General features: G+C 44.9%; 55 protein-coding genes and 2 tRNA genes (1 of these 57 running past the window's edge). 40 read left to right on the top strand and 17 right to left on the bottom strand.

Going from position 1 to position 57,671, the window contains the following annotated elements; all coding sequences use genetic code 11:
- Nucleotides 1–14 precede the first annotated feature (14 nt).
- Together APB76_RS19135 and APB76_RS19140 are read left to right on the top strand one after the other, a co-directional pair.
- Nucleotides 15–91: transfer RNA gene (locus tag APB76_RS19135), tRNA-Asp, on the top strand.
- Between the two features lie 35 nt (nt 92–126).
- A tRNA-Trp gene (locus APB76_RS19140) sits at nt 127–203 on the top strand.
- A 675-nt stretch (nt 204–878) separates the two neighbouring features.
- On the opposite strand, the gene suhB is transcribed toward APB76_RS19140, so the two are convergent.
- A complete protein-coding gene (suhB, locus tag APB76_RS19145; protein ID WP_049846419.1) occupies nt 879–1,682 on the bottom strand; it encodes an inositol-1-monophosphatase in 804 nt (267 codons plus the stop codon).
- A gap of 178 nt (nt 1,683–1,860) precedes the next feature.
- On the opposite strand from suhB, the gene trmJ reads away from it, so the two are divergent.
- The 12 genes from trmJ to fusA all read left to right on the top strand — a co-directional run bounded on the left by trmJ (nt 1,861) and on the right by fusA (nt 12,577).
- A complete protein-coding gene (trmJ, locus tag APB76_RS19150) occupies nt 1,861–2,592 on the top strand; it encodes a tRNA (cytosine(32)/uridine(32)-2'-O)-methyltransferase TrmJ (RefSeq protein ID WP_049846420.1) in 732 nt (243 codons plus the stop codon).
- A gap of 113 nt (nt 2,593–2,705) precedes the next feature.
- Nucleotides 2,706–3,212 carry a Fe-S cluster assembly transcriptional regulator IscR gene (gene iscR / locus APB76_RS19155; protein WP_049846421.1) on the top strand — a complete coding sequence of 169 codons (507 nt, stop codon included), beginning with the start codon at nt 2,706–2,708 and terminating at the stop codon, nt 3,210–3,212.
- 29 nt (nt 3,213–3,241) lie between these two features.
- Entirely contained in the window at nt 3,242–4,456 is a 1,215-nt protein-coding gene (locus APB76_RS19160; protein ID WP_054962429.1) for an IscS subfamily cysteine desulfurase, read from the top strand.
- A 51-nt stretch (nt 4,457–4,507) separates the two neighbouring features.
- Nucleotides 4,508–4,891 (top strand): Fe-S cluster assembly scaffold IscU, encoded by a 384-nt coding sequence (gene iscU / locus APB76_RS19165; protein WP_049846423.1) that lies wholly within the window; start codon nt 4,508–4,510, stop codon nt 4,889–4,891.
- A gap of 66 nt (nt 4,892–4,957) precedes the next feature.
- Nucleotides 4,958–5,281, top strand: coding sequence for an iron-sulfur cluster assembly protein IscA (gene iscA, locus APB76_RS19170; protein WP_054962428.1), 324 nt, complete (start codon nt 4,958–4,960; stop codon nt 5,279–5,281).
- A gap of 57 nt (nt 5,282–5,338) precedes the next feature.
- Nucleotides 5,339–5,854 carry a co-chaperone HscB gene (gene hscB / locus APB76_RS19175; RefSeq protein WP_049846425.1) on the top strand — a complete coding sequence of 172 codons (516 nt, stop codon included), beginning with the start codon at nt 5,339–5,341 and terminating at the stop codon, nt 5,852–5,854.
- A gap of 19 nt (nt 5,855–5,873) precedes the next feature.
- A complete protein-coding gene (hscA, locus tag APB76_RS19180) occupies nt 5,874–7,727 on the top strand; it encodes a Fe-S protein assembly chaperone HscA (RefSeq protein ID WP_054962427.1) in 1,854 nt (617 codons plus the stop codon).
- An 11-nt stretch (nt 7,728–7,738) separates the two neighbouring features.
- Nucleotides 7,739–8,077, top strand: a complete 339-nt coding sequence (gene fdx, locus APB76_RS19185) for an ISC system 2Fe-2S type ferredoxin (RefSeq protein WP_038206135.1) — start codon at nt 7,739–7,741, stop codon at nt 8,075–8,077.
- A 56-nt stretch (nt 8,078–8,133) separates the two neighbouring features.
- Nucleotides 8,134–8,328 carry a Fe-S cluster assembly protein IscX gene (gene iscX, locus APB76_RS19190; protein WP_049846427.1) on the top strand — a complete coding sequence of 65 codons (195 nt, stop codon included), beginning with the start codon at nt 8,134–8,136 and terminating at the stop codon, nt 8,326–8,328.
- A gap of 150 nt (nt 8,329–8,478) precedes the next feature.
- The gene (pepB, locus tag APB76_RS19195; RefSeq protein ID WP_054962426.1) at nt 8,479–9,777 is read left to right on the top strand and encodes an aminopeptidase PepB; all 1,299 of its coding nucleotides are present in this window, start codon (nt 8,479–8,481) and stop codon (nt 9,775–9,777) included.
- 59 nt (nt 9,778–9,836) lie between these two features.
- Entirely contained in the window at nt 9,837–10,262 is a 426-nt protein-coding gene (ndk, locus tag APB76_RS19200) for a nucleoside-diphosphate kinase (RefSeq protein ID WP_049846429.1), read from the top strand.
- Between the two features lie 227 nt (nt 10,263–10,489).
- The gene (gene fusA, locus APB76_RS19205) at nt 10,490–12,577 is read left to right on the top strand and encodes an elongation factor G (protein ID WP_049846430.1); all 2,088 of its coding nucleotides are present in this window, start codon (nt 10,490–10,492) and stop codon (nt 12,575–12,577) included.
- A gap of 331 nt (nt 12,578–12,908) precedes the next feature.
- Here fusA and APB76_RS19210 read toward each other — a convergent pair whose 3' ends face one another.
- Nucleotides 12,909–13,841, bottom strand: a complete 933-nt coding sequence (locus tag APB76_RS19210) for a LysR substrate-binding domain-containing protein (RefSeq protein ID WP_054962425.1) — start codon at nt 13,839–13,841, stop codon at nt 12,909–12,911.
- A 97-nt stretch (nt 13,842–13,938) separates the two neighbouring features.
- Here APB76_RS19210 and APB76_RS19215 point away from each other — a divergent pair, with 97 nt between their 5' ends.
- Nucleotides 13,939–14,145, top strand: a complete 207-nt coding sequence (locus APB76_RS19215) for a DUF1127 domain-containing protein (RefSeq protein WP_049846433.1) — start codon at nt 13,939–13,941, stop codon at nt 14,143–14,145.
- 13 nt (nt 14,146–14,158) lie between these two features.
- On the opposite strand, the gene APB76_RS19220 is transcribed toward APB76_RS19215, so the two are convergent.
- From APB76_RS19220 to APB76_RS19230, 3 genes are all read right to left on the bottom strand, one after another.
- Complete coding sequence (locus tag APB76_RS19220; RefSeq protein ID WP_049846434.1) at nt 14,159–15,058, bottom strand: LysR substrate-binding domain-containing protein; 900 nt, start codon at nt 15,056–15,058, stop codon at nt 14,159–14,161.
- A gap of 103 nt (nt 15,059–15,161) precedes the next feature.
- Complete coding sequence (locus APB76_RS19225; RefSeq protein WP_049846435.1) at nt 15,162–16,847, bottom strand: AMP-binding protein; 1,686 nt, start codon at nt 16,845–16,847, stop codon at nt 15,162–15,164.
- Nucleotides 16,848–17,036: 189 nt separating this feature from the next.
- Nucleotides 17,037–17,774 carry a helix-turn-helix domain-containing protein gene (locus APB76_RS19230; RefSeq protein ID WP_054962424.1) on the bottom strand — a complete coding sequence of 246 codons (738 nt, stop codon included), beginning with the start codon at nt 17,772–17,774 and terminating at the stop codon, nt 17,037–17,039.
- Between the two features lie 453 nt (nt 17,775–18,227).
- Between APB76_RS19230 and APB76_RS19235 the strand changes: the two genes are divergently transcribed.
- The 15 genes from APB76_RS19235 to APB76_RS19300 all read left to right on the top strand — a co-directional run bounded on the left by APB76_RS19235 (nt 18,228) and on the right by APB76_RS19300 (nt 30,935).
- Nucleotides 18,228–18,392, top strand: coding sequence for a Flp family type IVb pilin (locus APB76_RS19235; protein WP_049846437.1), 165 nt, complete (start codon nt 18,228–18,230; stop codon nt 18,390–18,392).
- A 112-nt stretch (nt 18,393–18,504) separates the two neighbouring features.
- Nucleotides 18,505–18,669: a Flp family type IVb pilin gene (locus APB76_RS23165; RefSeq protein ID WP_167350328.1), complete on the top strand. Its 165-nt coding sequence runs from the start codon at nt 18,505–18,507 to the stop codon at nt 18,667–18,669.
- Nucleotides 18,670–18,696: 27 nt separating this feature from the next.
- Nucleotides 18,697–19,209: a prepilin peptidase gene (locus tag APB76_RS19240; protein ID WP_054962423.1), complete on the top strand. Its 513-nt coding sequence runs from the start codon at nt 18,697–18,699 to the stop codon at nt 19,207–19,209.
- A 21-nt stretch (nt 19,210–19,230) separates the two neighbouring features.
- Nucleotides 19,231–20,577 carry a hypothetical protein gene (locus APB76_RS19245; RefSeq protein ID WP_054962422.1) on the top strand — a complete coding sequence of 449 codons (1,347 nt, stop codon included), beginning with the start codon at nt 19,231–19,233 and terminating at the stop codon, nt 20,575–20,577.
- Nucleotides 20,574–21,317, top strand: coding sequence for a Flp pilus assembly protein CpaB (gene cpaB, locus APB76_RS19250; protein WP_049846440.1), 744 nt, complete (start codon nt 20,574–20,576; stop codon nt 21,315–21,317). Before APB76_RS19245 ends, cpaB begins: the two co-directional genes overlap by 4 nt.
- Nucleotides 21,318–21,325: 8 nt before the next feature.
- Entirely contained in the window at nt 21,326–22,792 is a 1,467-nt protein-coding gene (locus APB76_RS19255; RefSeq protein WP_054962421.1) for a type II and III secretion system protein family protein, read from the top strand.
- Between the two features lie 8 nt (nt 22,793–22,800).
- The gene (locus APB76_RS19260; protein ID WP_054962420.1) at nt 22,801–23,067 is read left to right on the top strand and encodes a hypothetical protein; all 267 of its coding nucleotides are present in this window, start codon (nt 22,801–22,803) and stop codon (nt 23,065–23,067) included.
- Between the two features lie 17 nt (nt 23,068–23,084).
- Complete coding sequence (locus APB76_RS19265) at nt 23,085–24,341, top strand: Tad domain-containing protein (protein WP_054962419.1); 1,257 nt, start codon at nt 23,085–23,087, stop codon at nt 24,339–24,341.
- Entirely contained in the window at nt 24,338–24,778 is a 441-nt protein-coding gene (locus APB76_RS19270; RefSeq protein WP_054962418.1) for a TadE/TadG family type IV pilus assembly protein, read from the top strand. The genes APB76_RS19265 and APB76_RS19270 overlap by 4 nt, the downstream gene beginning before the upstream one ends.
- A complete protein-coding gene (locus APB76_RS19275; protein WP_054962417.1) occupies nt 24,775–25,257 on the top strand; it encodes a TadE/TadG family type IV pilus assembly protein in 483 nt (160 codons plus the stop codon). Before APB76_RS19270 ends, APB76_RS19275 begins: the two co-directional genes overlap by 4 nt.
- A 9-nt stretch (nt 25,258–25,266) precedes the next feature.
- Nucleotides 25,267–26,490 (top strand): AAA family ATPase, encoded by a 1,224-nt coding sequence (locus tag APB76_RS19280; protein ID WP_054962416.1) that lies wholly within the window; start codon nt 25,267–25,269, stop codon nt 26,488–26,490.
- Between the two features lie 29 nt (nt 26,491–26,519).
- On the top strand, nt 26,520–27,992 hold the full coding sequence (locus APB76_RS19285; RefSeq protein WP_049846447.1) for a CpaF family protein: 1,473 nt from the start codon (nt 26,520–26,522) through the stop codon (nt 27,990–27,992).
- A gap of 9 nt (nt 27,993–28,001) precedes the next feature.
- Entirely contained in the window at nt 28,002–28,970 is a 969-nt protein-coding gene (locus APB76_RS19290; RefSeq protein WP_049846448.1) for a type II secretion system F family protein, read from the top strand.
- Nucleotides 28,971–28,972: 2 nt separating this feature from the next.
- A complete protein-coding gene (locus APB76_RS19295) occupies nt 28,973–29,917 on the top strand; it encodes a type II secretion system F family protein (protein WP_049846449.1) in 945 nt (314 codons plus the stop codon).
- 10 nt (nt 29,918–29,927) lie between these two features.
- Nucleotides 29,928–30,935: a tetratricopeptide repeat protein gene (locus tag APB76_RS19300; protein WP_054962415.1), complete on the top strand. Its 1,008-nt coding sequence runs from the start codon at nt 29,928–29,930 to the stop codon at nt 30,933–30,935.
- Nucleotides 30,936–30,985: 50 nt separating this feature from the next.
- Here APB76_RS19300 and chrA read toward each other — a convergent pair whose 3' ends face one another.
- Nucleotides 30,986–32,131, bottom strand: a complete 1,146-nt coding sequence (gene chrA, locus APB76_RS19305) for a chromate efflux transporter (RefSeq protein ID WP_054962414.1) — start codon at nt 32,129–32,131, stop codon at nt 30,986–30,988.
- Nucleotides 32,132–32,253: 122 nt separating this feature from the next.
- Here chrA and APB76_RS19310 point away from each other — a divergent pair, with 122 nt between their 5' ends.
- On the top strand, nt 32,254–33,162 hold the full coding sequence (locus APB76_RS19310) for a LysR family transcriptional regulator (protein WP_054962413.1): 909 nt from the start codon (nt 32,254–32,256) through the stop codon (nt 33,160–33,162).
- 63 nt (nt 33,163–33,225) lie between these two features.
- Here the strand turns inward: APB76_RS19310 and ygjK are convergent, their stop codons facing one another.
- Both ygjK and ygjJ read right to left on the bottom strand, forming a co-directional pair.
- Nucleotides 33,226–35,604, bottom strand: coding sequence for an alpha-glucosidase (ygjK, locus tag APB76_RS19315; protein ID WP_054962412.1), 2,379 nt, complete (start codon nt 35,602–35,604; stop codon nt 33,226–33,228).
- 15 nt (nt 35,605–35,619) lie between these two features.
- On the bottom strand, nt 35,620–36,678 hold the full coding sequence (gene ygjJ, locus APB76_RS19320) for a protein YgjJ (RefSeq protein ID WP_054962411.1): 1,059 nt from the start codon (nt 36,676–36,678) through the stop codon (nt 35,620–35,622).
- Between the two features lie 285 nt (nt 36,679–36,963).
- Between ygjJ and APB76_RS19325 the strand changes: the two genes are divergently transcribed.
- Nucleotides 36,964–37,701 carry a helix-turn-helix domain-containing protein gene (locus APB76_RS19325; protein WP_074181734.1) on the top strand — a complete coding sequence of 246 codons (738 nt, stop codon included), beginning with the start codon at nt 36,964–36,966 and terminating at the stop codon, nt 37,699–37,701.
- Here the strand turns inward: APB76_RS19325 and APB76_RS19330 are convergent.
- The 3 genes from APB76_RS19330 to APB76_RS19340 form a co-directional block, all read right to left on the bottom strand.
- On the bottom strand, nt 37,652–38,560 hold the full coding sequence (locus tag APB76_RS19330; RefSeq protein ID WP_054962410.1) for a DMT family transporter: 909 nt from the start codon (nt 38,558–38,560) through the stop codon (nt 37,652–37,654). The two genes, APB76_RS19325 and APB76_RS19330, sit on opposite strands and share 50 nt — an antisense overlap.
- Nucleotides 38,561–38,759: 199 nt before the next feature.
- Nucleotides 38,760–39,098, bottom strand: a complete 339-nt coding sequence (locus tag APB76_RS19335) for a DUF5329 family protein (RefSeq protein ID WP_054962409.1) — start codon at nt 39,096–39,098, stop codon at nt 38,760–38,762.
- 56 nt (nt 39,099–39,154) lie between these two features.
- The gene (locus tag APB76_RS19340; RefSeq protein WP_054962408.1) at nt 39,155–40,171 is read right to left on the bottom strand and encodes an MBL fold metallo-hydrolase; all 1,017 of its coding nucleotides are present in this window, start codon (nt 40,169–40,171) and stop codon (nt 39,155–39,157) included.
- Nucleotides 40,172–40,320: 149 nt separating this feature from the next.
- On the opposite strand from APB76_RS19340, the gene APB76_RS19345 reads away from it, so the two are divergent.
- Entirely contained in the window at nt 40,321–40,932 is a 612-nt protein-coding gene (locus APB76_RS19345) for a TetR/AcrR family transcriptional regulator (RefSeq protein ID WP_054962407.1), read from the top strand.
- A gap of 68 nt (nt 40,933–41,000) precedes the next feature.
- Here APB76_RS19345 and APB76_RS19350 read toward each other — a convergent pair whose 3' ends face one another.
- The 4 genes from APB76_RS19350 to ebgR form a co-directional block, all read right to left on the bottom strand.
- Nucleotides 41,001–42,428, bottom strand: a complete 1,428-nt coding sequence (locus tag APB76_RS19350) for an amino acid permease (protein ID WP_054962406.1) — start codon at nt 42,426–42,428, stop codon at nt 41,001–41,003.
- Between the two features lie 195 nt (nt 42,429–42,623).
- Nucleotides 42,624–43,076, bottom strand: coding sequence for a beta-galactosidase subunit beta (locus tag APB76_RS19355; protein WP_054962405.1), 453 nt, complete (start codon nt 43,074–43,076; stop codon nt 42,624–42,626).
- A gap of 3 nt (nt 43,077–43,079) precedes the next feature.
- Nucleotides 43,080–46,169 (bottom strand): beta-galactosidase subunit alpha, encoded by a 3,090-nt coding sequence (ebgA, locus tag APB76_RS19360; RefSeq protein WP_054962404.1) that lies wholly within the window; start codon nt 46,167–46,169, stop codon nt 43,080–43,082.
- Nucleotides 46,170–46,473: 304 nt separating this feature from the next.
- Nucleotides 46,474–47,460: a transcriptional regulator EbgR gene (ebgR, locus tag APB76_RS19365; RefSeq protein ID WP_054962403.1), complete on the bottom strand. Its 987-nt coding sequence runs from the start codon at nt 47,458–47,460 to the stop codon at nt 46,474–46,476.
- Nucleotides 47,461–47,809: 349 nt separating this feature from the next.
- Here ebgR and galE point away from each other — a divergent pair, with 349 nt between their 5' ends.
- The 4 genes from galE to galM all read left to right on the top strand — a co-directional run bounded on the left by galE (nt 47,810) and on the right by galM (nt 52,416).
- The gene (galE, locus tag APB76_RS19370) at nt 47,810–48,829 is read left to right on the top strand and encodes a UDP-glucose 4-epimerase GalE (RefSeq protein WP_054962402.1); all 1,020 of its coding nucleotides are present in this window, start codon (nt 47,810–47,812) and stop codon (nt 48,827–48,829) included.
- Between the two features lie 148 nt (nt 48,830–48,977).
- Nucleotides 48,978–50,030, top strand: a complete 1,053-nt coding sequence (locus tag APB76_RS19375) for a UDP-glucose--hexose-1-phosphate uridylyltransferase (RefSeq protein ID WP_054962401.1) — start codon at nt 48,978–48,980, stop codon at nt 50,028–50,030.
- Nucleotides 50,031–50,194: 164 nt separating this feature from the next.
- Nucleotides 50,195–51,349, top strand: a complete 1,155-nt coding sequence (gene galK, locus APB76_RS19380) for a galactokinase (RefSeq protein WP_054962400.1) — start codon at nt 50,195–50,197, stop codon at nt 51,347–51,349.
- Between the two features lie 8 nt (nt 51,350–51,357).
- Nucleotides 51,358–52,416, top strand: a complete 1,059-nt coding sequence (galM, locus tag APB76_RS19385) for a galactose-1-epimerase (RefSeq protein WP_054962434.1) — start codon at nt 51,358–51,360, stop codon at nt 52,414–52,416.
- A 317-nt stretch (nt 52,417–52,733) separates the two neighbouring features.
- Here the strand turns inward: galM and APB76_RS19390 are convergent, their stop codons facing one another.
- Entirely contained in the window at nt 52,734–53,078 is a 345-nt protein-coding gene (locus tag APB76_RS19390) for a ribosome recycling factor family protein (protein WP_054962399.1), read from the bottom strand.
- A 229-nt stretch (nt 53,079–53,307) separates the two neighbouring features.
- Between APB76_RS19390 and ahpC the strand changes: the two genes are divergently transcribed.
- Entirely contained in the window at nt 53,308–53,865 is a 558-nt protein-coding gene (gene ahpC / locus APB76_RS19395; protein ID WP_004747884.1) for an alkyl hydroperoxide reductase subunit C, read from the top strand.
- Between the two features lie 271 nt (nt 53,866–54,136).
- On the top strand, nt 54,137–55,729 hold the full coding sequence (ahpF, locus tag APB76_RS19400; protein WP_054962398.1) for an alkyl hydroperoxide reductase subunit F: 1,593 nt from the start codon (nt 54,137–54,139) through the stop codon (nt 55,727–55,729).
- A 101-nt stretch (nt 55,730–55,830) separates the two neighbouring features.
- Here the strand turns inward: ahpF and APB76_RS19405 are convergent, their stop codons facing one another.
- Nucleotides 55,831–56,721: a LysR family transcriptional regulator gene (locus APB76_RS19405; RefSeq protein ID WP_054962397.1), complete on the bottom strand. Its 891-nt coding sequence runs from the start codon at nt 56,719–56,721 to the stop codon at nt 55,831–55,833.
- A 205-nt stretch (nt 56,722–56,926) separates the two neighbouring features.
- Between APB76_RS19405 and APB76_RS19410 the strand changes: the two genes are divergently transcribed.
- Nucleotides 56,927–57,671, top strand: the 5' portion of a protein-coding gene (locus tag APB76_RS19410) for an aldo/keto reductase (RefSeq protein ID WP_082880318.1). Its footprint extends 137 nt past the window's final position; the window shows 745 of its 882 coding nt (coding positions 1–745); its start codon is at nt 56,927–56,929; its stop codon lies off the right edge, out of view.

The following is a 57,671-nucleotide window of genomic DNA, read 5'->3' on the forward strand; positions in this document are numbered from 1 at the left end:
AGTCTAACCAGTGCGGAGCGGTAGTTCAGTTGGTTAGAATACCGGCCTGTCACGCCGGGGGTCGCGGGTTCGAGTCCCGTCCGCTCCGCCACTTATTCGAGAGTCGTCTCACTAAACACGAACAATAGGGGTGTAGCTCCAATTGGCAGAGCAGCGGATTCCAAATCCGCGTGTTGGGAGTTCGAATCTCTCCACCCCTGCCATATTTAAGGCTCTAGTCGAAAGACTGGAGCCTTTTGCTTTTTGGTGTTGAAGTATTCAATTGGCAGAGCAGCGGATTCCTCGACTTACCAAAAACAGCGCGTGTTGGAGCGAAGCTTTCGAATCTCTCCACCCCTGCCATATTTAAGGCTCTAGTCGAAAGACTGGAGCCTTTTTGCTTTTTTATATTGAAGTATTCAATTTGCAGAGCAGCGGATTCCCCGACTTACCAAAAACAGCGCGTGTTGGGGCGAAGCTTTCGAATCTCTCCACCCCTGCCATATTTAAGGCTCTAGTCGAAAGACTAAGGCCTTTTTACTTTGTCTTGGATGCACCCTTCGATCAGAATTGTATTTCCGTAGAACGACGAAGGAGTGAATAGGGCTCCTGTTCACTGGAAGAGATTCTTAACTCGTCCATTCTTTACTCACTATAATAGTCATAAAAACAAAATCTTGGCACCAAACACCAAACACCAATCCTCAACCGTCATGAAGGCAGGAGTGGATAAGCTTTCAAGGGCTTCTATACGTTAAGGAGTAGTCCTAACTTAGCCGTGTTTCGCTAAGGGGGACAGCGGTAGTCTCTGATTTGCCCCTCACAGCTTCGATGCGCAGGCATAAAAAAAGCCCACTCAAATGAGTGGGCTAGAAATTCAGCTGTGACGGAGCTTAAGATTATTTTAGTAGTGCTTCATTACCGTTTTCACGGATGTGCTTAAGCATACCTTTAACGCCGCGAGCGCTTGAAGCAACAACGTTACCAGACTTCATGTAGTCAGTGCCGCCTGCAAAGTCAGTCACGATAGCACCCGCTTCACGAGCAATAAGTTCACCAGCAGCGATGTCCCATGGCTTAAGACCAAGTTCGAAGAAGCCATCAACTCGACCAGCAGAAAGGTAACAAAGGTCTAGAGCTGCTGAGCCAGTACGACGGAAGTCTGCACAGTCAACAAATAGAGACGACATAATCTTGAAGTAAGATTCAGAGTGTTGCTTTTGCTTGTATGGGAAGCCTGTTGCTAGAACAGTACCTTGAAGGTCTTTTAATTGCTTAACACGGATACGAGCATTGTTTAGTTGCGCGCCAGCACCACGTTGTGCTGTGAATAGCTCGTTAAGCATTGGATCGTATACACAGGCTACTTCAGTTTTACCTTTGATGCGTACAGCGATTGATACTGAGAAGTGTGGCAAACCTTTAACAAAGTTTGTTGTGCCATCCAGTGGGTCGATGATCCATTGTACGTCTTTATCTTTACCTTCGATTACGCCGTTTTCCTCAGCAACGATTTCGTGCTCAGGGTATGAAGCTTTGATTGTATCGATGATGATAGTTTCAGCTTCTTTGTCTACGTTAGTAACAAAGTCATTCGCGCCTTTTTGAGTAGATTCGATCTTCTCAGCATTTTCTAAAGATTTGGCAATATGGTTGCCAGCTTTTCGTGCAGCACGAATAGCGATATTAAGCATTGGATGCATACTAATTTCCCAACGGATGTTAAAGAACAGAAAAACGGGCGGCAGTATACCAGATAAATGGTGAAATGGAAGTGGTTAATTTTTGCACTTTTAGTTTTATTAGTAGAAAGGGTCTGACCATTTTACTCAGGTATATGATACTATCTTGCAGCTCAATTTTTGTGTTCGGAAATCATCAATGCTTAACAATGTTAAAGTCGTCCTTGTCGGCACTTCTCACTCAGGAAATATTGGCTCAGCAGCTCGTGCTATGAAGGTAATGGGGCTATCTAATCTTGTACTAGTCGATCCTCAGTGTAGCATTGATGAACAAACTTTAGCTTTAGCGGCTGGTGCGGCGGATATTGCTCAAAATTCTCAGGTAGTTTCAACTCTGGCTGAAGCGGTAGAAGACTGCGCTTTAGTCGTTGGATCTAGTGCGCGCTCTCGTACTTTAGAGTGGCCGATGCTTGAACCACGTGAGTGTGGCCAGAAGTTTGTGGAAGAAGGGCAATCAGCGCCTGTTGCATTGGTGTTTGGTCGTGAACGTACTGGGCTAACTAATGACGAGCTACAAACCTGCCACTACCATGTGTGTATCCCTGCTAACCCTGAATACAGTTCACTGAACTTGGCAATGGCTGTTCAAACGTTGAGCTATGAAATTCGTATGGCTTACTTAGAACGAGAGCAAAGTCTATATGAGCCACAAGACGTGATTGAATATCCTAGACACAAAGAACTAGAATTATTTTTTGCGCACCTTGAAAAAGTAGCCAAGCAAACCCAATTTATCAGTGAAGAGCAACCTGGTAAGGTGATGATTAAGTTGCGTCGAATGTTCAACCGCGCTAGACCAGAATCGCAAGAGCTCAATATTCTGCGCGGTATCTTAACTTCAATTGAGAAGCGTATCTCTCAACCAAAATAACCACTATAAGCTAATGGTTAAATACCTGACTAAAATAGTCAATCAAATACTTGACCGATTTAGTCAGGTATGTGACAATTCATACCACATAAACGGTGTGGATATGGTGTTATATGAGACTTACATCTAAAGGAAGATACGCAGTGACAGCCATGTTAGATGTGGCTCTGCATTCGCAACAGAACCCTGTACCTCTGGCTGATATTTCAGAGCGTCAAGGTATCTCTTTGTCTTACTTAGAGCAGCTTTTCTCTAAGTTACGTAAAGCTGGCCTTGTGGCTAGCGTTCGTGGTCCAGGCGGTGGTTACCGTCTAGGTGAAGATGCTCATTCAATCGCAATTGGTACAGTGATTGCCGCAGTCGATGAGTCTGTGGATGCGACAAAATGCAATGGTAAAGGAGATTGCCAGGGTGGTTCTCGTTGCCTTACACACACGCTATGGCGTGACTTAAGTTCACGTATCAGTGACTTCTTGAATAACATCACTCTTGGTGAGCTGATGAAGGACAACGAAGTACTACAAATTTCAGATCGACAAGACATTGATCTTGCCGTTAATCATGGGTTCGCTACTAAAAATACAAACACCGCGCCCATCGGTGTAAATGTCCGCTCGTAAGCGGTTTGCCTGTTACATTGGAGTAGAAAATGAAACTGCCTATTTATTTAGATTATTCAGCGACCTGTCCTGTTGATCATCGTGTGGCTGAGAAAATGGTTCAGTACATGACTATGGACGGTACGTTTGGTAACCCAGCATCTCGTTCACACCGTTACGGCTGGCAGGCAGAAGAAGCAGTAGATACCGCTCGTGAGCAGATTGCAGACCTATTAAACGCAGACCCGCGTGAAATCGTATTTACATCTGGCGCTACAGAGTCAGATAATCTGGCAATTAAAGGCGCTGCGCGTTTCTATTCGAAGAAAGGTAAGCATGTAATCACTTGTAAGACAGAGCATAAAGCGGTTCTTGATCCATGTCGTCAACTTGAGCGTGAAGGGTTTGAAGTAACTTACCTTGAGCCAGAGTCAAATGGCCTTATCGATCTTAACAAGCTAGAAGCAGCAATGCGTGAAGACACTGTTCTTGTGACCATCATGCATGTGAACAACGAGATCGGTGTTATCCAAGATATCGCTTCAATTGGTGAAATGTGTCGTGAGCGCAAAATCGTGTTCCACGTAGATGCAGCACAATCAGCAGGTAAGCTACCTATCGATGTTCAAGAGATGAAAGTAGACCTGATCTCTATGTCCGCACACAAGGTATATGGACCTAAAGGTATCGGTGCACTTTATGTACGTCGTAAGCCGCGTATTCGCCTTGAAGCACAAATGCACGGTGGCGGCCATGAGCGCGGTTTCCGTTCTGGAACTCTAGCAACACACCAGATTGTTGGTATGGGTGAAGCATTCCGTATCGCTAAGGAAGAGATGCAACAAGACTTCGAACATGCTTTGGCGCTACGTAATCGTCTTCTTGATGGTGTTAAAGATCTAGAAGCGGTAACTATCAACGGTGACCTTGAGCAACGTGTTCCGCACAACCTAAATATCAGCTTTGCGTTCGTTGAAGGTGAGTCACTACTGATGTCGCTAAAAGATTTAGCTGTCTCTTCAGGCAGTGCTTGTACTTCCGCAAGCTTAGAGCCGTCGTATGTTCTACGCGCACTAGGCTTAGACGATGAGCTAGCACACAGCTCAGTCCGTTTCTCATTTGGCCGTGAAACGACTGAAGAAGAGATCGACTACGCAATCGAACAAATTCGTACTGCAGTGCTTAAACTGCGCGACATGTCTCCTCTATGGGATATGTACAAAGAAGGAATTGACCTAAGTACAGTTGAGTGGGCACACCACTAATACTGAGTTAGTCATTCCAAGGATAGAACTAGAGGATTCGAGGTAAATATCATGGCATATAGCGAAAAAGTAATTGATCACTACGAGAACCCACGTAACGTTGGTTCATTTGACAAAGAAGATCCAGCAGTAGGTAGCGGCATGGTAGGTGCTCCTGCATGTGGCGACGTAATGAAGCTTCAGATCAAGGTAACGCCAGAAGGTATTATCGAAGACGCGAAGTTTAAAACTTACGGTTGCGGAAGTGCGATCGCTTCAAGCTCACTGGTTACAGAGTGGGTCAAGGGTAAAAGTGTTGATGAAGCGGCGGCAATTAAAAATGCAGAAATCGCAGAAGAGCTAGAACTTCCACCAGTGAAGGTTCACTGCTCAATTCTTGCTGAAGATGCAATTAAAGCAGCAGTTGCTGACTACAAGAAAAAACACCAAGAATAAGTAATCTGTATATAATGGGGCTAAAATCCCCATATCATTCGCGAAAGAGACAAACTAAGGTGCAGTATGGCCATTACAATGACAGAAACCGCGGCAAGTCGCGTTAGAACATTCCTAGAAAGCCGAGGTAAAGGTATCGGTTTGCGCTTGGGTGTGAAAACGACCGGGTGTTCTGGCATGGCATATGTGCTTGAGTTTGTTGATGAGCTTAACGAAGAAGACTCTGTATTCGAACACGAAGGCGTCAAGGTTATTATTGACCAAAAGAGCCTAGTGTACTTAGACGGTACAGAGCTTGATTACGTTAAAGAAGGCTTAAACGAAGGGTTTGAATTCAATAACCCAAATGCTAAGGGCGAATGTGGTTGTGGTGAAAGCTTCAACGTGTAATTGATAAGGCCTGTGGGTTTGTGACTCACAGGTTTATTACCAAGGATAGAATTCTCCATGAATTACTTTGAATTATTTGGGCTACCAAGTCAGTTTAAGCTGGATGGTAGCCTTCTTGCTTCACAATTCCGTGAACTTCAAAAACAGTTTCATCCCGATAACTTCGCAACTGCATCTGAACGTGACCGTTTGATGGCTGTGCAAAAAGCAGCCGAAATCAACGATGCCTTCCAAGTTTTGAAGAATCCTATCTCAAGAGCAGAATACATCTTGTCTGAGAATGGTGTTGAGATACGAGGCGAACAGCAAACGATGCAGGATCCTATGTTCTTAATGGAGCAAATGGAGCTGCGTGAAGAATTAGAAGATATCTCTTCAAGTGCTGAAGCTGAAGATGCGCTGTTCGACTTTGAAAGCAAAGTGAGCAAAATGTTTAAGCAGCAACTGACTGCGACCGAGCAAGATTTGAACCATACAGACTGGCAGCAAGCTGCTGACCGAGTTCGTAAACTTAAATTTATTGCCAAACTACAGAACGAAATAGAACTAGTGGAAGACAAACTCTTCGGCTAGTGCAATACAAGGACCATCCATGGCATTACTTCAAATTGCAGAACCGGGTCAAAGCTCGGCACCACATGAGCATAAACTCGCCGCAGGTATTGATTTAGGTACGACTAACTCATTGGTTGCTTCTGTTCGAAGTGGCGACGCGGCAACATTGCAAGATGAGCAAGGTCAAAGCATCTTACCTTCCGTTGTTAATTACTCAGGAGAGACTCCCGAAGTTGGTTATGCAGCGAAAGATAGAGCAGAAGTTGATCCTATCAATACCATAATTTCAGTGAAGCGACTGTTAGGGCGTTCTCTAGAAGATATCCAAGCGCGCTATCCAAACCTTCCTTACCAGTTTAAAGCGAGTGACAACGGTCTGCCGGTGCTACAAACGGCAAACGGGGATAAAAACCCGATTGAAGTATCCGCTGAGATTCTTAAATCGCTGGGTCAACGCGCTGAGAAAACTTTGGGTGGGGAACTTGCTGGTGTTGTTATCACTGTGCCCGCTTATTTTGATGACGCTCAACGTGCCGGAACCAAAGATGCGGCTAAGTTAGCCGGTCTACATGTTTTAAGATTGCTTAATGAGCCGACAGCTGCTGCTATTGCTTACGGATTAGACTCAGGTCAAGAAGGAGTGATCGCTGTATACGACTTGGGAGGAGGCACGTTTGATATCTCTATCCTGCGTTTGTCAAAAGGCGTGTTTGAAGTATTAGCGACGGGTGGTGATTCAGCACTCGGTGGTGATGATTTTGACCACCTGCTCGCAGACTACCTGATCGAAAAATCCGCACTTACAGAGCCTTTAACCGCAACGCAAATGCGTACGGTACTGAACGTTGCAGCGGCGACCAAGATTGCTTTCTCCGAGCAAGAGTCTGTTGAAGTCGATGTTCTAGGTTGGCAAGGTAGCGTTTCTCGCGATGAGTTTGAAGACTTGATTCGTCCGCTAGTTAAGAAGACTTTAATGTCTTGTCGTCGTGCATTAAAAGACGCTCAAGTTGACGCCGAGGATGTGTTAGAAGCTGTTATGGTAGGCGGTTCAACGCGCACTCTGCTTGTAAGAGAAATGGTCGGCGATTTCTTTGGTCGTAAGCCGCTAACAAGCATTAATCCAGATGAGGTGGTAGCGATTGGTGCGGGTATTCAAGCGGACATCTTGGTTGGTAATAAACCAGATTCAGAGATGCTGCTACTTGACGTAATCCCTCTCTCCCTGGGTATTGAGACCATGGGTGGGCTGGTTGAGAAGATTGTTCCACGTAATACGACCATTCCAGTTGCGCGTGCCCAGGAATTTACCACTTTTAAAGATGGTCAAACGGCGATGAGCGTGCACATTGTCCAAGGTGAGCGTGAAATGGTTGATGACTGCCGCTCGTTAGCGAGTTTCTCGCTAAAAGGCATTCCACCAATGGCGGCGGGTGCAGCCCACATCCGTGTTACTTACCAAGTCGATGCAGATGGTCTACTTTCAGTCACGGCGATGGAAAAGAGTACTGGTGTTCAGTCAGAGATTCAGGTTAAGCCATCTTATGGTTTGAGCGATGATGAAGTGGCAAACATGCTACGTGACTCCATGACGTACGCGAAGGAAGATATGAACGCGCGAGCACTCGCGGAGCAGCGCGTAGAAGCCGATCGCGTTATCGAAGGTTTGATCGCAGCACTGCAAACTGACGGTGACGAGTTATTGTCTGAGCCAGAACGTGCTGATCTGCTCAAAGCGATAGAATCACTGATCGAGCTGCGTAATGGTGATAGTGCTGACGCGATAGAGCAAGGAATCAAAGATACTGATAAGGCGAGCCAAGAGTTTGCTTCTCGCCGTATGGACAAATCGATTCGAGCTGCTTTGTCAGGTCAATCAGTCAATGATATTTAAGAGAAAGAGTTATGCCTAAGATTATTGTATTACCGCATGAAGATTTATGCCCAGAGGGTGCGGTTTTGGAAGCAAATACAGGTGACACTGTTCTTGATGTCGCGCTAAAAAATGGCATTGGCATTGAGCACGCATGTGAAAAATCTTGTGCTTGCACGACATGTCACGTAGTAATTCGTGAAGGCTTTGACTCACTAGAAGAGAGTGAAGAGCTAGAAGATGACATGCTAGATAAAGCGTGGGGTCTAGAGCCAGAATCTCGTTTAGGTTGCCAAGCTAAGGTCGCGGATGAAGACTTAGTTGTAGAGATTCCAAAGTACACCTTGAACCATGCTTCAGAAGATCACTAATCAATAGCTTTTCTCATTCGAATTATCACTACCGGAGAGTAGAAGGAAGGTAAGCAATGAAATGGACAGATTCACGCGATATTGCGATAGAGCTATGCGAAAAATTTCCAGAAATTGATCCTAAAACTGTGCGTTTTACTGATCTTCACCACTGGATTACTGAGTTGGACGAGTTTGATGACGAGCCTAATCGTTCTAATGAAAAGATTCTGGAAGCGGTGATCTTGTGCTGGATGGATGAAATGGATTAATCCTCGGCGGAAAACCATCTCAGTTAACAAATTTTACTAAAAACAACGGACCTTATGGTCCGTTTTTTTATCAATTTCACATTAAAGTGTTAACATCCCTGAACGAATAGAAAAAGGCGTAGGCAGCGCCAGTTCGGACAAGGAGAAACCATGTCTACACAGATGTCAGTATTTCTAAGCCAAGAGGCAGCAGCACCGCATTGGGGAGAGAACGCAATTCTTTCTTTCTCTGAAGCAGGGGCAACGATCCATCTTGGTGACCATCATGATTTAGGCGCGATTCAACGCGCGGCTCGTAAGCTAGACAGCCAAGGTATCGCTTCAGTTTCTTTGCAAGGCGAACGTTGGGGTCTTGAGAGTGTTTGGTCGTTCCATCAAGGTTACCGTGGGCCAAAGAAGAAAAACCAACTGGTTTGGCAAGATCTTAAAGAACAAGATCAAGCAGAGCTTACCGCGCGTATCAAAGCAACGGACTTTACTCGCGATATTATCAACAAGCCAGCTGAAGAAGTCGCCCCGCGCCAATTAGCGACTATGGCGGCCGAGTTTATCAAATCAGTTGCGCCAGAAGGCACAGTTAAGGCGCGCGTCGTCAAAGACAAAGACCTGCTTACTGAAGGCTGGCAAGGGATTTATGCGGTTGGCCGTGGCTCTGAACGTACATCGGCAATGCTCCAACTTGACTTCAACCCAACGGGCGATGAAAACGCGCCAGTTTTTGCTTGTCTGGTTGGTAAAGGGATTACCTTTGATTCTGGTGGCTACAGTATCAAACCATCTGGCTTTATGACGGCGATGAAAGCGGATATGGGCGGTTCTGGTACGATTACTGGTGGTTTAGGTCTTGCGATCATGCGTGGTTTGAACAAGCGTGTAAAACTGATCCTTTGTTGTGCAGAAAACATGATTTCGGGCCGCGCACTTAAGCTGGGTGATGTTATTACCTACAAAAATGGTAAAACTGTTGAGATCATGAATACCGATGCGGAAGGTCGCCTTGTACTTGCGGATGGTCTAATTTATGCGAGTGAGCAAAACCCTGAGCTAATTATTGATTGCGCTACCTTAACTGGAGCTGCTAAAAATGCTCTAGGTAATGATTACCACGCACTAATGAGCTTTGACGATGAGTTGTCTCACCAAGCGCTGAATGCGGCACGCGAAGAAAAAGAAGGTTTATGGCCACTGCCATTGGCTGACTTCCACCGTGGTATGTTGCCATCTAATTTTGCTGATCTTTCAAACATCAGCAGTGGTGACTACTCTCCTGGTGCAAGCACTGCGGCGGCATTCTTGTCTTACTTTGTTGAGGACTACAAAAAAGGTTGGCTGCATTTTGATTGCGCTGCTACCTATCGTAAGTCAGCAACAGATAAGTGGTCAGCAGGTGCCACGGGTGTTGGTGTCCGTAGCCTTGCTGGTCTGCTACTTCAGCAAGCAAATAATTAAAAGCTAAGAGGCCGTAGAGCCTCTTTCAATAAAACAAATATATAACGAAAGGATATCCTATGGCTCTAGAAAGAACTTTTTCTATTGTAAAGCCCGATGCAGTAGAACGTAACTTAATTGGCGAGATCTACCACCGTATAGAAAAAGCGGGTTTACAGATTATCGCGGCGAAAATGGTTCGCTTAACTGAAGAGCAAGCGAGTGGCTTTTACGCTGAGCATGAAGGCAAGCCATTCTTTGAAGATCTAAAAGCTTTTATGACATCTGGTCCGATTATGGTTCAAGTGCTAGAAGGTGAAAATGCGATTGCGCGTTACCGTGAATTGATGGGAAAAACCAACCCAGAAGAGGCCGCTTGTGGTACTATTCGTGCCGATTACGCACTAAGCATGCGTTACAATTCAGTTCATGGCTCTGATAGCCCTGCGTCTGCAGCTCGTGAAATCGAATTCTTCTTCCCTGAATCGGAAATCTGTCCTCGATAATTGCAGGACAGCCTTAATAATAGATATGCTGTCTGTATAGCTTATAGGCAGCATTTTTATTCTGAAAAAACTTCGTCAATTCGTTGAAATGCGCCATTAAAGGGCAGATTAGCTGCTAGTATTGGTGAGAAAAGTTTTTTTTACATACAGCGCATGCAAGGGTATCAGTCTTGACAGATTGTGATATACTCTGCGCGCAATTTATACCTTATAAACAGAGTAAGACAATGGCAGATTTATCAAAGTACAGAAACATTGGTATTTTCGCGCACGTTGATGCGGGTAAAACTACCACCACTGAGCGTATTCTAAAGCTTACTGGTAAAATCCACAAAACTGGTGAAGTACACGACGGTGAGTCTACAACTGACTTCATGGAACAGGAAGCTGAGCGCGGTATTACTATCCAGTCTGCTGCTGTAACATGTGAGTGGAATGGCCACCGCCTAAACGTTATCGATACTCCGGGACACGTTGACTTTACAGTAGAAGTATACCGTTCACTTAAAGTTCTTGACGGTGGTATCGGTGTATTCTGTGGTTCTGGTGGTGTTGAGCCTCAGTCAGAGACTAACTGGCGCTACGCGAACGATTCAGAAGTTGCTCGTCTGATTTTCGTAAACAAACTAGACCGTATGGGTGCAGACTTCTTCAACGTTGTTGATCAAGTGAAGAACGTTCTTGGTGCAAACCCACTAGTAATGACTCTGCCAATCGGTCGTGAAGACGATTTCGTTGGTGTTGTAGACGTACTAACTCGTAAAGCTTACGTTTGGGACGAAACTGGTCTACCAGAAAACTACGAAGTTCAAGACGTTCCAGCTGATATGGTTGACGATCTAGAGCAGTACCGTGAAGAGCTAGTTGAAACTGCTGTAGAGCAAGACGACGACCTAATGGAAGCTTACATGGAAGGCGAAGAGCCATCTATCGAGCAACTAAAAGCTTGTATCCGTAAAGGTACTCGCGACCTAGCGTTCTTCCCAACGTTCTGTGGTTCTGCGTTCAAGAACAAAGGTATGCAACTTATCCTTGATGCTGTTGTAGATTACCTACCAGCTCCAGCGGAAGTTGATCCTCAGCCTCTAACAGATCCAGAAACTGGTGAGCCAACTGGTGAAGTTGCTACTGTATCTGCAGATGAGCCACTAAAAGCGCTAGCATTCAAAATCATGGATGACCGTTTTGGTGCACTAACATTCGTTCGTATCTACTCTGGCCGTCTGAAGAAGGGTGACACTATCCTTAACTCAGCAACTGGTAAGACTGAGCGTATCGGTCGTATGTGTGAGATGCAAGCTGATGAGCGTAACGAACTTACTGAAGCGCAAGCTGGTGACATCATCGCTATCGTTGGTATGAAGAACGTTCAGACTGGTCACACTCTATGTGATCCTAAGCACGAATGTACTCTTGAAGCTATGATCTTCCCAGAACCAGTAATCTCTATCGCTGTAACACCAAAAGATAAAGGCGGCAGCGAGAAGATGGGTATTGCGATCGGTAAAATGGTTGCAGAAGATCCATCATTCCAGGTTGAGACTGATGAAGAGTCTGGCGAAACTATCCTGAAAGGTATGGGTGAACTTCACCTAGACATCAAGGTAGATATCCTTAAGCGTACTTACGGCGTTGAGCTAGAAGTAGGTGCTCCACAGGTAGCTTACCGTGAAACTATCACTCAAGCAGTTGAAGATAGCTACACGCACAAGAAGCAGTCTGGTGGTTCTGGTCAATTCGGTAAGATCGACTACCGTATCAAGCCAGGTGAGCCAAACTCTGGTTTCACGTTCTCTTCAACAGTTGTTGGTGGTAACGTACCTAAAGAATTCTGGCCTGCAGTTGAGAAAGGTTTTGCATCTATGATGGATAACGGCGTTCTAGCTGGCTTCCCTACTCTAGATGTAGAAGTTGAACTATTCGACGGTGGCTTCCACGCAGTTGACTCTTCAGCTATCGCTTACGAAATCGCTGCTAAAGGCGCATTCCGTCAGTCTATGCCTAAAGCGGGTGCACAACTTCTTGAGCCAATCATGAACGTTGACGTATTCACTCCAGAAGACAACGTTGGTGATGTTATCGGTGACCTTAACCGTCGTCGTGGTATGATCAAAGACCAACAAGCTGGTACTACAGGCGTTCGTATTAAAGCAGACGTTCCTCTATCAGAAATGTTTGGCTACATCGGTCACCTACGTACTATCACTTCTGGTCGTGGTCAGTTCTCTATGGAGTTCGGTCAATACGCACCATGTCCAGCAAACGTTGCTGAGCAAGTAATCGCAGAAGTTAAAGAGCGTAACGAGAAGAAGTAATTCTTACGTTAGCTAGATAGCTTTGAAAGCCCCAGTCGAAAGACTGGGGCTTTTTTTGTGGGGAAGAATGGGAACGGAGTTCGTCCTATGGAAAGCTGGGACGGGCTACGCCCTATGGAACGCTCCGCTACGAGAATCGAGATCGGGCTTCGCCCTTCGAGAGGTGCTAGTGGAGGGCTCGTCGAACATGGCTAGTTGTAGCCATCTTCGTGAAACTCATCGTTTTTGAGAGGAAAGTGTTGAAAATTTACGTTATTCCTTAAAGACTTCTCGCTTCTCGCTTCTCGCTTCTCGCTTCTCGTTTCTCGTTTCTCGTTTCTCGTTGTTCCTCTCACCTCGGGCTGCGACTATCAATAATCTCCAAACCTAAATGATCTAACTTCTGACATTCTTTAGCTTGGTCAAAAATCCACTCACAGAAGCGTTTGATTTTCTCTCTTTTAAAGTAGGCACGCGGTGCGCACAGAAAATAGTTGTAGTCGGTGCGCTGCGCTAGATTGCCGATTCTCACTAGCTTCCCTTCATCAATATAGCGCTGAGCTAAAGTATGTTTCGCTAGCGCAACACCTTGAACGGCTAAAGCGCCTTCTAAAACAAAATGAGAACCATTGTATTTCAGAGTCGGTTTAGAGGCCTTGTGACCAACGTTGTTAAGCCAAATTCCCCAGTCTAGGTCACGCCAGTAATCTTCGATCAAATCCGCACCAGTTAGGTCGCTGAGTTGGTAAATGCCGTGCTGCTCTTGGTAGATGGGGTGACAAACGGGATAGAGCAACTCTTCAATAAGCAACTCTGAGGTGATGTTTGGATAATCACCGGGCCCATATCGAATACACAAATCGAGATTAGAGTTTTGAAAGTCCGCCAGTTCGCTGGTGGGTTCAATCATCAGTTCTAGATCTGGATTTTGCTGTCTAAAGTGGCCAATTCTCGGCACAAGCCAGTGTTGAGCGAAGGAAGGTAATGTCGAAATGGATAACTGGTTGGGATTCGGGTCTTGGTTGATTTGTCGGATACCGCGATGAAGATGCTCAAACCCTCTTATAGCTTGCTCATAGAGTATCTCACCTTCCATCGTTAGTGTGACTTTGCGATGCTGCCTTAGAAACAGTTCTGCGCCTAAGAAGTCTTCAAGTTGGCGTATCTGCTGGCTAATGGCTGCAGCGGTCACATAGAGTTCTTCAGCTGCGAGTTTAAAGCTGCCGAGCCTCGCTGCGGTATAAAAGTAATAAATGCTCTGCAAAGGTGGCAATCGATCTTTCACTTTAGTTTTCCTTAACTGAAGGTTAATTTGTATCGTTTGAGCAACATAGGTTCATGGTTAATTATTTACTCATCAAATGCAATAGAGGAAAGAAACCATGGAAACTTCAGAGTGTAGCTACAAACAGAAACTATATGAAATCTTCGTTTGGGATAAAAAAATCTTAACTATACTGAAGCGCTGGTGGCGGAATCATCGCACTCGAAAACAGTTAGAAAACTTGCCAGATCATTTACTCGATGATCTTGGATTAACTAAAGAGAAAGCTTATGACGAAAGCATTCGTCGATTTTGGGATGAGTAATCCGTATATAGGGTTACTCAGCAATCTCGTTGTGCAGCCAGTTGGCAAATGCTGCTATGCGTTGACGGCGAGGGGATTCGCTATCATAGAAAAGGTTGAATTGAATTCCCGGAGTCATTCCAATATCAAACGGCTTAATGAGTAGCCCCCTTTCTACGTAATCACTAGCCAACGAATCGGAAGCAAGGCAAGCACCATGGCCGGCCATCACGGCATTCATTGCGTGGTCAAAGGTGCTGACATCCATCCACTGTACGGACTCTTTGTTCATAGTAACACCTGCTTGAGCAAACCAGGTCTGCCAAGGGTAGCCACCAGATTCATAGTGAATAAGCCAAGTGTTCAGCAGTTGCTCTGGGCTAGTAAGTTCAATGCTCTTGGCTAGATTAGGTGAACAGAACGGGTAGATGGTTTCTTCAAAAAGAAATTCTTTATGCAGTTTTTGGTTACTGTTGATATCTAGTTCTTCACCTTGCCATATAGCGAGGTCCGCATCACCTAGTTTGAGGTTTGGTGCCTCACAGCTAGTGATAATTCGAATTGGAATACTTGGGTGCTGGGTAGAGAACTTCCAAAGTCTAGGCAGTAGCCAGCGAGAGGCAAAGGATGGAGTGGAACTTACACACAACAGGCCTTCTACAGGCTCACTTTGGATTTGATTGAGGCCACTGACAATATTTTCAAAGCCTTGAGATACATGTTTGAACAAGATTTTACCTTGCTCGGTTAGACGCATTTCTCGGCCATCACGGACAAATAACTTACAGCCTAAACCGTCTTCAAGTTGGCGTATTTTCTGACTGACCGCGGCTTGGCTGATAAATAGCTCCTCAGCTGCGCGGCTATAGCTGTTGAGCCTTGCTGCAACTTCAAAGTAGCGCAATCCCGCTAAGTGGTGCAGCCTTGCATCCATATCGACTTCCTGTGTTTTGTCCTAATGAGTTGGCATCATAATCGGTTTGGTCAGAAAAGCAAAAGGAGAGCCAATGCTCTCCTTTATATTTAGTAAGCTAAGATTATTCTTCCCACACCACAAGTTGCCCTTTTGGCCAGCTTTGGCCCACATCATGGTATTTCTGTTCCAAGACATGACGTTTAATCTTTAGTGTTGGGGTTAAGATCCCATTCTCAATACTCCAAGGGTCTTTGATCATTAGCACCCCTTTGATCTGCTCGTGAGACTCAAGATCTGCGTTCATTCTTGCAATGACTTTCTTGGTTGTTCTCTCGTAGCGTTCTTTATCAAAGTTAGGGAAATCGTGTGGAACCACCAGTAGAATAGGGGCCGGTAGACCAAGTCCGATTAAGCACATCATTTCAACGCGGCTGTACTCAAACAGTTTTTTCTCAATTGGGACAGGGGCGACAAACTTACCTTTGGCGGTCTTGAAGGTATCTTTTTTACGGCCTTGAATGGTTAGGTAACCGTCACTATCAATAAAACCGATATCACCTGTGTGCAGCCAGCCCTCGGCATTGAATGATTCTTGGGTTGCAATGTCGTTTTTGTAGTAGCCAGAGAAGAGGCCTTTACCACGAACCAAAATTTCCTCATCTTCGGCGATCTTAAGTTCGATACCAGGGCCTGCGTTACCGACACTACCGATTTTGTCTGCACGGAACGGATAATTGAGCGTGCTGTAGGCAAACGACTCTGTCATCCCCCACGCTTCCGTAATATGGAGGCCAACACTGTGGTACCACTCTAGTAGTGCTGGGGAAACAGGTGCTGAACCACAGCCCAGTACGCGTGCTTGGTCTAAACCTAATCCTTCAGCAAGTTTCTTTTTGATAAGAGAACCTACGAACGGTATCTTAAGCAGAATGTTGAGTTTTTTCTGCGGTAGCTTATCTTGGATACGTTGTTGGAATAGTGTCCATAGGCGAGGTACAGAGATGAACAGTGTCGGGCGCTGCATTTTTACATCTTCTATAAAGGTATCTAAAGACTCCGGAAAAGCCGTTTGAACACCACCCATGACCGATGAGCCAAAGATGTACACGCGTTCTGTGATGTGCGCCAGTGGCAGGTATGAGAACAAGCGATCATTTTCTTGAATGCCAATATGATCAATCAACTGTTGAACAGACCAGCTAAATGCACCATAAGTTAACATTGCTCCTTTAGGTAACCCTGAAGTCCCAGAGGTATACACTAGCGACATCAGCTTGTCGTCATAGTGTTCAGGCCTACTTTGGCTAGGCTCAGCAGAAGCTATCAACTGTTTAAACTGATGTTTGCAGTTTGGTGCGGTATCGTAAGGCAGTGAGATGGTGATCAGATCAGGAAATGAGTCTATCACTTGTTGAGTGGCCGCTGGATCATCGAGCTTACCACCGATTAACACTTTACTTTCGCTGTGTGTTACACAGTATTCAATCGTATCTGCTCCCGCTGTAGGGAAGATTGGCACGCTGACAAAGTCACCGAGCATCATTGCAAGGTCGCAGATAAACCATTCGGCACAGTTTTTCGAGACTAAAGCGACTTTATCTCGTGGTTGAACCCCTAAGGCATTTAAAGCACTCACAAGCTTTAGCGCTTGCTCTGCAACCTCTGCATATGTGTATTCAACAAACTTGCGATTGATAATTTGTTTAAGATAAACCTCATTTGGGCGCTCCTCTGCCCATTTTAGGATCATCTCATTTGGTGGTGGGAGAGCACAGGTTGGTTTGCTTAACTCGTTAGGCTGAATCATTCTCTAACTCCATGTTATTTGCAAAGTTATGGCTATGTTTTTATTGTTAATAGACTGTTAACTCTAACATGTTAATCCAAGCGGAGGAAAGCACTTGTCATGAATTTTCGTGCATCTTGTGAACAACATACCTAAATGTATTCACTTTGACTGGCTTATGAGCTTGCGGCTGTTTCGAGTCGTCTATTACTAGTGTAGTTGACGATAGATGGCAGGGCTGATTCCGGTTTTCTTTTTAAATATACGAGAAAAGTACGATACGTCGTTGTAACCACATTGGAAGGCAATAAATGAGATTTTCTCTTTCCTATCGTTAGTTAAAAGGTGTTTGGCGAGATTGATTCTTTTTAGTGTCAGGTAATCGCGAAAGCTGACACCTATTGTTTTGTGGAAAAACTTAGAAAAGTAAGTCACTGAATAGTGGCAATATTCTGCAACGTCCTCTTCTCGAATTGTTCTTGATAAGTTTTTTTCTATATATCGCAGCATTTCGACTAAATCTTTGCTGATATGTTTTTGAGATTGTTTCTCAACTAATTTATGAATGTCTAAAATTTCTTGATGCTTAGTAAACTGATAGTAAACCTGTTTATTTAGTTCATCTGACCATAACCTAACATCATCATGCTCAATGGAAAGTACAGAGAATATGACATCAAGGTCGCTAACGTCTTGTGGCACGTCATCATCACAGACAAGGACAAGCTGTTTATCGAGATTTTGGCAAAGTTTTATCGCAGTATGGAAAAGAGAGTCGTAGCGTGCTTCATAATAGAAAAAACAGAAGTGAATATCAGGTTCGCTTAAGACGGATACGTCATAGCCATAATCGAGAATATGGAAATACCTTTCTAAATCTCTTACCTGATCTTTTGGTATGTAAGTAACTGATTTTCCTAACCAGTACCCTTTATGTAGTACTTCCACTGTATGCAGTCCTTAGTTAATCTTATTTAGAATAATGAGGAACTATAATCTTGAGCTTAGTATGAGATAGAGTGGTTGATCAATGACGCTATTGAGCCACCCTTAAGTTAATTGATTATTTTTATGGATTCGGATCACGTTTTTTATTTCTTGGTATTTTGTCAAGTATCAAAAATGAGAATTTTAATATTTGTCTTGTTGTAGGCTCGTTTAAATTCAATCAAACCAAAGTAATTTAATGTTAATCAAGATTTTAGTTAAAGTAAAAAAAATAGAGCTATTATTTTAATTATCAAAATTGTGCGCTAAATAAGACAAGAAAGTCCAAATGTTAATTAAAGTATTAGCAAAAAAGTACAATAGATAGATAAAAAAATCCTAACTGTTATGCCCTAATAACTCTAAATTATCAATAAGCGCTACAGCTTAATGAACTTTGGAAGGAGACATATCATGAGCAAGCTTATTACAAACATCACTGCATTTATGAAAGACGAAGAAGGTCTAACGGTTGTTGAATACGTTGTAGGTGCAGGTCTACTCGTACTAGGCCTAGCTGGTATATTTGACCTATTTAGTGCCGAGTTACAAGCAGAGCTAAGTACTATTTTTGCTTAACTTTTTATCTGAAATTAGATAAGCAAACTATTGAAACCCGTCTAATATATATTTAAGGCTTGTAGAACTAAACTATAGTTTTACAAGCCTTAATAATATCTAGGGGGAAATTATGCAAACAATAACTCATATTAAAGATTTTTTTCAGGATGAAAGCGGTCTTACAGTTGTGGAATATGTAGTAGGTGCAGGCTTAATGGTGGTGGGCTTAGCTGGTCTTTTTGTTGCTTTTAGTGACATTTTGGTTGCGGAGATGGGTACCATTTTCGCTGGGTAGCAATGTTATGGATGACAGGTACCTATTATGAGTTATCTTATCTGGTTGGGGTTTATTGTCGTTGCCGTAACGGACGCAAGAGAGAACCGAATCCCGAATTTGTATCTGCTTCTAATTTTGGCAATTTGCATTGTCGATAAAGGGTTGTCAGCAGCGCCTGTTGAGAATCTTCTTTGGTCTGCTGTTGCTGGACTGAGTTTCTTCGTTTCCGCACTACTATTGCATTTTATACGAGTCATGGCTCCTGGTGATGTCAAATTACTAGGTGTCGTTGGCTTTTGGCTTGGTTGGGGAAACTTAATTGATGCCACTGTTTGGATTGCTTTATCTAGCGTTGTCGTCGGGGTGCTTTATGCGGTGATGAATAGGGCAGAGAGCGGCAGTTCAATCAAACAACTTGTTTCTAAATATTCGATGATAGCGGCCTATGGCTCGAGTTCTCACGCCGCGCTATCAGCAGGAGAAAAAATAGAGCGCAAGCTTCGCATGCCATTTGCCCCGGTGGTGGTCATTGGTTTAGCGATGTATCAATACTTTTAAACTTATAGACAAGGAGTCTATATGGTTCAATCTACAGCTAAAATTAGGCACAGAGTAGAATTGACACCGCAGGCAGAATCGCCCCCAGTGCCAACGTCCTTTGACGCTTTAGAAGTTCCCAAAGCGGTATTAGAAAATTTACTGCTCAAGCACTTAGCCGCTTATCCAAAGTCCGACATTCTCCAGTTGACTAAGTTGATGTGTATCAACAGTCATATGATTGAGGAAATGCTTAGTGACTTACGCGCTAAATCTCAAGTCGAAGTCTTTCAGGCACAGAGTTCTACCTTTGCCGCCGCCTCTACTGGGCATGTTCGCTATGGTCTGTCGGAGCAAGGCATGACAGAAGCCGATATTGCCTTCGCAAAGGACGCATATTTAGGTCCCGTTCCTGTCTCTCTAACTAGCTATGATGCCATGGTTAAGGCGCAAGATGTGCGCGCGCAAATGGTAAATCGACAAGACGTTACTTACGCCTTGGAAGAAGTGCTGGGCGCCGATCGTATGATAGGCAGCTTAGGCCCTGCGATTAACTCGGGTCGCGCGCTGTTACTTTATGGTGACGCGGGTACTGGTAAAACCTTTGTTGCGACAAGAATCTTAAACTCTCTAAACACGTCGGTTTATATTCCATATGCTGTTTACGCAGCGGGTAATATCATCAAGGTGTTTTCTCCTCAGCATCATAAACGTGTCACTAGTGCTGAAAATCAATCCATTACGTTTAAAGAACAGTTTGACCGCCGCTGGAGCCTGTGTGAACGCCCAAGTATCCAAGTTGGTGGTGAGTTAACTATGGATATGCTAGAGGTCAACCACAGTGAGCACAATCGGGTTTGGATGGCCCCTCTTCAAATGATGGCTAACAATGGCATCTTTATTATTGATGACCTAGGTCGTCAAACTATGCCTGTTGCAACGTTGCTCAACCGTTGGATTGTCCCAATGGAATATTTTTATGATTACTTATCATTACCTAATGGGCAGCAAATCACCATTCCGTTTATTTTAACACTGGCCTTTTCTACGAACTTAGATCCGGAAAAGATCAGTGACCCCGCATTTTTACGTCGTTTAGGCTACAAAATTCAGTTTGGCCCTCTACTGGAAACGGAGTATCGCCAGTTATGGGATATTTTCTCTCAAAGCCGCCAATTGGAGCTTGCAGAGGACTGTATATCATCACTTTTAGAGTTACATCGTCAGCATAGCGTTGGCTTCTATCCTTGTATTCCAAAGGATTTAGTAGGTATCAGCCGAGATATTATAGTGTTTGAAGAAGTTGCCCCGGTCATTACCTCCGAGATCGTCAGCCGCGCATGGGAAGTTTATTTTACTGCTGATGGCAAAGGAGGAGGAGCTCGATGAGTCGGAACCAAGTGATCTTACTATTCTTATTATCTATCGCTTTTGGGCTTGGTGCGGTTTTTTTCGCCAAGCAGTGGATGGATCGGCAGCTTACACCACAGACTGAAGTTGAAGTGGTTGAGCGTGAACCTGTCATTATTGCTGCTCAGGAAATTCCATCTGGCAGTGTGATTGAAGAGCAGCATATTAGCTCTAAGTTACTTGAAGTGTCATGGCGTGGAGAAACGCAGTTTGTTTCGGAAGAGGATCTCCTAGGTCAAGTCGCGGCGACCACTATTTACCCAGGTGAAATCGTTAATCGAAACCGTCTTGCCAATTCTGGTGAAGGCTCGACGCTTGCAGCTCTGATACCAGAAACGAAGCGAGCAGTGACGATTCGGGTTAATGACGTTATTGGTGTTGCAGGTTTTTTGTTGCCGGGTAATAGAGTCGATGTGTTGAACACCATTAGTTATAGTCCAACCTCGGCGACGACATTAACGGTATTAAAAGATATCAAAGTGTTGGCGGTAGACCAGACCGCGCGAACGAAAGAAAATAAACCCATCATAGTACGAGCAGTGACTTTAGAAGTGTCACCAAGACAAGCTGAAAAGCTTTTGACGGCGCAGAGTAAAGGCGAGATTCAACTTGCTCTTCGTAACCCTCATGAAGAGGAAAAACCAGTCAAAAGATACGTTGCACCGAGTGTCACCATCCTGAAAGGCACAGAGAAAAGCAACATCAGAGTCAAGGATTGAGGTGAACTATGCGTAAGATAATCATACTAATAAGTCTGTTTTTATTCAGTACCTTAACTGTACACAGTGCGACACAATCGGGAAAAGTGGTTAAGGTGCCACACCATAAATCAACCCATGTCACTTTAGCAGGCAAAGCTAAACGGGTTTCTTTAGGTGATCCTGAAGTGCTTGATATCGTGATGTTGAAATCAAACGAGGTGTTCCTTATCGGCAAAAAACTTGGCTCAACCAATCTAATGGCTTGGGATAGCCGAGGGCAGCTGATTGAATCAATCAATATTGAAGTCACCCACGATTTAAATAGTTTGAAGGCTAAGTTATATGAGTTTCTGCCTAATGAGCAGATAGAAGTCCATAGCGCCCAAAACCGCTTAATACTTAGCGGACAAATCAGTAACCAATCCGCAATGAACATTGCTCTTCGTGTTGCCGAAACATACTCCGTAGGTCAGGAGGCCGATAAAGAGAAAGAGTCCCTCAGTGAACAAGTCGATAAAACAGGGGTAATCAATTTAATGACCATTGGCGGTGCACAACAGGTGATGCTAGAAGTCACTGTGGCTGAAGTGCAAAGAAGCCTCGTACGTAAGTTTGATGCCAATTTCCACTTTTTTCAGAAAAGTGGTGACTTAAGTTGGGGGGGAACTTCTGCCGGTGGTGTGATTGATGATTTGCCATCAGGCGCAATTGGACCGATTTTTAATGCACCTAAAATTGACAGTACAGGCTTATTGGGCACTTTTATTGACAGTAATACGCTGTTTACTTTTGCGCTTGATATCGCTAAGCAAAACGGGACCGCTAAAGTACTGGCTGAGCCCAATCTTACAGCACTAAGTGGTTCTAAAGCAGAATTCTTAGCGGGTGGTGAGTTTCCTATTCCTGTCCCAGACAAAGATGGTATTACTATCGCCTACAAAGAGTATGGGGTAGGGCTCAAGTTTATTCCGACTGTGCTTAGCGACCAAAAAATCAATCTCAATTTAGCCATTGATGTCAGTGAGATTGCAAACACCTCGTCACTGGTTCTTGACCCTAATTTCACTAACAGTACCTATATCATTCCACCTATCACGCGCCGAAGTGCGTCTTCGACACTAGAAATGGCAGATGGCCAAACCATTGGTATTGCAGGGCTGATTAGTGAAAACGTTCGTGATGTGGTCAATGAAATGCCGGGCTTTAGTGATATCCCGGTACTTGGTCAGATGTTTAATAGTCAAGAGTATATTTCAGGTGAAACCGAGCTAGTTATTTTAGTTACGCCTAGATTGGCGAAACCCGTTGATCGAAGCAGAGTCACTTTACCAACAGATTCTTTTGTCGAGCCAAATGACTTTGAATATTACTTGCTGGGTCGCGGCGCTTATCTGGCGCCTGCTAACTCTACCAAACCAAGCGAAACTGCTGAGCAAGAATATGTCGACCACTCCAAAGGTGGTACTGAAGGCACATTCGGGCACAGTCTATAGGGGGCAATATGAAACATATTAAAGTAACTATTGGCGTACTTTCTTTGTCATTGCTGCTTATTGGCTGTGTCAATAATGCAGAGCGGTTAGGCGCCCATGTGGCTAAACTTAAAACAGAACAAACATACAATCCCAATGCAACTCAGGACAATTTAGGGGTTATTCCGTCAGGTAGTGGTGAACGAATGGAAGGTGCTTATCAAGTTTATACTGGTAAAAAAGGTACAGAGTTGAAAGGGACTGAAAGTCAATTCTTAGAAGGAGGCTCTCAATAGCCTCTAAGGAAGCAACTATGTGTCGGCGAACAAATATCCGGACGGCGAGTAAACAAAAAGGCTTAGCGTTAGTACTAGTTACTGCGGCAATGTTATCTCTGATAGGCGTCGCTGCTTTATCTATTGATGTTAATCACGCCATGCTCAATAAAACTCGACTGCAAAACAGCCTTGATGCTGCAGCGTTAGCTGCGGCAATTGTGATAGATAATGGCGGAACGACAGCCGAAGCGACAACAGCAGCCAATACCACGCTGACTAACGTTGCCAATGCTACGGGTAATGATGAAATGGACTTTTCTACGGCGACAGTAGCGGTTCAGTATTCAAATGATGCCGATGTGTTTCCTGATGGCAGCTTTAATCCGGCCGAAGACACGTTTGTTCGAGTTTCAGTCACAGGGTTTGAATTAGACAACTTTTTTGCCCATGTCTTTAATGCTGACAAAAACTTAGATTCCTCAGCCGTCGCTGGGCCAAGCCCATCAGTTGGTTCCACGACTAATATAGTCCCGATTGCTGTATGCGAAGGTGAGGATGGGGGGACAAATGGCTACAACCCTGGGGAAGTGTACCCAATCAAAGTTGCTGATCATCATACTAGTGATATGGGGCCAGGCAACTATCAGTTATTAGACTTTGGTTCTGGTGCTACAACGGTTCGAGAAGCGTTAGCTGGTGATCCTGACCCAATTGAACAATATCAAACGACGCATGGTTCAATTGGTGTTGGCAGTACTGTAACGACTAAACCGGGTAATACGGTGGGGCCTGTCGGGCAAGGGCTCAATACTCGCTTTGGTTCCTACAGTGGAGGAGGCGTTAATGCTGCTGACTATCCCTCTGATGTTTATGTACGTGAGCCTGATACTTCCCCGACTACTGATAATGATGGCAATGTCACCTATGAAGATACCAGTGGTGCGGGAGGTCAGCCATGGGGCTATGATGACTACCTTAGCGCGCTACCTGATTGTACTGGTGATCCCGATTGCAGAATTGATTCTGGTGGGCAAGTTAATCGTCGTACGCTGGTATTGCCGGTGGTGGATTGCTCTGGTGCAACTGGAGGGACTACGAACTTTACGATTACAGCATTGGCATGCTTCTTCTTACTACAAGAGGCACCAACAAGTAATGGTAGTAAAGATCCTGTTTACGGAGAGTTTATTGAAGATTGCTCGGTATTGAGTGGCCCCCCCGGACAAAACTCTGACAGTGATGGACCCTATCGCATCGTTCTCTATAAAGATCCAAATGGAGACGAGTCATGAAGTCTGTATTGTTAAAACGTAAGCAGCAAGGCTTAGCGGCGGTTGAGTTTATTATTGCGATTCCTACCTTGTTGTTGGTAATGATGGCGATTACCGAGTTTGGTAATGCCCTTATTCGCTACAACACGCTAAACAAAATGGCGCAAAATGGGGTTCGTTATGCAACGACCGATATCGCTGGTTCAGCAAGCTATGATCAAATTGCTGATGTCAGTGAAATAAAAAATATCGTTATTTATGGACACTCGTCTGTCGGGGAAGGATCAACACCGATGGTCGCCGATGTTTCGACTTCGGATGTTTCCGTGTCCCACAATAATGGTTATGTCACCATAACCATCTCACATGACTACACGCCGGTAATGACCGCGTTTCATGCAGATTTCAATTTTACTGTGCCGCTCAATACCTCTGCCATGATGAGGACAGCGCCATGAAACGACAAACAGGCATAAGCGTTATTGAATTTACAATCATTTCCACCGCGTTAATGCTGGTTATTTTTTCTGTCATAGAAGTTGGGCGATACGTTTATTCCTTACAGGTTATTAATGATGTCACTCGAATAGCTGCGCGTCTTGCCGTTGTCTGCCGAGTAGAAGACCGTAATGACATCCCCGCTTTGTCTATCCCTACCTATGCGCCCGGAGGGCTGACAGCGGCTAATGTTGTGGTTGATTATCTGGACGAATCTGGAAATGTTGTCGTAGGAACTCTGACAGATGATGATGTGTTTTCTACAATTAGATATGTAAGGGCAAGAGTGGTTGATTTTAACTATCAATACACGGGGTTATTAAGTTTCGTTAATTTAACTGGATTGTTAGCTGTCCCCGAGTTTGAAACGATTCGTCCGCGAGAAAACCTAGGTCATCACCGAACCTCGGATGGAACCAACAGTAGTTCAGATTGCTAGGAGGCATGTATGGGAGAGGCTGTGAAGATTACGCCAAATGAAAGTGCTCCGCTTAGATTAAAAACCAATCTCACGATTTGGGTTTTTTATTCGTCGGATGCTTTTCATTTGCATATCAGTCACGAGCTGTCTAAGTGTCAGAGTATTAGCTATGAAATGATCTCGTTTCATGGCTTGGTTGTTAGTAATTTAGCCCACTTTTCTCCGCCAGATCTAATTTTTGTTGAGACTGGGCCTAATTGGGCACAAAAGATTGTCGAATTACAAAATTATGAGGCTCCGGACGGAAACAATGATAACCACGAGGCCTCATTGATCGTCTTCGGTAATGAAAGTGACAATGGTGCACTTAAAATCTCATTGCGTATTGGCGCGGCTGATTTTGTTTCCAATACGGCGCAAATAGAAGAGCTTATCCCATTACTAAAAAATGTCGCGGAAGAAAAAGTCGCCAGCCGGAACCTCGGTGAATTATTGGTGTTTATGAACACTAAAGGGGGCTCTGGTGCCTCAACGATTGCGCTCAATTCAGCCATTAAAATAGCCAGAAGAAATCCAGAGAAAGTGTTGTTACTTGACCTCGACCTTCAGTTTGGCGTGGTCAATGATTATCTTAGTATCAGCCCCACCTACAGCATGACCGATGCGTTAGCAAATGTTTCTGATCTTGATGAAGTGTCACTGAGTACTTTTGTAACCAAACATTCTAGTGGGCTGCATATTCTCTCGTTTAAACGAGAGAACAGCCATGAGAACTATGAGAAGGCCAAGCATCTTAACAAGCTGCTACCTTTGTTAAGAGAGCACTACCCTTATGTCATAGTTGATTTGTCTCGCGGTCTAGACCGCCTGTTTGCACCAGTGTTAGCACCGGCAAGTAAAGTGTTTCTTATTGCACAACAAAACTTAGTCGCGATCAAAAATACCACCCAAATGATTAAGCTCTTGTCGTTTGAGTTTGGTATCAATAAAGAGCAAATTGAGATTGTGATCAATCGCTATGAGAAACGTCAGTCAATAAGACTTAAAGATATTCAGGGAACGATCGGAGATATATCAGTCCATGTTGTGCCGAATGAATTTAAAGTGGCACTGGAAAGTGCCAACTTAGGTCGCCCATTCATTGAAGCGAAAAAAAACAGTTCAATTTCCAAGTCTATTAGCCGCTTTGTTAATTCTCTTACTCCACAACCCGATGAGAAAAAAGGTTGGTTTAAGCGGTTATTCTCATAGTTTTTCATGCACAGTGACAGAGAGCCATTATGTTTTTTAAACGAAAAAACCTGAATCCTGAGTTGCAAGAAAAAGTGAACGTTGTAGATCAACAACAGGAAACAGGAGTGCCATTAATCGACTCTGACTCCCATTTAAATGGGAGTGCTACTGATTCTAACTCTTTCAAAGAACGAAAAAAATTAGAAACAGAAGCAAAAGATAAAGTGATAGAAGAAACTCGCAAGCAACTCACTCAAGAGCAAGAAGTAAAGCACTATTATCACCAAAGGTTGCTCGAGACATTGGACCTCGGACTTTTGGCAAGTTTAGAGCCTGAAAGAGCGAAAGCAGATTTGCATGATGCGATTGTTCAGTTGATGGCCGATGACCAGACTCACGCGTTAAGTGCTGAAGGGCGCAAACGAGTCATTCAGCAAATCGAAGATGAAGTGTTTGGTCTTGGTCCTTTGGAGCCATTGCTACATGATGCCACAGTGTCAGATATCTTGGTTAACGGGCCTAAGCATGTTTTTGTTGAAAGGCGCGGTAAGCTTGAACAGACGCCATACACTTTTCTTGATGAACGTCATCTGCGTAATATTATCGACCGAATTGTTAGTCAAGTAGGACGCCGCATTGATGAGGCTTCGCCAATGGTGGATGCGCGATTGACTGATGGGTCGCGTGTGAATGCGATTATTCCTCCTTTAGCACTAGATGGCTCGTCAGTCTCTATTCGCCGCTTCGCGGTTGAAAAACTCAACATGGACAACCTGCTTGACTTCAACTCTCTCTCTCCGGAGATGGCGAAGTTTGTCGAAGCAGCCGTCCGTGGTGCGCTTAATGTCCTCATTTCTGGTGGTACTGGTTCGGGGAAAACCACCACTTTGAACATATTTTCTAACTTTATTCCTTCAGATGATCGCATTGTCACCATTGAAGACTCGGCGGAGCTGCAACTACAACAACCACACGTTGTTCGCCTAGAGACACGCCCCGCGAACCTTGAAGGTAAAGGGGAAATTACTCAGCGAGATTTGGTCAAAAACTCACTGCGTATGCGACCAGACCGTATTGTGCTAGGGGAGGTGCGTGGTGCTGAAGCGGTCGATATGCTTGCGGCGATGAATACCGGCCACGACGGTTCGTTAGCGACGATTCACGCCAACACTCCTCGAGATGCGCTTTCTAGGGTAGAGAACATGTTTGCTATGGCGGGTTGGAATATGTCGGCCAAGAATTTACGTTCACAGATTGCGTCTGCGATTCATTTAGTGGTGCAGATGGAGCGCCAGGAAGATGGTAAGCGTCGAATGGTGAGTATCTGTGAAATCAATGGTATGGAAGGTGAAATTATTACCATGTCGGAATTGTTCCGCTTCAACCGTCAAGGAATGGATGAAGAAGGCAACGTTCGAGGTTTTTATACAGCGACAGGGGTTGTTCCCCAGTGTCACGACCAATTGTCTAAAAAAGGTATGCAACTTCCATTTGATATTTTTAATGAGACATTCTCATAAGGGGGCGTTATGCAGCAGGATGCGACGTTATTCTTTATTCTACTATTCTTTGCTGTGGTGTTTATTTCTCAGGCACTCATACTTCCTGCTGCAGGGAGCAAAGCAAAACACAAAGAGCTGTCTCAGAGGCTAAAAGAGTCACAAACCAACCTTGACGAGGAAGCGCGTTCATTACTACAAGAACACTATATAAAGAGCTTAACCCCGCTTGATAGAAAGCTGGTTAAATTTGAAACCTTCTCGTCGCTAAAAAAAATGATTGAGTTGTCAGGATATGATTGGAGTTTAACCCAAACATTAACCGTTACCTTGATGTTCTCTGTAATAGGCTTGATCACTGCATTGATATTTAGGCAGCCTATTTATGTCGGTCTCGCCGCTGCGGTCGGGGTATGGTTTATCCTTTATTTTTGGTTGAACAAGAAAATATCCGATCGCCTAGCTGCATTTGAAGAACAATTGCCTGAAGCACTTGATATCATGCGCAGGATGCTTCAGGCCGGTCAGCCCGTCACCCAGGCATTTAATGAAGTAGGGAATGAAATGCCTGCACCGATAGGCATTGAGTTTAAGAATACCTTTAACTTACTCAACTACGGTTACGATATGCGCATGGCTATTATGCAGATGGCAGAGCGTACCCCCACCGTTTCCATGCTGGCATTTTCTAGCGCAGTATTACTACAAAAGGAAACGGGCGGTAACTTGTCAGAAAACTTAGAAAAAGTCTCTAGAGTGCTGCGTGCTCGTTTTAAATTGCAACGTAAAATCAAAACCCTTTCCGCTGAGAGCCGTTTATCTGCATGGATACTTGTTCTTTCGCCTTTTATCTTATTTCTATTCTTATCTTTTATTAACCCGGAATATGTTGAACCTCTATACCGAGACCCCCGAGGGTTGGATCTTGTTAGTGGTGGCATAGTGAGCCTATTTATAGGATCGATGTGGATAAGAAAAATTATCAACTTTGAGGTATAGATATGGAAGACCTCATTTACCAACTTAATGAACTACAACTAGATGAGCAGACTGCATTTTTAGTTTTGATTCTTATTGCAACCATTTTAATTTTCTTCACAGTTTTGATGTTACTACTTGGTTCGAAATCGCCATTGACTCAAAAACTAGAAGAAATTCGTAAAAGCACTGGTGGAGAAAGGCTGAAGAAAAGTCGACGTTTAGACAATACACTGGAATCATTAGCACCGGTAATGCAACCGTCGAACAGCAAAGAGAATGCAACGATTCGCAGTAAATTGATGCATGCGGGCTATCATGATGCCAATGCAATCACTATTTTTTATGCCTTTAAAGGTATGTCGATATTATTGGGTTTGTCTATTGCCGCTTCGCTGTACTTCTTCTTTCCTGATTTTGGTCAACTAAATCTTGCCATGATTGGTAGTGTTGGTGTTGGCTTGTATGTACCTAATATCACCCTGAACTATTTGGTAGATAAACGCCAATCTAGAATTCGTGGCGGTGTGCCTGATGCTCTTGATCTACTCGTGGTATGTACGGAATCTGGTTTAGGCTTTAGTGCTGCACTTCGCAGAGTTGCAGATGAGTTGACGATCTCTCATCCCGATTTTGCCGATGAACTTGATACCGTATGTGCAAAGATTAAAGCAGGTGTTGAAATGTCTGATGCTTTCAATGAATTGGTCGAACGTACGGGCTTAAAAGAGATTGCTGGCTTGGTTACTATGCTTTCACATGCTTCTAGAATTGGTGGCAGTTTGTCGCAGACTTTACGTGAATATACCGAAGATTTTCGTGATAAACGCAATCAAGAAGTCGAAGAGATTGCCGCCAAAATACCAACAAAAATGATTTTCCCATTACTGCTGTTTATTTGGCCTTGTTTTTTTATTGTTGCAATAGGCCCTTCAATGCTGTCACTGACAACGTCGCTAGGGAATTAAGGATTCTGCTATGAAAGGATTACGTTTTTTACTGCTGCTAATACCATTTTTCCTGCTCTCGGCTTGCGCGAGTAACGAACCTCAATTGGACACCTCTCTCTATGAAGGTAAACCGATAGATACGTTGTCGTTAGAAGAGCCACCAAAAACGGAAAAGGAGGCGATTCAGCGGGGAGATGTTGCTTTAAGTTCTGGTAATACGGATCTGGCTTTATACGAATACATTCGTTCGCTTGCGTTTGAGAATGGGCAGTACAGAGATCGTGCCCTATTTAATATTGGGCGTATTCACCAGTCACGAGACAACCTAGCACTTGCGGAAAAAGCCTATTTAATCGCGATTGAAGAGAACCCTAATAATATTAAGGTGCTTGAGCAATTGGGGATTCTCTACAGCCGTAATGGTGATATTGAACAGGGTAAAAGCTACTTTTTGCGTGCGGTTAATGCTGATCAGTTGAGGTTCAACAATGGCGAAACGCTCGAAGGAGAGGATTTAATGACGGTCAAATCAGTGGCAAGCCTAAAAGTCGACCGTTATTCACCCGAGTATGCTTTTATGGGGTTAGGCGTTGCCGCTGATTTGGGTAAACAGCACGAGTTGGCTCAGGCATTTTATAAACAAGCACTGAGCATTGAGCCTGAATCGGTCAAAACTCTGACTAATGTCGGTTACTCTTTCTACATGTCTGGAGATTATCGTAAAGCGCAACGATTTGTTTTGCAGGCGCTTGATATCGATCCTGATAACGAGAAAGCATTGAATAACTTAGCACTGGTTTATTTAGGAAAAGGAGAGATCAACCGAGCGCTCAATGTTTTCTCACAGCATATGGATAAGCCTGAAGCATTGAATAATGTCGGCTATTTCCTGACTCTACAAGGCAAGCCTGACAAAGCTATTCCCTATCTTCAGCAGGCGATTAATACCAAGTCCACCTACTACAAAGTCGCTAATGAGAATCTAGAAAAAGCGTTGGCGATGGTCAGGGAGGAGCAAGCGCAGCAGGCTGAATAGAAGCAAGGAGAGCAATATGCTCTCCTTGCTAACTTTAGGCAGATATATTTTTAGCTGAGATAGCCTGTTGCGAACCCTGCTGCCATAAACAGAGCAACCATCCAAACAATCGGTAGCTTGTGCTGTTTCATCAAGTAGAAGCCAACCAGTATCAGCGAGATGTCCAGTGGATTTATTACTGCACTGGTAAATACGGGTTGGTACAAAGCGGCAACCAATAAACCAACGACCGCAGCATTGACTCCATTTACAGCACCAGAGACTTTGTGATTCTTAGCTAACGATTGCCAGTTCTTTAGTACCCCTAGTAGCAGCAAGAAGCCAGGTAAGAAAACCGCTAAGGTCGCCATCAATGCACCCGTAATCGGGGCTGAAGGCATCAACTCGTAACCTATGTATGTCGCAAAGGTAAACATAGGTCCAGGTACCGCTTGCGCCGCTGCATAACCTGTTAGAAAAGCATCTTGGCTGAGTTGATCACCGACGATATTTTGCAGTAGTGGCAGAACCACATGGCCACCACCGAAGACTAAACTACCTGCTTGGAAAAAATCATTGAACAGCCCTATTGCAGGCAATGCTTGCGCCGCAAACGGCAATCCAACAAGTAAAGCGGCAAATAGGGCTAGAGGGGCAATAGAAGGTTTAAACTTGCTGGTGCTTTGCGCATCGTCATTACCTAAGTATTTCACACCGATCAAGGCCGCCACAATCAACACGCCCATTTGGGTCGCAATACCCGGTAGTAGTAAGAGAGCAACGGCCGTCATTACGCACAGTGCAACCGAGAGCTTCTCTTTACAGAAGTTTTTGTACATTCCCCAAGTGGCATCTGTAACGACCACCACCGCGAGCAGTTTTAAGCCATGCACAATGTTTTGGAACGTACTCGCTTCAGTGAGTTGGCTACTCAGCACCGCGAGCGCCAACATAATGATGACAGACGGTAGGGTAAAGCCGATAAACGCCATACACGCCCCGCCAAGGCCACCACGTTTATAACCTAAGGCAAAGCCAACTTGGCTGGAGCCGGGACCGGGCAAGAACTGGCTAAGCGCAACAATTTGTGCGTACTCTTTGTCGTCTAGCCAGTTGAGCTTTTCAACAAAGGTATTTCTGAAATAGCCAATATGCGCTGCTGGGCCGCCAAAGCTAATCCAGCCAAGCATAAAGAAGGTTTTAAAAATCGACAGCATGGTTAGGTTACTCTTTTGCTAGGTCAATAGACCTTAAATAGTGCCAATAATGTACGCAATGAACTAAAATGATTCAAATTGATAGTTTTAATGCAAACTATGAATCAAATGGGATTAGGTGAGTGAAAGAGTTTAATTGGAACGGGGTCGACCTCAATTTGCTGGTGGCTTTTCAAGCCTTGTTTCAGACCAACAGTGTCAGCGCGGCTGCAGAGCAGTGCTTTGTTAGTCAGTCGGCAATGAGTCATACCTTGCAGCGAATGCGTATGCTTTTTGAAGATCCTCTATTCGAGAGGGTTGGAGCGAAAATGGAGCCCACACAACACGCTCAAGAGATTGCTCCGACAATCGACAGGTTATTGGGCAGTATCAAGAACGACTTACTGGTTAAGAAGCATTTCACAGCCAATGGCTATTCGGGAGTATGGAAAATAGGCTTAACCGATTACGCAGAGCAGCTATTTGCTCCGGCTCTATATGATGCGATCAAGCAGCAGTCACCGAACTCGCAAGTGAACTTTTTTAACGTTAACCGCAGTAATTACGTTGAGATTGCAGAGAGTAAAGGCTTGGATGTTGTGATTGGCAGCATTGAAAACCTTAACCGTCGTTTCCTCTCAGAGCATCTTTATACCGAGCAACACCTGTGTTTGTTTGATCCTAGTTCCGTGACCACGAGTGAACCGATGAGCCTTGAAGACTTTGTTGGCTATGAACATGCTCTCGTTAGTCCAGACGGTAGCTTACAAACTCAGGTTGATAAGCGTCTCACTAAGTTAGGTTATGAGCGCAGAGTTGGGGTGGCTTCACGCAACTTTCTTACGATTCGGCGTTTGTTACTCGGGCGAGAGTTGCTGTGTATTGTGCCTAAACGCTTTGCCGAGATGGAAATGTACAGTCATGATCTGCAAGCGATCGCTAGCCCGATTGAGATTCCTGACTTTGATATTCGTTTATTGTTTTTAAAGGCAAATCAGTATGAAGAGAAGAGCGCTTGGATTAGAAAAATGGTAGCTTCGGTGGTGAGCTAGTGTATACAGGTATGAGTACTTTGAGTTAAGGGAGCCAAGTTGCAATTGGCTCCCTTTTCTAGACTATTTACTGTCAGTAAAGAAGTCGTTGTAGAGCATATACAGATGCGCCGCGCTCCAAGAAAAATTTGGTGCACCTTGTTGAGCGCCCGATAGTGGGTTGTAGTTCTCGCGGATTGGGCCATCTTCCACTAAGCCATCAGCGTGGTTAAAGAAGGCTTTAGCCATTTCAACCGCATCGTCGCGGTAGCCATACTTCTCCATACCCTTAAGACCAAAGTAGAACTGATCGACCCATACGCGGCCGCGCCAATAAATATCTGGACCAAAGGCTGGGTTGGTTAAAGCGGCTGTTCCCAGTGGAACGTAAGTGTTGAACTCTTTTGTATCTTTCATCACTTTGACGACTGCGTCTGCATGCTCTTGGGTTGCAGCGCCATTAAACAGTGGAGACCAGCCTTCTGGGCCCATGCCACGCTCTACGATAGGCTTACCCGCACAACCGTTGGCAAGCGGCTGATTTTCAATACGGATGTCGTAGAAGAAACCAGTGCTTTCGTCGAACATACAGGTGTTGATGTAATCGGCTAGGTGTTTCGCTTTCGCGCGGAACGCTTTTGCTTCTGCTTCTTTACCTAAGATGTCGGCCATTTCCGCTAGGTATTGGTTATCGCTGAACATGTAGCTTGCTTGGTCAACAGACTCTTGCAGCAATGAGTAACCCAGTAGAGTGCCATCTTCCGCACGGTTTTGTGCAAACTCAACGTCCCAATCACTACGCTTGCCACCGTCGGCAACATAAGCATCTAGCTGATCTTTGTCGATGAAACCGAACACAGCAGCGTCATCACGGCCAGATTCCCAAGAGGCAGCCGTTTGAGCTGGGCTCTCGATGTAATCGTAGTCGCCTTTCTCCATGACTTCAGCAAGTGCATTTTTGCCAATTATGGTCTCGTGCTCGTCGCCACGTACGACGGTGAAGTACATTTCACCTTCTGGTGTGTTATGCGCTTTATCGACAGCTGCACCGTACTCAGGAACGCCGTTACCATTGTTATCACGGTTACGTAGCCACCAGTCGTGGTAAGCCACTAGCTTAGGATACATTTCCTCGATCCACGCTTTATCACCAGTGGTCTTGTACACTTCCATTACAGCCCATGCCGCAAGGCTTGGTTTAGTGTTACGCTCGTTCCAGTTACCGCCATCACCACCACGTTCAGGGCTTAAGTTGTAAGCCAGTAAATCTGGCACATAGCCTTTATCCCATGGACGTACTGGATCATTGGCTTGAATTTGATAAGCGAACATGGCGCGAATATTGTCTTTAGCAACATCTGGGTTGAAATGAGCCATTGCATAGGCTTGTTTCCACGTATCCCACGGCCAAGTTTGGTTGCCAGAGAACCAACGAGCAGTAACAGAAGGTGTGACAGAGTCAAACTTCATTGCACCAGCTACACCACGCCAGTTACCGTTCAATGTTTCCATCGCTTTGACTGCCACACGTTCTTGCGCGGGTGTGGCATTTGGATTGCTTAGCCCTTTATCTAGGTAGTTTTCCCAGCGTTGCGCAGAGGCGTCTAGGTAAGATTCAGGGTTGTCTAGAATCGCAGCAATGTTTGCTTGCTCAGTTTGATTCTCTTGCGCGGTTAACACGTGTGTGTAAGTGGTGTAGATCGTCGTTGAGCCGTCTACGCTCGCTTTAGATGTAAAGCGATGGCCATCAACTTCCGTTTCCATATCAATGGATTTATGGATTTGATACTCAGACTCACCAGAAGTCAGTAGATCCCAAGTTGAGCGAACTTTGCCAAACGTTACTTTTAGGCCATTGTCTGTTGCGATAATCGTACGGTTGTAATCTGGGTATTGCTCATCAATGGTCTTATCTGATTGAGGTTCACCTTCTTTAGCATGGTATTTCTCAAGCAGTTCACCGTCCCACACAAGTTCTACAGGTGTGTCAGAGGTGATTTTTGTTTTTAATAAAGACGTGCGGTCTGAAGCGAAACGGATAGTCATTTCAATCGTCACATCTTTGGATATGAGTTTTTGAACCAGCGCACCAGGTAGGCTGTACGCTTCCATTTCGAACGCCACTTTCTGGCCATCTTTGTACACGCTTAGCCGGTCGAAGTTGTTAGCCATAAAATTAATGTATTCTTCGGTTAATAGCGCTGTACTTGGGAAACCGCCCATACCGTCTGCGTTATCTGGCAGCAAGTGACCGTGCCATGCACCTAAATCGAAAAATGGGTTGTAGCGTTGGTGATCATCAAAGTCGTAATCGCGCATGTATTCTGGCGAACCAGTACGATCAATGACGTTTTTGAATTCGTTCGCTTGTCGTTGCGCGTCTGAAGAAGTAAGCGCGTTACAGCCAGATAGCGTGACAACAGAACCAACGGCTAAAGCGATAAGCGTTTTACGTAAAGTCATGAATTAATCCTCGGTTTACCAGTAGAAGTATTGCATTGCGAAAAGTTGAGCGTCCCCAGTAACATTGTCGTTACCAACTGCGAAGCGGCTATCGACGGCTGTTGCCCATACACCGTTGCCGTATTCCCACCAAACACCTGCGTTGATGTAGGATGTGATTTCGTCTTCTGCAGTATCAGATTTGAAGTTTGCGTAGTTATAGGCTGCCGATAGATAGACGCCTGGAGTAGCTTCGTACCAAGTACTGGTCATGAAGCCAGATTCAGTACCGTCAGAAACTTGGTTGCCTTTATCGGTGTCGTGCCATACACGTGCTGCAACATTTTTGTATTCAGCACCCAATAGAAATAGCTCACCGCCATTGTTGTTACGAACTTCAGCACCACCTAAAATAGTGAGGTTTTCTGCGATATCATATTGAATATAACCGTTAACCATTGCGTTCTTGTCGATCCACTGATCAGCAAAGCGGTCGTATTTACCAAAGTTCACCCATGAGTCATCTTCAGAGAAGTCAGACTCAGGTGCCGCTGAAATGCTGTAGCGGAGTTTGCCTTCTATATTTTGGATTTTTGCACCTACAAATAGGTCGCGTGTATTAGATATTACGTAACCGTACTCTACCGTTGCGTCTCCCCACCATTGGATGTCATCCAGAGAAGAGTCCATACGACCAATCATAAATTCTGTGTTGCCATCTGTACGGTAGCCAGCATAGAAGCGGTTAAAACCACCTTCGAAACCTCCCCAGCCGTGACCAGTCGCCCAGGCGTTACCCTCAGAATCCGCTTGAACTGTCCAGCCTTCCATATAAGCCAGACCAAACCAGTTACCATATTCAATCGCTAAACCACCTTCAATATAAGTACCGTCGGCGTAACGGCCTTTGTCGTCACCCTCCAGAGCAACATGACCACCCATTCCCAATTCACCGTAGAAGTCGAAGCTCAGTTCTGGTGAGCTTGCTTGTGGTGGTTGAGTGGTGTTGTGGTTGGCTTCGCTTTCAGTAGCGTGCACGTTAACAGCAGCAAGAATTAACCCGGATAAAATAGTTTTAGTAAAATGTAATTTCATTTTAGTCACTTCTAAATTGTGTAGGAATTTGCTTAGTGAGATTGGTTGACTCTGTTGGGGTGTGCTCTATAGGCGTATGATCAACTTTGCGCACTAGCTGATGATAATTTTATCGATCAATCTAAGTAGCACTAAATGATCTTTAGTTAATGTGTGATGCATGTTTAGTAAAATTTTACTTATTGAGTTTTTTTAGATTTGAACGAGATTAGTGAGATACTTTGACAGGGAACAACTAGTCTTCGAACTGTTAATTAGTGTTGAGTGATACAGAGAACATAGATAATGGTAAAAGTAAACGAGGTTATATTGAGTGGCAAAATAACAGTTCGAGCATATAGCCGCTCATCTAATGGACATAGTCATAGCCATCATCAGGTGTTGCTGCCTTTACGTGGTTATATTGATTTGACCTTAGATGGGCAGGCGGCGACAGTCTCTTATGGCGATTGTGTGGTGATTTTATCCGGTTGCTACCATGAATTTCGTGCTCGTGAGGACTTTCGCTTTTTGGTGATTGATGTCAACGAGCTACCAAGTCCATTACTAGAACTAGAGCATCCGATTCTGGCACTGGATGAAGCAACACATCAGTATCTCAGTTTTATTGAAAAACAGCTTGAGCAAGATATTTCAGGAGAACTGGAAGAGAACATGTTGTCTCTGCTGTTTGAACTATTAGCCCGCCAGTGTTCCAGTAGCAAAATGGATATGAGGATCAAAAACAGTATCCAGTACCTTCATCAAGACATCGCTAAGAGTCATTCTATTGAAGAGCTTGCTAAAGTTGCCTGCTTAAGTGCGACTCAGTTTAAGCACCTATTTAACAAAGAAGTACAGCTCTCTCCACTTAAGTATTTAACTAAGCTACGTATGGAAAAAGCGCGTACCTTGTTAATCAACACCGATATGCCGATTGGCCGGATTGCTGAGGAAGTGGGCTTTAGTAACCCATCTTCCTTTACGCGTAGCTTTAGTGGTCATTTTGGCTTGCCACCGAAAGCTTATCGCGTCCACGAGTAAGTCTCGGCTGACGACGATATAAAACAATGCAAATGGCGACGATAGCCATACCAAGCATAGTCAAAGGTGTTAACGTCGTACCGAACAACAGATGATCAAACAGATAGGTTAGCATGGGGATTGCGTAAAATAGTATGCTGACTTTATCAGAGCTGTCCCGTTTTACCATGTACATCAGCAGTAAGAGTGCCCCGACGGAAACCACTAAACTCATCCACAACACTGAGAAAACAAACTCTGGCTGCCAATCAATATAACCTTCAGTGCTCACACTAAGCGCGAAAAACACAATGCTCGATAAAACACATTGATACCACATAGCTTGAAATGAATTCATTGTCACACAAGCTTGCTTGACGGTTCCCACTGTGAGGGAGAGGAGTGCCAAAACCGAAAACAGTATCCCTATCCATTCAACGTTGTTGAGGCTTTGCGCACCAGCAATGGCAATAGAGAGCCCAGTGAACCCAAAACTAAGTAAGACTAATTTAGTACGACTGACTTTTTGCTTGCAGAGCAATGGTGTAATTAAAGGCTGGATGCCTAAAACCAAAGTCACTAAGCCAGGAGACATACCTGTAGCGATCGCAAGAATATAGAATGCTAGGTATAGCACTTGTAGCAGTAAGCCGACCGACAAGACGATTTTTAGTTCTTCTTTGCTCGGCTTAAGAAATTGAGTATTGAAAAGATACTTGGCGATTAAACATATCACGCTGATACTCGCCAAAGAAATCACCGCACGTATTGCTAGAAAACTCCATTCAGAAGAGAACTGCAATCCAAGTTTTACAATAACCGCACCACTGCTCCACATCACCAGAAATAGGATCGGAGCGAGGGAATCTAACTTTATCATCAGATTTAACCTTATTAATTCGAATGTAGAGAAAGATGCGGTGGCCACCTACATGGGTAGTTACTATAGCTTGGCTAAATCGTAACAACTGATCCCATCGGACGGTTTTCTGTTCCTAGAGGTCGAAGTTGGCGGGCGAAGTTGGTGAAAGGAAGGAAAAGAAAAAGCACCTCACGGGAGCTTAGGGTGTCTATGACATTTATTGAGTGGTGTCACTTTGGGTGAGTTGAAGTAACCACTGCTGACTTGTGATTTGTTGTGTTCCACATTCGACCATATAAGGTTTACCAGTGAACCAACTTTTGGATGCGACTTCGCTAATGAAGGTCTCGATATCTTCGACCTCATCTTGGGCATAATCCCATTTATTTTTAATATGCTCAGCGGCTTCAGTCGGGGTATAGGCCTTTCCGTTTCGATAAAAAGTACAGGATGATTGCTCAATCTTGCTGATTAAACGGTCCACATCATTTTGAATGCTGGCAACTGCAGAAGTTGCCAGCATCGCTAACATTATGACTAGATACAACCGTTTCATCACTTCCCTTAATCCCCGTTTGGCCGCAATCAATACGACCACTAACCCCGTTATTCTTATAGGTTCCACCAAGGTTTGAGTTCTAGTGGCTCGTTGAGTTCAACACGTTGTCCAAACTCAGGACTGACCATGGTGACACCGCGCTCTTCACTAATCTCCATCGCTTGCTGCATAGGCTCGTTCCAATCGTGCATAGCGAGATCAAAGGTGCCGTTGTGAATTGGCATCATCACCTTACCTTTAAGATCAATGTGCGCCTGAACACTTTGCTCAGGGAACATATGGATGTCCGCCCATAAGCTATTGTAAGCTCCGGTTTCTATCATAGTGAAATCAAATGGCCCGTATTTGTCACCAATCTCTTTAAATCCTGAGAAGTAGCCAGAGTCACCACTAAAGAAGACTTTATTCTGCTGACCGTTAATCACCCAGCTTCCCCATAGTGTGCCGTCGCGATCAGTCAGTCCGCGTCCAGAGAAGTGTTGGGTTGGAGTCAGTACATATTCCACGCCATTGTGAACATGTGATTCCCACCAATTAAGCTCAATAATTTTCTCTTCTGGTACATCCCATTCCCTCAGTGTTTGTCCTATTTTTAACGGCACAATAAACACGGCCACTTTCTCTTTCAGCGCTTTGATCGATGCTTTATCTAAGTGATCGTAGTGGTCATGACTGATCAGAACGGTATCAATACTTGGTAGCTTTTGTAGCGAAATAGGTGGTTGATGGAAACGCTTTGGCCCTGCCCATTGTACTGGTGATGCTCGGTCACTAAACACAGGGTCTGTCAGGATTAGCTGCTGATCAATCTTCAGCGCGATACTTGAATGCCCTAGGCGGTATAGAACATCTTGCTGTTCATTAGCGAGTTGCTCTGTGGTAATCGTATGTACGGGTAAATCAAAGCTTGGCGCTGGGTTAAGGCGCTCAGTTGTGAAATAGGCTTTCGCGATCTTTAGGATGTCACCAAAGCCGCTTTTGTATTCAAGCTCGGTGTTGGCAAACTTCTCAGGATATTGCTTACCCGAAGCTTTATCTGAACTAGAACAAGAGATGATTGAGGTGGTCATAATTATCGCTCCTACAGTAGCTAACATTGTGCGTTTCATAGTGACTATCCTAAAGTAAACTATACGGTGTAGTTTACATGCTTTGCTTTTAAAGTAAACTGCTTGGTGTAAAATAGATCTCAGCGCAATGAAGTAGGATCGTTAACTCTATGAAAGTTAGAAAGAAAGGTCGTAGTGAAATAAAACGTGAGGCTATTTTGCTAGCGGCGAAACAAGCTTTTCAGGAATTTGGTGTGCAAAATACCAGTATGGATAAGCTATCTGCCATGGCTGAGGTCTCTAAGCGAACGGTTTATAACCATTTCGAATCTAAAGAAGCGATCGTAATGGAACTACTGGCTGAACTGTGGCGAACTTCAATGGCAGAGCATGAAATCGCAGGGCTTGTTGAACTGACTTTAGAACAGCAGCTTGTTGCTTTACTAGAAAGTGAAATCAATGTTGTGACTGAACCGCACTATGTTGAGCTGGCTAAAGTGGCTTTGAGTTATTTCTTCCACAAGCCCGATGAGCTGAAAGAGCAACAAGAGAAGATGTCTAAACAAGAGACGGCATTGTTTCGTTGGTTGCAAGAGCAGGCAGAGCAGCAGACGCTTGCGATTGATGATGTCGTTGTTGCGAGCACGCAATTGCACAGCTTGGTTAAAGGTAGTGCTTTCTGGCCGCAGGTACTTAGTATGAAGCCATCGCTGACCAAGCAAGAGGCTAGGGTTCTGGCAGAGCAAACTGCTAAGCTGTTTATGAGTCAGTATTGCGCTTAACTTCGTTTAAAAAGCCCATACCAATATGGTATGGGCTTTTACATTGTTAGTGATTTTACAACTAATCGTTATGGTTGTTTGGCGGTCTGTAACTTGACGTTTTTGTTTGCCTGTTTTTTCTCAAAGCGAGAAATCCACCACCACGCAAGGCCAGAGAACACTGCGGTCATAAACACGTTGATGAAGAAGGCACGTACCAAGTCAACGCCAGTTGGGAAGGCAGATGCTGTCATACTTACCACAAAGATAGTGATCAGTACCGAGACCACACCCATACCGAACTTGCGTGAGCCCATTCGGAAATCACGCGGCGTATCATCATGTTTGAGGCGGAAGACGAAGTAAGCCGCCATGATGAAGATTGGTGGAAGCATTGCTGTGCCCGCGGTTAAGTTGATTGCTTGGTTCATCATGTCTTGCACGGATTCTGAACCAAAGCCATTTACAACCAACATCACCACGACGAAGGCAAACTGCCACCAAGCTGCGCGAACTGGCACACCGTGCTCATTAAGCTCAGTGGTTTTCTCACCGTAGACGCCTTTTGGAATCTCTGAGAAGTGGATTTTTACTGGAGCCGCTGTCCACATCATCATAGAGCCAAACATCGCGATAAAGAGAATAATCCCAACAAAGCGGCCAACTACTAAGGTAGAAACCTCGAAGTATTGAGCCATACCTGTAAAGATTTCGACCATACCGCCGGCGTACGTGAGATCTTCGCGAGGGACAAAAACGTTAACCAGTAGTGAGCCAAGCGCATACATGGCACCGATCAGAACACCTGCCATGATGATCACCTTGATAAAGGCTTTCTGACCACCTTTGACATCTTTTAGGTAAGCGGCAGCGGTTTCCGCTCCACCAGCTGCTTGGAAGATCCAACACATAATACCTAGTGTCGCCCAATTGATGGTTGGGCTCATTGCTTCCATTGTAATAGGTTCCGCTGGCGTGTATTCGCTACCACCCAGAGCCATGAGTGCGCCCAATACATAGATAGCAAATAGAGCGAACACTCCGTAAGCGACGATCTCCGAAATTTTACCGAGCCAACTTGCCCCTTTGGTGGAAATATGGGTGGCCGCTGCAAATAGGACGATCGAGATAATCGAGGTCACCATAGGTGAGAAAGTGTACTCGTAGCCAAGCATCGCGTACGAAGCATAAGCGATGACGTTAGGCAGTAGGGATACGAACCAGAATAGGTTTACAAACCAGTACAAGAAAGAGCCTAAGTATGCCGCTTTGGAGCCTAATGGTTTTTTCAGCCAGTCGTACATGCCTGATTCTGAGTTCTTATTCGCTGAAACGAATTCAGCAATAATGAATACGAAAGGGATGAAGTAAACGATGGTTGCAAGTAAGAAAATAGGCGCTGAACTTAAGCCTAATTCAATATTGTTATTTACGATGTTACGGACGTTAAATACCGCCGCAAAGGTCATCGATAGCAGGGCGAACTTGCCAATGGTGCCGCGCATAGATTCAGACATAGAGTCCTCCGATGAATCACGTCAATTCCTTTGGTACTAAAAGTCACACTGCTATTGAGCGTTCTGTCATCCTGCGCGAATAGTATGTTATGCCGCGTTAGAGTCCAGCGCTATGATCGACTTCTGTGACTTTAGTACCTAAGGGTTTGTAGTCGTTATTGTCTGGGCCAGTTGTGTTGACCCTGTATATTGTGTTTATTTATTTAGGAAATAGCCGTCTTCGATGGTGACCTTTAGTACCACCTTACGAACTCGGTTATCTCCCTGAAAACGGTAAGCTTTGTTGTTGTCGAAAATGGTGACTTGGCCTTCTGTGAGCTCGCGTTTATCACCTTGGCCAGAGAAGTATTCTCGATCGGTTTCATCGCGGTACCTGTCGACCAAGTTAAGCTGAGATTTCTCAGCGAACTCTACGGTTTCTGTCCCTTCTAGGTAGTAGTGAACGTCGAAGTAGCGGCGGTTGCCTTCAAAGGTGTCTGTATGATGAGGAACACCATCTTCAATCATGTAAACCAGCGAGTCGCCAATTGAGTGCATGACACCGCTCTTGATATTGGATATGTTCTCAATCGCTTCGATACAGCGGTTCCACTTACGACCATCGCGGTAAATCTCTTTGAATTGTTCTAAGTTCTCTAACACGATCATGGGTTATGCCTCATTTGCTGTAGTTGAAGTAAAGAAACCTTGTTCAAAGCGGTGTTGTGCCATTACTTGAGCGCTGCAGTCACCAGCTTGTAGTGGTACTAAGGTCAGCCCGTAACGGAATTTGTCCATATATACTCGGTACGAATCGAGTACTTCGCTGCCCCAAGAATTAGAGCCAAGCCCCATCAGCTTGTGGTCTAGGTTTAGCGTGATGTAACCGCTTGTTTCTAGCTCAATCGTGTGTTGTGCTTGATGTAAATTTTGATTGGTATAGAACCAAGCACTGAAATTGATCTCTTGTAGCGGCTTCACAAGTAAACCTGTGCCATTGCGATTGGTCAGTGATGCCCAGCGAACGTGCTGACGATTACCGTTGTTTTGCGGGAACGGGTAGTTCTCAAACATGTCAGCTACCGTGCTTTGGTAAACATCAATCATGTTGGCTTGCTTGCTGTCTTGGTAGTTCTCTTCAGGGCCGCGGCCGTAGTATTTCACTTGGTCGAAGTCGCCATTAATGCCAAGGTCTAGGCCGATTACAGGAATAACATGAGGGTAGTCACCGTAACGCTCGCCGCTTAGTTCAATATTCAGTTGGCCTTCGGCATTGACTTGGTAGCGGTACTCACAACGCATGCCGAAATCAAATACTGGTGGCGCAATAATGCTGGTGGTCGTTATCTCTACTTTGCCATTCACTTGCTCAACATTTAGTGTGCGGAAGTGCTCTTGCATGATTTGCAGATGTGCTGGCTCCCACAAACCTTCATGTTCTTGCTTATGGTTGTCGATCATTGGTTTGAAGAAGTTCAGCTTAGGCTGTGACTTGATCAGCTCTTCACCATTGACAATCCAAGAGATCAGCTTGCCGTTTACCTTCGAGAAGTTAAGCGTAAAGTTGTTACCTGAGATTAGGTAATCGAGGCGAGTTTCTTCTAAGTTAAGTGGCGTAGCGTTGTGGTTGCTAAATACAGCCTCTGTCGCTGTGTTTTCTTTTAGCTGGTATTGGTACAGTGCAATGTCGTGGTTCGCTGCGCTGTAAAGCGTGCAAGAATCTTTGCGCACTGTGAAGTTGATGAAGACTTCACGTTCATCAAGCTCAGGAATCGCGATTTCAATTTCACGCTCAGAGTTAGCTGCAAGCTCTTCTACTTTGAACTGAACTGTGCGGAGTGTTTCACCTTCAGCGCGAATATCGGCCGTGATGGTGTAATCATTGAGGTTGGTAAACCAAAGCTTGTTCTCAACAATGAACTTACCGGCTTGCTCGTCAATCGCGCGGATTTTCACTGGCGCAATCACTTGCTTGTACTCTTTCAGACCTGGGCCCGGTGTTTGATCTGGGTAGACTAGACCATCCATACAGAAGTTGTAGTTGTTCGGATAGTCGCCGTAGTCACCACCGTATTTGTAGAAGCTTTCGCCTTTCTCATCGCGCGTAAGAATGCCATGGTCACACCATTCCCAAACGTAGTGACCTTGAATATGGTCGTGCTGGTAGAACACGTTCTGGTATTCGGTTAGACCACCAGGGCCATTGCCCATTGCGTGAGCGTATTCGCAGATGATGCGTGGCTTCTCATGTGGAAACCCACCGAAGTAATTCATTAGCTGAGCGCGTGAGTACATAGTTGAAATTACATCGACTACTTCGGCGTCACGGTCTTCTTCATAGTGCACTAGACGAGTATCATCAATTGCCTTGGTCGCATCGTACATAGAGCGAATGTTACAGCCGTAGCCAGACTCATTACCGAGCGACCACATGATGATCGATGGGTGGTTTTTCTGCGCCTGGATATGACGCTCGGCGCGCTCGACGAAGACGGCCTCCCATGCAGCGTCGTTAGTGATGCGGCTTAGATCGCCAACGTTGGCAAAGCCATGGGCCTCAACATCGGTTTCTGCCATGACGAATAGACCATAAATGTCACACAGTTCGTAGAAGCGAGGATCATTAGGGTAGTGTGCAGTACGCACTGAGTTGATGTTGTGCTGCTTCATCAACACGATATCTTTTTCAACGCGATCCATGCCGACAGCGCGACCTTTTAGATGATCGTTATCGTGGCGGTTTACCCCGTGTAGCATCACATATTGGTTGTTGATGTAGAACAGGCCGTCGCGAACTTTAATGTCGCGGAAGCCAACACGCTGCGGGATCACTTCAAGGGTTTTACCTAGGTTGTCTTTTAACGTTACAACCAGCTGGTAAAGGTATGGATTTTCGGCAGTCCAGTGAGTAGGGCTGTCCATTTCAATCTTAAAGTGAGTCTGCGCTTTGTCGTCGATAGTCAGGTTGCTACATGAGCCTTGTGCAACAACCTGACCTTTATCTATTAGGGCGTAATCAAGGGAATAACCTGAAGCCTGTAGAGTGGTTAAGTTTTCAAGCTCTACTTGGCAAGAAAGGGTCGCGGCAAGGTAATCGTCGGCGAAATCAGTGCGAACTGTCAGGTCTTGGACGTGAACTTGCTCTTTACCAACTAGGTAAACATCGCGGAAGATACCCGCAGTCCACCACATGTCTTGGTCTTCAATATAGGTAGAGTCAGCCCACTGCATCACACGAACCGCAAGAAGGTTATCACCTTGCAGCACAAACTCAGAAATATCGAATTCTGTGGTTAGGCGGCTGCCTTTACTAAACCCGACGTATGCGCCGTTTATATACACTTCAAAGTAAGTTTCGACACCGTCAAACTTGATGATGGTTTGCTTGTTGTTCCAGTTTTCACCCAGAGTAAAAGTACGCTGGTAAGCACCAGTCGGGTTGTCTGATGGGACGAAAGGGACGTCAATTGGGAATGGGAAACCTTCGTCGGTGTATTGAAGATCACCGTGGCCTTCCATTTGCCACATATTAGGGACGGTAATTTGACCCCACTGTTCCATTTTTTGCGAGTAAAACTCTTCAGGAACCAACATTGGGTTAGTGAAAAAATTGAAGTTCCATTGGCCGCTCAACAGCATAAAGTGGCTACTTAGCTCACGTTGGAATGTTTGGGCAGTCTTAACTGAGTCGTATGAGAAGAAGTAAGCACGTGGTGCCATACGATTCTCATGTAGATGAAGGAAGTTTTCCCAGTTGTTCACGTTTATTCTCCCTCGGCTAAAACGATCGAATGATCATGCCGACGTTGTAATGAAATAATTGCTCACTGAGCATCTAGGAAATATATTAGTAAAAGTTTTACTAAAATAAATTAATGAAAACGTTTTACTTTAACTTGATCACGATTTATTGACTGAATTATCTGAAAGCTGTGATCTGATTAAAAGAGTGATTATTAAGCAGTGAAAGTGAGGGAACTAAGGTAAATAGTAGAGTGATTAGAGCGAAAAAGAATAAAAAAGCGCTGAAAATCAGCGCCTTAATTATTGTGTGTAGGAGAGTTAATTAATGCTTTGTCGTATCTCGTAACTTGAGTTTACTTGGGACATAAACTTGTAAGGGTAGGGCGCGGCCGTCACGAGCTTTTTCGAGCAGCAAGTTCACCCCTTGAATGCCCATCATTTCAGAGTGAATTCGAACCGTAGAAAGAGAAGGGAAAGTAAATTTAGCGGTTGGAATATCGTTAACGCTGATAAGTGAAATGTCTTGCGGAATATTAAGACCATGCTCATGAATCGCGCGCAGCACCCCGATAGCAATCGAATCAGAAGCAATAAATAGTGCGTTAGGATAATTCGGCTTAGCGAGCAATTCTTTGGCTAAATCATACCCTGAAGAACTAGTGAAATCGCCGCGATAGATATCATCTAACGACACCACTCCTTTTAACTGGCCATATTCAGCAAACGCTACTTCACGGATATCGGCACTATTTGGTTCATCTTGACCACCGATAAAGCCGATACGTTGATAACCCTGTTCAATAAAGAAGTCGGTGATCTCTTTACTAATTCTTACCAAATCGATGTCGACGGAATCATACTCGGAGTCTGAGTCACTAAAGTCAACGTAACAGATATTTTCCGTGAGTTTCTTTACTTCAGATAAAACCTCAGGGTGGCTACGACCAACCAAAAGAACACCTGTAATTTTACTGCCTTCTAATGAAACTTCATTGTTATAACAATTAGTAAGCTCAATGCCTAGTTTGTCACATTGGGTCTCAATGCCGTGGCGAATCGACAGGTAGTAAGGGTCATTCACTTCTGCTTCTTGCTTGTAGTTGTAGATAGCAAGGAAATGGTGATTGTGCTTTTTCCCAAGTCCCGCACGTTTTGAGCTACTGCTTTTGTATTCTAACTTTTCTGCAATTTCCAGAATGCGGTGCTTGGTTTCTTCTTTGACACTTAGTGTCGGGTCATCGTTCAAGACTCGCGAAACCGTCGCTAAAGAAACGCCTGCCTCAGTTGCAATATCTTTTAGTGTTGCCATGTGTTCTTACATCCCTTTTTGAGCGGGCAATCTAACTATTGGTCTCTATTGTAAACAATCACACTGATGAAGTACTAATTTTTAGTAAAAATTGTTGTTAGCGTTGTCTTGGGTGAAAAGCAGTTAGCGAGGTTTGCAAAAAACCAATAAATACAGGGTTACAAGGCTCTTTAGTCCAAGGATTAAAATCACTTTCTTTTTGCTGCCTTCCCGTTTCTATTGTGCAAATTTGTGGAAACGTTTACACAATGCGAAGACGATCACGGATCTGTGTGCGGTTTGATTGGTAGACTTTTCCCAACATCAAGCATTGAGTATTTAGTGCTCAAGATTATCTGGGGAGCAAAGAGTGAAAGTTTTAGTAACTGGCGGGATGGGATACATCGGCAGCCATACCTGCGTTCAAATGATTGAAGCAGGGATGGAGCCAATTATCGTCGACAATCTATGTAACTCAAAACAACAAGTGTTGAATTGCATTGAGGTGTTAACGGGCAGACCCCCAAAATTCTATTTGGGAGATATCCGTGACGAGGCGTTTCTAGATTCTGTGTTTGCGCAGCATGATATCGATGCAGTTATTCATTTCGCTGGACTCAAAGCGGTCGGTGAATCGGTAACAAAACCCCTCGAGTACTACGATAACAATGTCAACGGCACCTTAGTCTTAGCACGTTGTATGCGTAAAGCTGGCGTGAAAAGTATTGTGTTTAGTTCTTCTGCAACAGTGTATGGCGAGCCGAAAACTGTCCCGATTACTGAAGACTCTCCGACGGGGGCCACAACCAACCCTTATGGCCGCAGCAAATATATGGTCGAGCAGTGTTTGAGTGATCTATTCAGTGCAGAAAACGATTGGAGCATTACCTTACTTCGTTACTTTAATCCGGTCGGCGCGCATCCATCTGGCTCAATGGGAGAAGATCCTCAAGGCATTCCCAACAACCTGATGCCATTTATTGCTCAAGTTGCGGTAGGTCGCCGTGAGTCTCTGTCTGTGTTTGGTAATGATTACCCAACTCCTGATGGTACGGGGGTTCGAGATTATATCCACGTAATGGATCTCGCCGACGGGCATATTTCAGCGCTAAAGGCAGTGGGTGAAAAGGCCGGACTGCATATTTACAACCTAGGCACAGGCAAAGGCTCAAGTGTTTTAGAAATGATCGATGCCTTTGGTAAAGCTTGCGGTGCCCCAATTGCCTATGAAATGTGTCCGCGTCGCCCTGGAGATATTGCCGAATGCTGGGCAAGCACAGATAAAGCGCAGCGAGACCTTGGTTGGAAAGCCATCCGCAGTGTTGATGAAATGACGGCCGATACTTGGAAGTGGCAGTCAAATAACCCTCACGGCTATTCCCCTGCGTAATTGAAGCCGCAGCGTTGTTATCTGCGCTTTCCAATTCCAATCACATAGAAGATCTATGCTCATGGAAATTGGAAAGCTTGCTGCCTAGCTACAACTCCAATTTCATTGGGGAATGCGGAAATATAATTTTAAAAGTTGAGTAACTAAGATGTCGAATGTTGAATTTAACCCAGTAGATCATCCACACCGTCGCTACAACCCGCTTACAGGGCAGTGGATTTTAGTTTCACCACATCGCGCCAAGCGTCCATGGAGTGGGGCTGATGAAACCCCGGCTATTGATGACTTACCAAGCTATGACGGCAAGTGTTTTTTGTGCCCGACTAACGAGCGTATTTCTGGGGATCTAAACCCTGACTACCAAGGCACTTATGTGTTTAATAACGATTTTGCCGCCTTGATGCCGGAATCGCCAGAAGCGCCCGAGTCTGATAATCCACTATTCAAAACTCAGGGCGTACGCGGATTGAGTCGTGTTATCTGTTTTTCCCCTGATCACAGTAAAACTCTGCCAGAACTGCCAGTCGACAATATCCGCGGTGTAATTGATACCTGGAACGAGCAAATCGAAGAGCTAGGTAAAGACTATGTTTGGGTTCAAGCGTTTGAGAACAAAGGTGAGACGATGGGCTGCTCTCAGCCGCATCCGCATGGTCAAATCTGGGCGAATAGCTTCTTACCAAATGAAATCGAACGTAAAGAGCAGAATCTAAAAGCGTACTACCAAGAGCATGGGAGCAACTTGCTGATCGATTACGTGCAAGCGGAACTAAAAGATGGCTCGCGTATTGTGGTCGAGACGGAGCACTGGGTTGCGATCGTGCCTTACTGGGCGGCGTGGCCATTTGAAACCATGCTGCTTCCAAAAACGCATATTCGTCGAATGAGTGAGTTAACGGGTGAGCAGCGTGACGATCTGGCTACTGCGATCAAAAAACTGACTAGCCGTTACGACAACCTATTCCAATGCTCTTTCCCTTACTCTATGGGTTGGCATTACGCTCCTTTCTTTGAACGGGGCACCGATATTGACCATTGGCAACTTCACGCATTGTTCTATCCACCACTGCTGCGCAGCGCAGCAATTCGTAAGTTCATGGTTGGCTACGAAATGTTAGCAGAAAGCCAACGCGACCTAACTGCTGAACAGGCAGCGCAGCGTCTGCGAGATTTGAGCGATATTCACTACAAAGAACAGTAGCCTCGGTCATTTTTCCGATAGTGAATAGATAAAAATTTGAGATTCCTGACATCTCGTCCCTCGATTCTGGAATGACAAACTCAATCATTAGCGAAGTGTCATTCTCGAGAGTGAGGGACGAACGAGTTGGGAATCTAACTAAATATTGAAGCTGAGAATTTACTATGTCTGATCTAATCCAAAACGTAAAAACTTCTTTTCAACAAGCGCTGGGCTATGCACCAAGCCATATTATTCAAGCGCCGGGTCGCGTTAATTTGATCGGTGAGCATACCGACTACAATGATGGTTTTGTTCTGCCATGTGCAATTGACTACCAAACGGTGGTAGCTGCGGCTAAACGTGATGACAACATTGTACGTGTCGTGTCTGTTGATTATGGCAATGACCTTGATGAATTTGATATCACCGAAGAGATTACCTTTCAGCAAGATAAAATGTGGCCGAACTACATCCGTGGTGTGGTGAAGTGTCTTATTGCGCGTGGTTACGAGTTTAGTGGCGCGGATATTTCTGTCAGCGGCAATGTTCCTCAAGGCGCAGGGCTTAGCTCATCAGCAGCGCTTGAAGTGGTGATTGGTCAGACATTTAAGGTGCTTTACAACCTAGAAATTTCTCAGGCTGAGATTGCTCTTAATGGTCAGCAAGCTGAGAATGAATTTGTCGGATGTAATTGCGGCATTATGGATCAGATGATTTCTGCTGAAGGTAAAGAGAGTCACGCAATGCTGCTTGATTGTCGCAGCCTAGAAACACAGGCGGTTTCAATGCCTGAAAATATGTCAGTGGTGATCATCAACTCGAACAAAAAGCGCGGATTGGTGGATAGTGAATACAACACTCGCCGTGAGCAATGTGAAGAAGCGGCGCGCATCTTTGGTGTGAAAGCGTTGCGTGATGTCACTATTGAGCAGTTCAATGCTAAGGCGTCTGAATTAGATGAGTTAGTTGCAAAACGCGCACGCCATGTAATCAGCGAGAACGATAGAACGGTTGAAGCGGCTGAGGCGTTACGCAATCACGATATGCAGCGCATCGGAAAGTTGATGGCACAATCCCACGCCTCTATGCGTGACGACTTTGAAATCACAGTCAAAGAGATCGACACCTTAGTTGAGATCGTTAAACAAGTGATCGGTGAGCAAGGTGGCGTTCGTATGACAGGTGGCGGTTTTGGCGGTTGTATTGTTGCGGTTATGCCACCTGAACTTGTTGAGTCAGTAAAAGCGGCGGTTGCAGCACAGTATCAAGCTGCGACTGGGCTGAAAGAGTCTATCTACGTGTGCCAAGCAAAAAATGGCGCGGGTGTGGTGGAGTAACTTAAATGATGGCTCATCCTCTTTTTGAGAGTATGACTAAGCAGCCTGCCTATGATGGGCAGCCTGCTCAGTTAATCGAATTAACCAATGCTAGAGGGGTTAGCATTGTGTTGATGGACATCGGGGCTACGTGGCTCAGTTGTCGTTTACCTTTGGCGTGCGGGGAGCAGCGTGAAGTCTTGCTTGGTGTAGGGGCTATGGCTGACTTTGAGTGCCAACAAAGTTACATGGGGGTAACAGTTGGTCGCTATGCAAACCGCATTGCCAATGGCCTTTTTGATCTCGAAGGGCAGAATGTTCAATTGGTAACTAACCAAGCTGGTAATTGCTTACATGGTGGCGTCACTGGCTTTGATAAGCTGCGCTGGGAAATTGTTGAGCAAGCAGAACAAAGGGTGACTTTCAGTCTCCAATCTGCAGATGGTGACCAAGGCTTCCCCGGCAATATAAGTGTCTCTGTAACTTATCAGCTCGATGACGAGGGCAACGTCTCGATCGAATACCTTGCTGACACCGACAAAGCGACGCCAATCAATCTGACTAATCACGCCTACTTTAATCTCAATGGCGCGGGCAGCAAGTTAGATGCGCGTCATCATACTCTGAGTGTTTGTTCTGATTACTATTTGCCAACCAACGATGTAGGGATTCCACTTGGCGGGCTTGAAAGTGTTAGCGGTACCGGGTTCGACTTTCGCGTGGCGAAAAGCATCACGCAAGACTTGTTGCAAGATGAACAACAGCAAGCGGCGAAAGGCTATGATCACAGCTATTGGTTTGAGCCAAACCGAGACAGAACATTACCCGTTGCCAGCCTAGTTAGTGAAGACAGCTTAGTGACTATGCGCGTGTTCACCGATAAGCCCGCAATGCAGCTTTATACTGGTAATTGGTTAGCAGGAACCCCTGCGCGCGATGGGGAAGAATATGCAGACTACGCAGGCGTAGCATTGGAGACCCAATTTTTACCTGATTCGCCTAACCATCCCGAATGGCAGCAACCAAGTTGTATTCTCTACCCAGATCAAGAATATAGGTATAAAACCACTTATCAGTTTGCTTTCTAATTTAGCTTCGAAAGCACCACCTACTAGGGTCTGTTGACCTTTTGCGCTGATTTTTGCAGCAGTTTGTGGGGGCTTAATGCAAGGCAGAGGCTTTGAATTGTAGTTGCCCTACCTGATAAGCCGATAACGCAGCAGAAAGGAGCCACAAACGCTGCCCGAAGGGTTCGGCTAAAAGCGTTTTACTCTTTGTTGAGAGGTGTTTTGCTTAGAATGACTAGGCTACAAACCTCTCGCCGCGATTAAAACGCTTTTATCTCGAACAAAATTTAACCTCAAAAGGTCAACAAACCCTAATAACGCCAGTCTGATGACTGGCGTTAAAACCCTTCAAATTCGTCAATCGCGGCTCTTGCTTCAGAGAGAGAACAGCCTGACTGAGTAATGAGCTGATTGACCGTGATATTCGGTGATTCAGCAATGATGGCTGACAGATCAACAGCGGGAGTGGGTAAGGCTTTATCGATCGCTTTTGCTATCCACAATGTGTCTTCCGTAACCAAGTGTTGTTTGAGTTCTCTTAACGCTTGTTCCTCTCCACTCAGCAACCAATGCCGAGAGCGTCGGATACGCTTTACTTGGCAGCTATTAGCGACAATCGCGCTGATAACCTGCGCTTTATCGTTAACGCGGTGAACAAAACTGTTTAACGGAACGGAAATCATGGTGAGTCAATTAAGGGTATTAATAGATGCCACTTTATCGCAACACACCTCAAATCGCCACGCTCTCTACTTCCATGTGGAGTTGATAGATTTTCTCTATCTCGATTGATAGTGATTCCCTATCAGAGCAATAGAAACGTTCAAATTTACCTATCAACCTGGTCAGGGCAATATAACTCCATCGACGCAAGGCAGCGTTCAAACACTAGATTAGAAAGAGAGTAAAATCATGATCAACACACAAATCAAACCATTCTCAGCAACAGCATTTAAAAACGGCGAGTTCGTTGATATCACAGAGCAAGACGTGAAAGGCAAATGGGCAGTATTCTTCTTCTACCCAGCTGATTTTACTTTCGTATGTCCAACTGAGCTTGTAGACCTACAAGAGAAGTACGCTGAACTTCAATCACGTGGTGTAGAAGTTTACTCAGTGTCAACTGATACTCATTTCTCACACAAAGCATGGCACGATACTTCTGACAAGATCGGTACTATCGAATACTTCATGGTAGGTGACCAAACTGGCACTATCACTAACAACTTCAACGTGATGCGTGAAGGTCAAGGTCTTGCTGACCGTGCTACTTTCCTAATCGACCCAGAAGGTACTATCCAAGCAATGGAAATCACTGCTGAAGGTATCGGTCGTGACGCAGAAGACTTACTACGTAAAGTTAAAGCAGCACAGTACGTTGCAGCAAACCCAGGTGAAGTTTGCCCAGCGAAATGGAAAGAAGGTGAAGAGACTCTAGCGCCATCTCTAGACCTAGTAGGTAAAATCTAACCTCATTACCAGGTTTGTACAGGTATGCCTTGCTCTGCTCCTATTGAGCTTGGCATACCGCCTTTAATGATAAAGCCATACCCGAATAGGGTGTGGCTTTTTGCGTTTGATTTTTTGCAGAAAACAATTCTGATGGCGTGGAGTTTTCGATAGGTTTTGCCTACCAAACTAATAGAAACGTTCAAATTTATCTATCTACGACGGCAGGGCAATATAGCTCCATCAGCGCAGTAGAGCGCACCTGAATCACAAATGAATAGTAGGTAATATCATGTTAGACCAAGCGATGAAGCAGCAGCTTAAAGCATACCTAGAAAACTTAAAAACAGACGTTCAGCTTGTATTGAGCCTTGATGAAAGCGAAACAGCAAGCAAGCTCCAAGCACTGGCGGATGATATCGCTTCACTGACAGACAAAATCCAAGTAACGCGTGACGACAACGCAAGCTCACGCAAACCGATTATGCAGGTTGTGAACCAAACACAAGGTACAACGATTGGTTTTGCAGGCTTACCAATGGGTCACGAGTTTACTTCACTTGTTTTGGCTCTTCTCCACAGTGGCGGTCACCCAATCAAGCTAGAAGCGGAAGTGATTGAGCAGATCAAGCAGCTAGACCAAGCACTAAACGTGGAAATCTTTATTTCACTATCATGCCAAAACTGTCCTGAAGTGGTTCAGGCGTTCAACATGATGTCTGCGATTAACCCTTTAATCAAAACAACCATGATTGATGGTGCAGCATTCCAAGATGAAGTGAAATCACGCGATATCATGGCGGTGCCAAGTGTCTTCATCAACGGTGAGTTGTTTGGTCAAGGCCGCATGTCACTGGCTGAAATTCTCAACAAAGTTGATTCTGGTGCAGCAGAGAAAAAAGCAGCCAGCCTAAATGAACAAGCACCATTTGATGTTTTAGTTGTTGGCGGTGGCCCTGCGGGTTCTTCGGCGGCAATCTACGCAGCACGTAAAGGCATTCGCACAGGTGTCGTCGCTGATCGTTTCGGTGGTCAAGTGATGGACACGATGGCGATTGAGAACTTTATCTCAGTCAAAGCAACAACCGGTCCTAAGTTGGTTGCGAGTCTAGAAGAGCACGTTAAAGAATACGGCGTGGAAGTAATGACTGAGCAACGTGCTGCCAACATTATCGATGCAGAGCAGACCGAAGATGGTTACATCCACGTTGAGCTTGAAAGCGGCGCAGTACTAAAAGCTCGCACAGTGATTACCAGTACAGGTGCACGCTGGCGTGAAATGAATGTTCCAGGTGAGCAAGAGTACCGCAACAAAGGGGTTGCTTACTGCCCACACTGTGATGGCCCACTATTTAAAGGCAAGAAAACAGCAGTAATCGGTGGCGGTAACTCAGGGATTGAAGCGGCGATTGATCTAGCAGGTATCGTTGAACATGTTACTGTTCTGGAGTTTGCAGACACCTTACGCGCTGACCAAGTTCTGATCGATAAAGCCAATGCGACAGCTAATATTGAAATCATCAAGATGGCGCAAACCACACAAGTGTTAGGCGACGGCAACCGTGTCACGGGCTTGGAATACCAAGATCGCAACACAGGTGAGATTAAGAGCATCGAACTGGCTGGTATCTTTGTTCAAATTGGTCTAATGCCAAACAGCGAGTGGTTGAAAGGTACTAAGGTTGAGCTCTCACCACGTGGTGAAATAGAGATTGATGCACATGGTGCAACCACGATGAGCGGTGTCTTTGCTGCAGGTGACGTAACCACAGTGCCGTACAAGCAAATCATCATCGCCATGGGTGAGGGGGCAAAAGCAAGCTTAGGCGCGTTCGATTACCTAATTCGCACACCAGCTCCAGCACAGGTTGCTGAAACAGTGTAGAGCATTTATCCCTGTCCATATTCATTTGCAAACATTTTGTCGGTAATTTCGACGCCACTTCCAAGCGATTGGAAGTGGCTTTTTTTGTTTGTATGTAGCGACTACTTATCTTCAAACCACTTTTGGGTGAAATCGATAAAAGCGGCAAGCTTGCTGCTGCTGCGCAGTTGCGGTGGGTAGATGAGATAAATATTGCTTCTTGCGATAAAGTAGTTCGGCAGTAGCTGTACTAATTGTCCGCTGTCTAAAGAAGGCTGCACCAAGTAGCTTGGCATTTTTATAACCCCCTTGCCTTGTTGCGCGGCAGTCAGAAGCAGTAAGTTGTCGTTTATCAGCATATCGCCATTCGTTTCGACCTCAATGCTCTTGGTACTATCGACAAACTGCCAGCGACGTAAGTTGGGATCGGATAAACAGTTGTGATTGACTAGCTCGTCTGGGTGACTGGGTAGGCCATGTTTTTCAAGATACTGTGGCGATGCACAGCAGATGTGTTGATAGGGAATAAGCTTTTTCGCCACCATATTATCTGGTGGATTGTTGGTGGCTCTAATTGCCAAGTCGAGATGACTTTTGGTTAGATCTTCGCGGTTATAACCAACATCAAGATCAAACTCGATTTCTGGGTATTGCTGCTGAAATTGATGACAGATATCGATCAAGAAACGATGGCTAAAAATGGTGGGCGCAGTAATTCGAAGTAGGCCACTGACATCGCATTTGGTGTGGTCGAGCTCTTTTTCTAACTCGACGATCGATGTATTAATAAACTGCATCTTAGCGAGAATTTTTTCTCCCGCCGCAGTCAGGCGCACATTACGCGTTGAACGAATCAGTAGACTTGTATCTAATTCTTGCTCTAGCTGATTGATTTGTGAAGAAAGGTAGCTGCGTGAAATGCCTAAATTTTCCGCGGCCTTAGAAAAGCTGAGTTGCTTTGCGACTTCACTAAATAACGCATATCGTTCAAAGCGTTTGTGCATCTTTTGCATATCTGACTCGCCTTCGTTGTTGAATCTATCGTCAATTATATCGTCCTATATAGAATATTAAACTTTGCTTATTGTGCTGTATATCGAATTATCTTTTCTTGTTAGCTAGTTTAATCCCTAGCTTTCATACCAGTATACTGGGCATAGAACAGATTAAACTCACGGCAATATTGCAATGGTGAGGTCTATGTATCAGGGGATAGAGATGAACAAGACACATCCGGTGTTTTCACCAATGATCCAAGGTTACTGGCGTATGGCTGAGTGGGGAATGAACACCCAACAGCAGTTGTCATTTGTTAAGCAGCACCTAGAGCTAGGCATTACGACGGTAGACCATGCGCCTGTTTACGGCCCAGACTCTGCGTGTGAGCGTATGTTTGGAGAAGTGTTAGCGCTAGATAGCGGTTTGCGCGACCAAATTGAGATTGTTTCAAAATGCGGAATTTATCGCGGTGAAGATCCTCAGGTTAATCACTACAACAGTGGTAAAGCCGCCATTGTTGAATCCGTTGATCAATCGTTAACTCGTTTGAATACCGATCATTTAGACGTGTTACTCCTACATCGCCCTGACTTACTCATGGATGCAGATGAAGCGGCTGAATCGTTCGCTCAGTTAAAAGCTGCGGGGAAAGTAAAGCATTTTGGTGTGTCTAACTTCACACCTGCTCAGTTTGCTTTATTGCAATCAAGAGTTGAACAGCCGTTGATCACTAACCAAGTCGAGATCAACCCAGTGAATTTGCAAGTGACGGAAGATGGCACGCTTGAACAGCTTCAGCAGCATCGCGTGCAGCCAATGGCTTGGTCTTGTCTCGCCGGTGGGCGTATCTTCGGCGAAGAGAGCGAACAGATGTGTCGTTTACGTCATACCTTGGCAGAAGTGGCGCAAGAAGTCGGTGCAAGCTCGATCGACCAAGTCATCTTTGCATGGGTATTGCGTTTAC

It is taken from the genome of Vibrio bivalvicida (assembly GCF_001399455.2).
In the GTDB taxonomy this organism is placed as follows: domain Bacteria; phylum Pseudomonadota; class Gammaproteobacteria; order Enterobacterales; family Vibrionaceae; genus Vibrio; species Vibrio bivalvicida.

What these genes read in the sequence shown, in the direction of transcription:
- APB76_RS19405 (WP_054962397.1), bottom strand. Translation starts at nt 56,721, where the DNA reads ATGCAAAAGATGCACAAACGCTTTGAACGATATGCGTTATTTAGTGAA.
- iscA (WP_054962428.1), top strand. Translation starts at nt 4,958, where the DNA reads ATGGCCATTACAATGACAGAAACCGCGGCAAGTCGCGTTAGAACATTC.
- APB76_RS19275 (WP_054962417.1), top strand. Translation starts at nt 24,775, where the DNA reads ATGAAACGACAAACAGGCATAAGCGTTATTGAATTTACAATCATTTCC.
- APB76_RS19325 (WP_074181734.1), top strand. Translation starts at nt 36,964, where the DNA reads ATGGTAAAAGTAAACGAGGTTATATTGAGTGGCAAAATAACAGTTCGA.
- iscR (WP_049846421.1), top strand. Translation starts at nt 2,706, where the DNA reads ATGAGACTTACATCTAAAGGAAGATACGCAGTGACAGCCATGTTAGAT.
- APB76_RS19375 (WP_054962401.1), top strand. Translation starts at nt 48,978, where the DNA reads ATGTCGAATGTTGAATTTAACCCAGTAGATCATCCACACCGTCGCTAC.
- APB76_RS19290 (WP_049846448.1), top strand. Translation starts at nt 28,002, where the DNA reads ATGCAGCAGGATGCGACGTTATTCTTTATTCTACTATTCTTTGCTGTG.
- APB76_RS19355 (WP_054962405.1), bottom strand. Translation starts at nt 43,076, where the DNA reads ATGATCGTGTTAGAGAACTTAGAACAATTCAAAGAGATTTACCGCGAT.
- APB76_RS19270 (WP_054962418.1), top strand. Translation starts at nt 24,338, where the DNA reads ATGAAGTCTGTATTGTTAAAACGTAAGCAGCAAGGCTTAGCGGCGGTT.
- APB76_RS19295 (WP_049846449.1), top strand. Translation starts at nt 28,973, where the DNA reads ATGGAAGACCTCATTTACCAACTTAATGAACTACAACTAGATGAGCAG.
- APB76_RS19255 (WP_054962421.1), top strand. Translation starts at nt 21,326, where the DNA reads ATGCGTAAGATAATCATACTAATAAGTCTGTTTTTATTCAGTACCTTA.
- hscA (WP_054962427.1), top strand. Translation starts at nt 5,874, where the DNA reads ATGGCATTACTTCAAATTGCAGAACCGGGTCAAAGCTCGGCACCACAT.
- APB76_RS19265 (WP_054962419.1), top strand. Translation starts at nt 23,085, where the DNA reads ATGTGTCGGCGAACAAATATCCGGACGGCGAGTAAACAAAAAGGCTTA.
- ahpF (WP_054962398.1), top strand. Translation starts at nt 54,137, where the DNA reads ATGTTAGACCAAGCGATGAAGCAGCAGCTTAAAGCATACCTAGAAAAC.
- APB76_RS19285 (WP_049846447.1), top strand. Translation starts at nt 26,520, where the DNA reads ATGTTTTTTAAACGAAAAAACCTGAATCCTGAGTTGCAAGAAAAAGTG.
- fusA (WP_049846430.1), top strand. Translation starts at nt 10,490, where the DNA reads ATGGCAGATTTATCAAAGTACAGAAACATTGGTATTTTCGCGCACGTT.
- iscU (WP_049846423.1), top strand. Translation starts at nt 4,508, where the DNA reads ATGGCATATAGCGAAAAAGTAATTGATCACTACGAGAACCCACGTAAC.
- ndk (WP_049846429.1), top strand. Translation starts at nt 9,837, where the DNA reads ATGGCTCTAGAAAGAACTTTTTCTATTGTAAAGCCCGATGCAGTAGAA.
- ygjJ (WP_054962411.1), bottom strand. Translation starts at nt 36,678, where the DNA reads ATGAAATTACATTTTACTAAAACTATTTTATCCGGGTTAATTCTTGCT.
- APB76_RS19340 (WP_054962408.1), bottom strand. Translation starts at nt 40,171, where the DNA reads ATGACCACCTCAATCATCTCTTGTTCTAGTTCAGATAAAGCTTCGGGT.
- iscX (WP_049846427.1), top strand. Translation starts at nt 8,134, where the DNA reads ATGAAATGGACAGATTCACGCGATATTGCGATAGAGCTATGCGAAAAA.
- APB76_RS19345 (WP_054962407.1), top strand. Translation starts at nt 40,321, where the DNA reads ATGAAAGTTAGAAAGAAAGGTCGTAGTGAAATAAAACGTGAGGCTATT.
- APB76_RS19350 (WP_054962406.1), bottom strand. Translation starts at nt 42,428, where the DNA reads ATGTCTGAATCTATGCGCGGCACCATTGGCAAGTTCGCCCTGCTATCG.
- APB76_RS19160 (WP_054962429.1), top strand. Translation starts at nt 3,242, where the DNA reads ATGAAACTGCCTATTTATTTAGATTATTCAGCGACCTGTCCTGTTGAT.
- galM (WP_054962434.1), top strand. Translation starts at nt 51,358, where the DNA reads ATGGCTCATCCTCTTTTTGAGAGTATGACTAAGCAGCCTGCCTATGAT.
- APB76_RS19245 (WP_054962422.1), top strand. Translation starts at nt 19,231, where the DNA reads ATGGTTCAATCTACAGCTAAAATTAGGCACAGAGTAGAATTGACACCG.
- APB76_RS19300 (WP_054962415.1), top strand. Translation starts at nt 29,928, where the DNA reads ATGAAAGGATTACGTTTTTTACTGCTGCTAATACCATTTTTCCTGCTC.
- APB76_RS19225 (WP_049846435.1), bottom strand. Translation starts at nt 16,847, where the DNA reads ATGATTCAGCCTAACGAGTTAAGCAAACCAACCTGTGCTCTCCCACCA.
- APB76_RS19260 (WP_054962420.1), top strand. Translation starts at nt 22,801, where the DNA reads ATGAAACATATTAAAGTAACTATTGGCGTACTTTCTTTGTCATTGCTG.
- APB76_RS19330 (WP_054962410.1), bottom strand. Translation starts at nt 38,560, where the DNA reads ATGATAAAGTTAGATTCCCTCGCTCCGATCCTATTTCTGGTGATGTGG.
- fdx (WP_038206135.1), top strand. Translation starts at nt 7,739, where the DNA reads ATGCCTAAGATTATTGTATTACCGCATGAAGATTTATGCCCAGAGGGT.
- galK (WP_054962400.1), top strand. Translation starts at nt 50,195, where the DNA reads ATGTCTGATCTAATCCAAAACGTAAAAACTTCTTTTCAACAAGCGCTG.
- ygjK (WP_054962412.1), bottom strand. Translation starts at nt 35,604, where the DNA reads ATGACTTTACGTAAAACGCTTATCGCTTTAGCCGTTGGTTCTGTTGTC.
- trmJ (WP_049846420.1), top strand. Translation starts at nt 1,861, where the DNA reads ATGCTTAACAATGTTAAAGTCGTCCTTGTCGGCACTTCTCACTCAGGA.
- suhB (WP_049846419.1), bottom strand. Translation starts at nt 1,682, where the DNA reads ATGCATCCAATGCTTAATATCGCTATTCGTGCTGCACGAAAAGCTGGC.
- APB76_RS19215 (WP_049846433.1), top strand. Translation starts at nt 13,939, where the DNA reads ATGGAAACTTCAGAGTGTAGCTACAAACAGAAACTATATGAAATCTTC.
- APB76_RS23165 (WP_167350328.1), top strand. Translation starts at nt 18,505, where the DNA reads ATGCAAACAATAACTCATATTAAAGATTTTTTTCAGGATGAAAGCGGT.
- ebgR (WP_054962403.1), bottom strand. Translation starts at nt 47,460, where the DNA reads ATGGCAACACTAAAAGATATTGCAACTGAGGCAGGCGTTTCTTTAGCG.
- chrA (WP_054962414.1), bottom strand. Translation starts at nt 32,131, where the DNA reads ATGCTGTCGATTTTTAAAACCTTCTTTATGCTTGGCTGGATTAGCTTT.
- ahpC (WP_004747884.1), top strand. Translation starts at nt 53,308, where the DNA reads ATGATCAACACACAAATCAAACCATTCTCAGCAACAGCATTTAAAAAC.
- pepB (WP_054962426.1), top strand. Translation starts at nt 8,479, where the DNA reads ATGTCTACACAGATGTCAGTATTTCTAAGCCAAGAGGCAGCAGCACCG.
- APB76_RS19280 (WP_054962416.1), top strand. Translation starts at nt 25,267, where the DNA reads ATGGGAGAGGCTGTGAAGATTACGCCAAATGAAAGTGCTCCGCTTAGA.
- APB76_RS19390 (WP_054962399.1), bottom strand. Translation starts at nt 53,078, where the DNA reads ATGATTTCCGTTCCGTTAAACAGTTTTGTTCACCGCGTTAACGATAAA.
- hscB (WP_049846425.1), top strand. Translation starts at nt 5,339, where the DNA reads ATGAATTACTTTGAATTATTTGGGCTACCAAGTCAGTTTAAGCTGGAT.
- cpaB (WP_049846440.1), top strand. Translation starts at nt 20,574, where the DNA reads ATGAGTCGGAACCAAGTGATCTTACTATTCTTATTATCTATCGCTTTT.
- APB76_RS19335 (WP_054962409.1), bottom strand. Translation starts at nt 39,098, where the DNA reads ATGAAACGGTTGTATCTAGTCATAATGTTAGCGATGCTGGCAACTTCT.
- APB76_RS19240 (WP_054962423.1), top strand. Translation starts at nt 18,697, where the DNA reads ATGAGTTATCTTATCTGGTTGGGGTTTATTGTCGTTGCCGTAACGGAC.
- APB76_RS19235 (WP_049846437.1), top strand. Translation starts at nt 18,228, where the DNA reads ATGAGCAAGCTTATTACAAACATCACTGCATTTATGAAAGACGAAGAA.
- APB76_RS19220 (WP_049846434.1), bottom strand. Translation starts at nt 15,058, where the DNA reads ATGGATGCAAGGCTGCACCACTTAGCGGGATTGCGCTACTTTGAAGTT.